The organism is Mycobacterium montefiorense, from assembly GCF_003112775.1.
Taxonomy (GTDB): Bacteria; Actinomycetota; Actinomycetes; order Mycobacteriales; family Mycobacteriaceae; genus Mycobacterium; species Mycobacterium montefiorense.
Map to the genome: position 1 here is coordinate 1 of NZ_BFCH01000011.1, position 57,671 is coordinate 57,671.

Annotated in this window: 52 protein-coding genes and 3 pseudogenes (1 of these 55 running past the window's edge); 19 read left to right on the plus strand and 36 right to left on the minus strand. The window is 65.9% G+C overall.

Annotated elements, in window-relative coordinates; translation table 11 throughout:
• A partial coding sequence (locus DB708_RS07590; RefSeq protein ID WP_133250988.1) for a PE family protein occupies nucleotides 1-571 on the minus strand: 571 nt, incomplete at its 3' end.
• Nucleotides 572-1,325: 754 nt separating this feature from the next.
• Between DB708_RS07590 and DB708_RS07595 the strand changes: the two are divergent.
• A pseudogene (locus tag DB708_RS07595) lies at nucleotides 1,326-2,006 on the plus strand (phosphoribosyltransferase); the annotation flags it as partial.
• 10 nt (nucleotides 2,007-2,016) lie between these two features.
• Here DB708_RS07595 and DB708_RS07600 read toward each other — a convergent pair.
• The 20 genes from DB708_RS07600 to DB708_RS07700 all read right to left on the minus strand — a co-directional run bounded on the left by DB708_RS07600 (nucleotide 2,017) and on the right by DB708_RS07700 (nucleotide 24,439).
• Nucleotides 2,017-2,328 carry a hypothetical protein gene (locus DB708_RS07600; protein WP_108921354.1) on the minus strand — a complete coding sequence of 104 codons (312 nt, stop codon included), beginning with the start codon at nucleotides 2,326-2,328 and terminating at the stop codon, nucleotides 2,017-2,019.
• An 83-nt stretch (nucleotides 2,329-2,411) separates the two neighbouring features.
• The gene (gene wag31, locus DB708_RS07605; RefSeq protein ID WP_108921355.1) at nucleotides 2,412-3,221 is read right to left on the minus strand and encodes a DivIVA-like cell division protein Wag31; all 810 of its coding nucleotides are present in this window, start codon (nucleotides 3,219-3,221) and stop codon (nucleotides 2,412-2,414) included.
• Nucleotides 3,222-3,469: 248 nt separating this feature from the next.
• A complete protein-coding gene (locus DB708_RS07610) occupies nucleotides 3,470-3,760 on the minus strand; it encodes a YggT family protein (protein WP_108921356.1) in 291 nt (96 codons plus the stop codon).
• A 155-nt stretch (nucleotides 3,761-3,915) separates the two neighbouring features.
• Nucleotides 3,916-4,557 (minus strand): cell division protein SepF, encoded by a 642-nt coding sequence (locus DB708_RS07615; protein ID WP_108921357.1) that lies wholly within the window; start codon nucleotides 4,555-4,557, stop codon nucleotides 3,916-3,918.
• Between the two features lie 68 nt (nucleotides 4,558-4,625).
• The gene (locus tag DB708_RS07620; protein WP_235616672.1) at nucleotides 4,626-5,414 is read right to left on the minus strand and encodes a YggS family pyridoxal phosphate-dependent enzyme; all 789 of its coding nucleotides are present in this window, start codon (nucleotides 5,412-5,414) and stop codon (nucleotides 4,626-4,628) included.
• Nucleotides 5,415-5,419: 5 nt separating this feature from the next.
• Nucleotides 5,420-6,127: a peptidoglycan editing factor PgeF gene (gene pgeF / locus DB708_RS07625; RefSeq protein WP_201263451.1), complete on the minus strand. Its 708-nt coding sequence runs from the start codon at nucleotides 6,125-6,127 to the stop codon at nucleotides 5,420-5,422.
• Between the two features lie 80 nt (nucleotides 6,128-6,207).
• The gene (ftsZ, locus tag DB708_RS07630) at nucleotides 6,208-7,362 is read right to left on the minus strand and encodes a cell division protein FtsZ (protein WP_108921360.1); all 1,155 of its coding nucleotides are present in this window, start codon (nucleotides 7,360-7,362) and stop codon (nucleotides 6,208-6,210) included.
• A gap of 220 nt (nucleotides 7,363-7,582) precedes the next feature.
• Nucleotides 7,583-8,566: a cell division protein FtsQ/DivIB gene (locus DB708_RS07640; RefSeq protein WP_108921361.1), complete on the minus strand. Its 984-nt coding sequence runs from the start codon at nucleotides 8,564-8,566 to the stop codon at nucleotides 7,583-7,585.
• Complete coding sequence (gene murC / locus DB708_RS07645; protein WP_409347576.1) at nucleotides 8,563-9,990, minus strand: UDP-N-acetylmuramate--L-alanine ligase; 1,428 nt, start codon at nucleotides 9,988-9,990, stop codon at nucleotides 8,563-8,565. Before murC ends, DB708_RS07640 begins: the two co-directional genes overlap by 4 nt.
• A gap of 38 nt (nucleotides 9,991-10,028) precedes the next feature.
• On the minus strand, nucleotides 10,029-11,246 hold the full coding sequence (gene murG / locus DB708_RS07650) for an undecaprenyldiphospho-muramoylpentapeptide beta-N-acetylglucosaminyltransferase (protein WP_108921363.1): 1,218 nt from the start codon (nucleotides 11,244-11,246) through the stop codon (nucleotides 10,029-10,031).
• The gene (gene ftsW, locus DB708_RS07655) at nucleotides 11,243-12,949 is read right to left on the minus strand and encodes a putative lipid II flippase FtsW (RefSeq protein WP_409347568.1); all 1,707 of its coding nucleotides are present in this window, start codon (nucleotides 12,947-12,949) and stop codon (nucleotides 11,243-11,245) included. The genes murG and ftsW overlap by 4 nt, the downstream gene beginning before the upstream one ends.
• A gap of 7 nt (nucleotides 12,950-12,956) precedes the next feature.
• On the minus strand, nucleotides 12,957-14,429 hold the full coding sequence (gene murD / locus DB708_RS07660; protein ID WP_108921364.1) for a UDP-N-acetylmuramoyl-L-alanine--D-glutamate ligase: 1,473 nt from the start codon (nucleotides 14,427-14,429) through the stop codon (nucleotides 12,957-12,959).
• 1 nt (nucleotide 14,430) lies between these two features.
• On the minus strand, nucleotides 14,431-15,510 hold the full coding sequence (mraY, locus tag DB708_RS07665; protein ID WP_108921365.1) for a phospho-N-acetylmuramoyl-pentapeptide-transferase: 1,080 nt from the start codon (nucleotides 15,508-15,510) through the stop codon (nucleotides 14,431-14,433).
• The gene (locus DB708_RS07670) at nucleotides 15,507-17,036 is read right to left on the minus strand and encodes a UDP-N-acetylmuramoyl-tripeptide--D-alanyl-D-alanine ligase (protein WP_108921366.1); all 1,530 of its coding nucleotides are present in this window, start codon (nucleotides 17,034-17,036) and stop codon (nucleotides 15,507-15,509) included. The genes mraY and DB708_RS07670 overlap by 4 nt, the downstream gene beginning before the upstream one ends.
• Nucleotides 17,033-18,577 carry a UDP-N-acetylmuramoyl-L-alanyl-D-glutamate--2,6-diaminopimelate ligase gene (locus DB708_RS07675; RefSeq protein WP_108921367.1) on the minus strand — a complete coding sequence of 515 codons (1,545 nt, stop codon included), beginning with the start codon at nucleotides 18,575-18,577 and terminating at the stop codon, nucleotides 17,033-17,035. Before DB708_RS07675 ends, DB708_RS07670 begins: the two co-directional genes overlap by 4 nt.
• Before the next feature lie 148 nt (nucleotides 18,578-18,725).
• Entirely contained in the window at nucleotides 18,726-20,780 is a 2,055-nt protein-coding gene (locus DB708_RS07680; protein ID WP_409347569.1) for a peptidoglycan D,D-transpeptidase FtsI family protein, read from the minus strand.
• Nucleotides 20,777-22,060, minus strand: coding sequence for a hypothetical protein (locus tag DB708_RS07685; protein WP_108921369.1), 1,284 nt, complete (start codon nucleotides 22,058-22,060; stop codon nucleotides 20,777-20,779). Before DB708_RS07685 ends, DB708_RS07680 begins: the two co-directional genes overlap by 4 nt.
• Complete coding sequence (gene rsmH / locus DB708_RS07690; protein WP_108921370.1) at nucleotides 22,057-23,283, minus strand: 16S rRNA (cytosine(1402)-N(4))-methyltransferase RsmH; 1,227 nt, start codon at nucleotides 23,281-23,283, stop codon at nucleotides 22,057-22,059. The genes DB708_RS07685 and rsmH overlap by 4 nt, the downstream gene beginning before the upstream one ends.
• Nucleotides 23,258-23,689, minus strand: coding sequence for a division/cell wall cluster transcriptional repressor MraZ (gene mraZ / locus DB708_RS07695; RefSeq protein WP_108921371.1), 432 nt, complete (start codon nucleotides 23,687-23,689; stop codon nucleotides 23,258-23,260). Before mraZ ends, rsmH begins: the two co-directional genes overlap by 26 nt.
• Nucleotides 23,690-24,040: 351 nt before the next feature.
• Nucleotides 24,041-24,439, minus strand: coding sequence for a DUF3040 domain-containing protein (locus tag DB708_RS07700; protein ID WP_108921372.1), 399 nt, complete (start codon nucleotides 24,437-24,439; stop codon nucleotides 24,041-24,043).
• Between the two features lie 339 nt (nucleotides 24,440-24,778).
• Here DB708_RS07700 and DB708_RS07705 point away from each other — a divergent pair, with 339 nt between their 5' ends.
• Nucleotides 24,779-25,381, plus strand: coding sequence for a GNAT family N-acetyltransferase (locus DB708_RS07705; RefSeq protein WP_108921603.1), 603 nt, complete (start codon nucleotides 24,779-24,781; stop codon nucleotides 25,379-25,381).
• A 166-nt stretch (nucleotides 25,382-25,547) separates the two neighbouring features.
• The gene (locus tag DB708_RS07710) at nucleotides 25,548-26,195 is read left to right on the plus strand and encodes an LppM family (lipo)protein (RefSeq protein ID WP_165839776.1); all 648 of its coding nucleotides are present in this window, start codon (nucleotides 25,548-25,550) and stop codon (nucleotides 26,193-26,195) included.
• Here DB708_RS07710 and DB708_RS07715 read toward each other — a convergent pair.
• Nucleotides 26,192-27,088 carry a mycobacterial-type methylenetetrahydrofolate reductase gene (locus DB708_RS07715; RefSeq protein WP_108921373.1) on the minus strand — a complete coding sequence of 299 codons (897 nt, stop codon included), beginning with the start codon at nucleotides 27,086-27,088 and terminating at the stop codon, nucleotides 26,192-26,194. The genes DB708_RS07710 and DB708_RS07715 overlap by 4 nt on opposite strands.
• A gap of 244 nt (nucleotides 27,089-27,332) precedes the next feature.
• Between DB708_RS07715 and idsA2 the strand changes: the two genes are divergently transcribed.
• Together idsA2 and DB708_RS07725 are read left to right on the plus strand one after the other, a co-directional pair.
• Nucleotides 27,333-28,382 carry a bifunctional (2E,6E)-farnesyl/geranyl diphosphate synthase gene (gene idsA2, locus DB708_RS07720; RefSeq protein WP_108921374.1) on the plus strand — a complete coding sequence of 350 codons (1,050 nt, stop codon included), beginning with the start codon at nucleotides 27,333-27,335 and terminating at the stop codon, nucleotides 28,380-28,382.
• Between the two features lie 3 nt (nucleotides 28,383-28,385).
• Nucleotides 28,386-29,924, plus strand: coding sequence for an alpha-(1->6)-mannopyranosyltransferase A (locus DB708_RS07725; RefSeq protein ID WP_108921375.1), 1,539 nt, complete (start codon nucleotides 28,386-28,388; stop codon nucleotides 29,922-29,924).
• Here the strand turns inward: DB708_RS07725 and DB708_RS07730 are convergent.
• Nucleotides 29,921-30,325 carry an Rv2175c family DNA-binding protein gene (locus DB708_RS07730; RefSeq protein WP_201263452.1) on the minus strand — a complete coding sequence of 135 codons (405 nt, stop codon included), beginning with the start codon at nucleotides 30,323-30,325 and terminating at the stop codon, nucleotides 29,921-29,923. The genes DB708_RS07725 and DB708_RS07730 overlap by 4 nt on opposite strands.
• Before the next feature lie 48 nt (nucleotides 30,326-30,373).
• Here DB708_RS07730 and DB708_RS07735 point away from each other — a divergent pair, with 48 nt between their 5' ends.
• From DB708_RS07735 to DB708_RS07750, 4 genes and pseudogenes are all read left to right on the plus strand, one after another.
• Nucleotides 30,374-31,651, plus strand: a complete 1,278-nt coding sequence (locus tag DB708_RS07735; protein WP_409347570.1) for a protein kinase domain-containing protein — start codon at nucleotides 30,374-30,376, stop codon at nucleotides 31,649-31,651.
• A 19-nt stretch (nucleotides 31,652-31,670) separates the two neighbouring features.
• Nucleotides 31,671-31,855 (plus strand): annotated as a pseudogene (locus DB708_RS07740) (helix-turn-helix domain-containing protein); the annotation flags it as partial.
• 82 nt (nucleotides 31,856-31,937) lie between these two features.
• Nucleotides 31,938-33,401 carry an FAD-dependent oxidoreductase gene (locus DB708_RS07745; RefSeq protein WP_235616673.1) on the plus strand — a complete coding sequence of 488 codons (1,464 nt, stop codon included), beginning with the start codon at nucleotides 31,938-31,940 and terminating at the stop codon, nucleotides 33,399-33,401.
• Nucleotides 33,398-33,751 carry an SgcJ/EcaC family oxidoreductase gene (locus DB708_RS07750; RefSeq protein WP_235616674.1) on the plus strand — a complete coding sequence of 118 codons (354 nt, stop codon included), beginning with the start codon at nucleotides 33,398-33,400 and terminating at the stop codon, nucleotides 33,749-33,751. The genes DB708_RS07745 and DB708_RS07750 overlap by 4 nt, the downstream gene beginning before the upstream one ends.
• 68 nt (nucleotides 33,752-33,819) lie before the next feature.
• Here DB708_RS07750 and DB708_RS07755 read toward each other — a convergent pair whose 3' ends face one another.
• The 3 genes from DB708_RS07755 to DB708_RS07765 all read right to left on the minus strand — a co-directional run bounded on the left by DB708_RS07755 (nucleotide 33,820) and on the right by DB708_RS07765 (nucleotide 36,686).
• Nucleotides 33,820-35,208, minus strand: a complete 1,389-nt coding sequence (locus DB708_RS07755) for a class II 3-deoxy-7-phosphoheptulonate synthase (RefSeq protein WP_108921377.1) — start codon at nucleotides 35,206-35,208, stop codon at nucleotides 33,820-33,822.
• Between the two features lie 83 nt (nucleotides 35,209-35,291).
• Nucleotides 35,292-35,798: a polyadenylate-specific 3'-exoribonuclease AS gene (locus tag DB708_RS07760; protein WP_108921378.1), complete on the minus strand. Its 507-nt coding sequence runs from the start codon at nucleotides 35,796-35,798 to the stop codon at nucleotides 35,292-35,294.
• A 9-nt stretch (nucleotides 35,799-35,807) separates the two neighbouring features.
• Entirely contained in the window at nucleotides 35,808-36,686 is an 879-nt protein-coding gene (locus DB708_RS07765) for a hypothetical protein (protein ID WP_235616697.1), read from the minus strand.
• Between the two features lie 115 nt (nucleotides 36,687-36,801).
• Here DB708_RS07765 and DB708_RS07770 point away from each other — a divergent pair.
• Nucleotides 36,802-38,095, plus strand: a pseudogene (locus tag DB708_RS07770) (glycosyltransferase 87 family protein).
• Nucleotides 38,096-38,105: 10 nt separating this feature from the next.
• Here the strand turns inward: DB708_RS07770 and DB708_RS07775 are convergent.
• The 5 genes from DB708_RS07775 to DB708_RS07795 all read right to left on the minus strand — a co-directional run bounded on the left by DB708_RS07775 (nucleotide 38,106) and on the right by DB708_RS07795 (nucleotide 41,523).
• Entirely contained in the window at nucleotides 38,106-38,843 is a 738-nt protein-coding gene (locus DB708_RS07775; RefSeq protein ID WP_108921381.1) for a lysophospholipid acyltransferase family protein, read from the minus strand.
• Between the two features lie 87 nt (nucleotides 38,844-38,930).
• Nucleotides 38,931-39,329 (minus strand): hypothetical protein, encoded by a 399-nt coding sequence (locus DB708_RS07780; RefSeq protein ID WP_108921382.1) that lies wholly within the window; start codon nucleotides 39,327-39,329, stop codon nucleotides 38,931-38,933.
• Nucleotides 39,326-40,600, minus strand: a complete 1,275-nt coding sequence (locus DB708_RS07785) for an ArsA family ATPase (RefSeq protein ID WP_201263470.1) — start codon at nucleotides 40,598-40,600, stop codon at nucleotides 39,326-39,328. Before DB708_RS07785 ends, DB708_RS07780 begins: the two co-directional genes overlap by 4 nt.
• On the minus strand, nucleotides 40,593-41,030 hold the full coding sequence (locus tag DB708_RS07790) for an SRPBCC family protein (protein WP_108921384.1): 438 nt from the start codon (nucleotides 41,028-41,030) through the stop codon (nucleotides 40,593-40,595). The genes DB708_RS07785 and DB708_RS07790 overlap by 8 nt, the downstream gene beginning before the upstream one ends.
• 103 nt (nucleotides 41,031-41,133) lie before the next feature.
• Nucleotides 41,134-41,523: a polyketide cyclase / dehydrase and lipid transport gene (locus tag DB708_RS07795; RefSeq protein ID WP_108921385.1), complete on the minus strand. Its 390-nt coding sequence runs from the start codon at nucleotides 41,521-41,523 to the stop codon at nucleotides 41,134-41,136.
• A gap of 177 nt (nucleotides 41,524-41,700) precedes the next feature.
• On the opposite strand from DB708_RS07795, the gene DB708_RS07800 reads away from it, so the two are divergent.
• Entirely contained in the window at nucleotides 41,701-43,503 is a 1,803-nt protein-coding gene (locus tag DB708_RS07800; RefSeq protein WP_108921386.1) for an AMP-dependent synthetase/ligase, read from the plus strand.
• A gap of 9 nt (nucleotides 43,504-43,512) precedes the next feature.
• On the opposite strand, the gene pimB is transcribed toward DB708_RS07800, so the two are convergent.
• From pimB to DB708_RS07820, 4 genes are all read right to left on the minus strand, one after another.
• The gene (pimB, locus tag DB708_RS07805) at nucleotides 43,513-44,673 is read right to left on the minus strand and encodes a GDP-mannose-dependent alpha-(1-6)-phosphatidylinositol monomannoside mannosyltransferase (protein ID WP_108921387.1); all 1,161 of its coding nucleotides are present in this window, start codon (nucleotides 44,671-44,673) and stop codon (nucleotides 43,513-43,515) included.
• A gap of 10 nt (nucleotides 44,674-44,683) precedes the next feature.
• Nucleotides 44,684-45,523 (minus strand): hypothetical protein, encoded by an 840-nt coding sequence (locus DB708_RS07810; RefSeq protein ID WP_409347571.1) that lies wholly within the window; start codon nucleotides 45,521-45,523, stop codon nucleotides 44,684-44,686.
• 52 nt (nucleotides 45,524-45,575) lie between these two features.
• Complete coding sequence (ripC, locus tag DB708_RS07815; RefSeq protein ID WP_108921389.1) at nucleotides 45,576-46,736, minus strand: peptidoglycan hydrolase RipC; 1,161 nt, start codon at nucleotides 46,734-46,736, stop codon at nucleotides 45,576-45,578.
• 186 nt (nucleotides 46,737-46,922) lie between these two features.
• On the minus strand, nucleotides 46,923-47,177 hold the full coding sequence (locus DB708_RS07820) for a hypothetical protein (protein WP_108921390.1): 255 nt from the start codon (nucleotides 47,175-47,177) through the stop codon (nucleotides 46,923-46,925).
• Nucleotides 47,178-47,291: 114 nt separating this feature from the next.
• On the opposite strand from DB708_RS07820, the gene DB708_RS07825 reads away from it, so the two are divergent.
• The 5 genes from DB708_RS07825 (at nucleotide 47,292) to DB708_RS07845 (ending at nucleotide 54,700) form a co-directional block, all read left to right on the plus strand.
• Nucleotides 47,292-49,190 (plus strand): DEDD exonuclease domain-containing protein, encoded by a 1,899-nt coding sequence (locus DB708_RS07825; protein ID WP_108921606.1) that lies wholly within the window; start codon nucleotides 47,292-47,294, stop codon nucleotides 49,188-49,190.
• A 636-nt stretch (nucleotides 49,191-49,826) separates the two neighbouring features.
• Nucleotides 49,827-51,242, plus strand: coding sequence for a YcaO-like family protein (locus DB708_RS07830; RefSeq protein WP_108921391.1), 1,416 nt, complete (start codon nucleotides 49,827-49,829; stop codon nucleotides 51,240-51,242).
• 430 nt (nucleotides 51,243-51,672) lie between these two features.
• Nucleotides 51,673-52,500 (plus strand): alpha/beta fold hydrolase, encoded by an 828-nt coding sequence (locus DB708_RS07835; RefSeq protein ID WP_165839761.1) that lies wholly within the window; start codon nucleotides 51,673-51,675, stop codon nucleotides 52,498-52,500.
• A 221-nt stretch (nucleotides 52,501-52,721) separates the two neighbouring features.
• A complete protein-coding gene (locus DB708_RS07840) occupies nucleotides 52,722-53,438 on the plus strand; it encodes a class I SAM-dependent methyltransferase (RefSeq protein ID WP_165839762.1) in 717 nt (238 codons plus the stop codon).
• Nucleotides 53,439-53,485: 47 nt separating this feature from the next.
• Nucleotides 53,486-54,700 carry an MFS transporter gene (locus tag DB708_RS07845; protein WP_108921394.1) on the plus strand — a complete coding sequence of 405 codons (1,215 nt, stop codon included), beginning with the start codon at nucleotides 53,486-53,488 and terminating at the stop codon, nucleotides 54,698-54,700.
• A 177-nt stretch (nucleotides 54,701-54,877) separates the two neighbouring features.
• Here the strand turns inward: DB708_RS07845 and trpD are convergent, their stop codons facing one another.
• Nucleotides 54,878-55,996: an anthranilate phosphoribosyltransferase gene (trpD, locus tag DB708_RS07850; protein WP_108921395.1), complete on the minus strand. Its 1,119-nt coding sequence runs from the start codon at nucleotides 55,994-55,996 to the stop codon at nucleotides 54,878-54,880.
• 127 nt (nucleotides 55,997-56,123) lie between these two features.
• Between trpD and ctaE the strand changes: the two genes are divergently transcribed.
• The 3 genes in view from ctaE to qcrA are tightly spaced (at most 29 nt apart) and all read left to right on the plus strand, a layout consistent with a single transcriptional unit that may run on beyond the window.
• Complete coding sequence (ctaE, locus tag DB708_RS07855; RefSeq protein ID WP_108921396.1) at nucleotides 56,124-56,735, plus strand: aa3-type cytochrome oxidase subunit III; 612 nt, start codon at nucleotides 56,124-56,126, stop codon at nucleotides 56,733-56,735.
• Between the two features lie 29 nt (nucleotides 56,736-56,764).
• Nucleotides 56,765-57,628, plus strand: a complete 864-nt coding sequence (gene qcrC / locus DB708_RS07860) for a cytochrome bc1 complex diheme cytochrome c subunit (RefSeq protein ID WP_108921397.1) — start codon at nucleotides 56,765-56,767, stop codon at nucleotides 57,626-57,628.
• Nucleotides 57,625-57,671, plus strand: the 5' end (the start) of a protein-coding gene (qcrA, locus tag DB708_RS07865; protein ID WP_108921398.1) for a cytochrome bc1 complex Rieske iron-sulfur subunit. 1,138 nt of this gene lie beyond the right edge of the window; only the first 47 of its 1,185 coding nucleotides appear in the window; its start codon is at nucleotides 57,625-57,627; the stop codon falls past the right edge of the window. Before qcrC ends, qcrA begins: the two co-directional genes overlap by 4 nt.

Consider the following 57,671-nt stretch of genomic DNA (forward strand, 5'->3'; position numbering starts at 1 on the left):
CCCCACCGCCGCCGAGCAGCCCGGCCGCGCCGCCGGTACCCCCGGGCATGCCGATGGCGGTGCTGTTGCCGCCCCTACCGCCATTGCCCCACAAGATCCCGCCGGGTCCCCCGGCCGTGCCTATCCCTTGCGCGTTGGTGACACCGTCGGCGCCGTCGCCGATCAACGGACGCCCCAATAACAACTCGGTGGGCGCATTGATCACTTGCAGCACTTGCTGGTCGAGATTCCCCACCACGCTCGCATCGGCGGCATCGGCGGCATCGGCGGCATCGGCGGCATCGGCGGCATCGGCGGCATCGGCGACGGCATACCTGCTCGCGGCCCCGGTAAGACCCTGCCCCACTTGATCATGAAACTCCGTGGCCCGCGCGCCGACTGTCTGATACGTCGAACCGTGCTGGGAAAACAGCGTTGCAATGGCCGCCGAGACTCCATCTCCACCAGGGGGTAACAATCCCGTCGTGGGCGCTGCGGCCGCTGCGTTGGCCGCACGGACCACTGATCCCAGGCTCGCCAAAGATGTTGCCGCGTCCGTCATTATCTCCGGCGCCGCGACTACAAACGACATGAAGCCCAACCCTTCTCACCAAACACCCACCCCAACCACCGGACACAACCTCGACAGCAAACCGTCACCACCGCCAAGTAGCGACAAGCTAACAACCTCCAGCTAAATAATTCCTTAGAAACCTAGAAGAATTTTCAGCTTCTAAGAAACAGTAGCAACATATGCACCAATCGACATACATTGGCAGCAAGGACTGGAGAACCATCACGGGAACTCCCTCCGGGAGATTGCATCGGTCGAGATTGAGGTCCGACTCACGATCATCGAAAAACACCAGCGCCCGATACGGGTATCGACGAATCGTATTGTCTTCAATAACAAAGGGATTGACCACCGGGGAAGGCGCCATAGGCTTCGCCGATCGCCCAAATTGAGCGACTGGTGCAATCGCCCGAGAGGGTCGCTCGATCCGACACAGTTCATTATCCGCGTCGCCCGCGCCTGGCAACACGATATTCGGTGTGGGCAAACCCGATACCGCCACGCAGGCTGGATGCGGGTTTAGTTGCCGTGCAACATCTTTCGTAGCGACTCCGTAAAGAATTGAGGCCAGATATTCACCCGATCGACACCGCCGCGACCGTTCGCGTCGAGTTCATCCCCAATGGGACGTCCCTATCCACGATCAGTTTTGAGTGGAACAAGTCTCGCCAATTCGCAAGCTGTACAAGGTTATTGAATTTGCCGTGGGCAATTTGACTGGAGATCCTTGGTTGCGGCGTAGGGTGGTCGCAGGCACCTAGACTGGGGTGGACCCATGAACCCACGGAACGGCTTCCTGCGCCGAACGGTGACGCGAACCTTCCACGACCGCCGCGATGCCGGTCGTGCGCTGGCCGAGCAGCTAACGGCCTACCGCGGCAAGGACAACGTGCTTACGCTCGGGCTAGCGCGTGGCGGCCTTCCGGTCGCCTGGGAGATCGCCTCGGCGCTGCACGCGGCGCTGGATGTATTCCTGGTCCGCAAGCTCGGGGTGCCCCGCGCCTCGGAACTCGCGATGGGCGCACTGGCCAGCGGCGGCGGCGTGGTGATGAACGACAACGTGGTTTCCAGCCTGCACATCACCGACGAGCAGGTCCGCGAGGTGATCGACAGCGAGACGGCCGAGCTGGCGCGACGCGAGCACGCGTATCGGGGTGGGCGCCCGGTCATCGACCCACGGGGCAAGATTGTGATCCTGGTCGACGACGGCATAGCGACCGGTGCGAGCATGCTGGCTGCAGTTCGGGCGGTCCGGGCCGGTGGACCGGAATCGATCGTCGTCGCAGTCCCGGTGGGCCCGGAATCAGTCTGCCGCGAACTCGCCCAGGTGGCCAACGAGGTCGTGTGCACGACGATGCCGCCCGCGTTCGAGGCTGTGGGGCAGGTCTATGCCGACTTTCGCCAGGTCAGCGACGACGAGGTGCGCCAGCTGCTGAATACGCCGACGCGCTGAGCGAGATCGGTTACTTGGTCGAGTCGTCGCCGGCTTCGGCCGAAACCGTCGACTCCTCGGTCGCGCCGTCAGCAGCGGCGGTGTCCTGCGCGCTCTCATCCGCGACTTCTTCGGGGTAGTCGACCGCGTCGTCAGCAGCCGGCTGTTCGTCGTCGCCTTCGAAACGCTGCTGGCGTTCACGCAGCGCGTCGACGATCAGCAGCACCACACCCAGGACGCTCGCGCCGATACACACCCAGGCCACCAGCTCGTTGCTGGTCACGACGGCGAACACCAAGGCCACAAGCCCAATCAGGGCTAGTACCAGCGCAATGATCAGCATCGGTCATCCTCAAGCCGAAGGGCGGGACTGCCAGGTCCAGTGCACATAAGTGTGCCGAACGTGGCGTCCGGCACTGCTCCCGGCTAGTTGTTGCCCCGATTGAATTGGTCGAACCCACCGGTATCAGCGCTCGAATCGACGGGAGCCGCCGATCCGCGCTGACCGAGTTCCTCAAGCTGGGACTCGAGGTAGGTCTTGAGCCGGGTGCGGTATTCGCGTTCGAAGGTGCGGAGCTGCTCAAGACGGCCTTCCAGCACGGTGCGCTGCTGGTTGATGGTCCCCATGATCTCGGTGTGCTTGCGCTCGGCGTCGGCCTGCAGGGCGTCGGCCTTCTCCTGGGCTTGACGCAACTGCGTCTCGGAGCGGGTTTGGGCGTCGGCCAGCATCGAGTCGGCGCGCTGACGGGCCTCGGTGACCGTGGTCTCGGCGGTCTGACGGGCCTCGGTCATGATCTGGTCGGCGTTGTTGCGGGCGTCGGACAGCATCTTGTCCGATTCGGCCTTTGCGGTGCTGGTCAGCCGATCGGCGGTGTCCTGGGCCAGGCTCAAGACGCGGGCCGCCTTCAGGGCCTGCTCCTCGTTGGTCCCCGTCGCGGCCGGCGCCGGAGCCGCCCTGACGGGTTCGGGCTCGGGCTCGAAGACAGGGGCAGGCGGGGTGGGCGCGGGTGCGACGGCAGCAGCGGGGGCAGCGGCGGCGGCACCGCCACCGATGGCCAGTTCGCGGTCGAGTTCCTCGATCCGCTGGCGCAGATCGGAGTTCTCTTCAATGAGCCGCGTCAGCTCGTTTTCCACCAGGTCGAGGAATGCGTCAACCTCGTCCTCGTTGTAACCGCGCTTGCCGATAGGCGGCTTACTGAACGCCACATTGTGGACGTCGGCTGGTGTAAGCGGCATTGTTTCGTCCCCTCAAGTTCCTGTCAAACGTTCCCGAAAGTGTAGAACGGAGTGGCAGCGGTTGTGCAACTGCCGCCCATCCTGTCACACCAGACCCGGCGGTTGCCGATTGCCCAATAAATTAAGACCCAATTTCAAACACTAAGAGCCATAAAATCCCAATCCTTAGAATTTGCAAATCGCGCGCATCAAACCGAGGCCGAACCGTGGCCAAACCGTCGCTCAGAGCCGTCGGCATCCAATGCGGCTTACGCCGCGGCGCCGAAGGCGAGCTGCATGCCGATAAACGCGACCAGCAGTAGCACCATGATGGACAGATCGAAGCGGATCGCACCGATGGTGAGTTGAGGGATCAGCCGACGCAGCAGCTTCACCGGCGGATCAGTAATCGACATGATGATCTCGAGGACCACCACGGTGATGCCGGTGGGATGCCAGTCACGGCTGAACGAGCGAATGAACTCGACGACGACCCGAGCGATGAGCAGCAGCCAAAAGATGAACAGCGCAAACCCAAGGATCTGAAAGAACAGCACCAACGAGAGCCCGACCTTACCGATGAGATGTCAATCCCCGCGCGGTAGCGCGGCAATCGCAAGAGTACCGACTCACCTCTGGGCCGACATCTCATACACGCCGTATCGGCAGCTGGACCGCTGATGCCTAACGCCGCTGCCTAGCGGTGTAGATGTGGTTATTGGTAAGCGTAGAAGCCAGTTTCGGCGATCCGGCGGCGCTCCTCCGGCGAGACGTCGACGTCGGCGGGCGACAGCAGGAACACCTTGGTCGCGACCTTGTCGAACGAGCCCCGCAACGCAAAGGCCAGACCGGCCGCGAAGTCGACCAGCCGTTTCGCGTCGGCGTTGTCCATCGATACCAGGTCCATGATCACCGGGGTTCCGTCGCGGAATCGCTCGCCGATCGTGCGGGCCTCGCTGTAGTCCTTGGGCCGCAGTGTCGTGATCTTCGACAGCGGGTGGCCCTCTTCGAACATCATCGCCATCCGGCGCGGGTCCATGGCCAGCGCGCCGCGGGTGGACCCGTTGCGCAGCCACGACCCCAGGCGCGGGCGGCCCATGTCCGGGCGGTCGAAGTCGCGGCCGCGGAACGGCGGCGGCTCGTCCGCGTAACCGCCCCGGTAGCCGGCGGGCGCATAGTCGCCCGGCTCGCCACGTGGATCGTCGTAGTCGGGACCGTCATAGCCGCGGCCGTAACCCTCGTCGAAACGAGCACGCGGGAAACCGCGGGAAGGTGCGCGGTCGTCGTAATACTCGTCTTCGTAGTCGTCCATTGGGGCCATACCGAAATAGGCCTTGACCTTGTGCAGTGTGCTCATTGCGTACGACCCCTTCTAGCCCCTGGGATTTCTGTTGTCTGTGATGAAGGTGTGACTACAGTGACTATTCACGGTGACGGTAGCCGCCGTGGACCCATTAGCGCGGTACCGACACGCACACACGTCGAACCGTGTTTTACCGCGATTTCTAAATCGTTGGACATGCCGGCGGACAAACCGACCGCATTCGGGTGCACTTCGAGCACCCGGCGGTGTGCGGATTGCAACCGCTCAAAGGCCGCGGCGGCGTCGGCGTCCAGCGGCGGAAGGCCCATCAACCCGACGAGTTCCAGACCTTGCGATTCCTCGACCTGCGCGCACACCTCGTCGAGGGTTCCCGGCGTGGCGATGTCGATGCCGCCGCGCGAGACATCGCCATCCAGGCTCACCTGAACGTAGACGCGCAGCGGGTGCTCCCGTCCACCCTCGGCCAGCGTCGCCATCACCGCCCGGTCCAGCGCCGTCACCAGTTGGGTGCTGTCGACTGAATGCGCGGTGTGCGCCCAGCGGGCCAGCGACCGCGCCTTCTTACGCTGAATCTGTCCCACCATGTGCCAGTGCAGCTCGCGAGAATCCGGTCGCGCAGAAGCCGCCGCCAACCGAGTGAGTTCCGCCACTTTTGCCGTTGCTTCTTGTTCCCTCGATTCACCGACCGATCGACAACCCAATCGGGACAAAATCGCAACATCGGTTGCCGGAAAGAATTTGGTAATAGGGAGAAGTTCAATTTCGCCGACATTGCGACCCGCTGCTTCCGCGGCCATCGCTAGTCGCGAACGCACTGCCGCCAACGCATGAGTCAATTCAGTTTCGCGGTTGCCCTGACTCGATCCCGCGTCTGATATTCCAACCGCCATAGCGGTCACTCCATCCATATCAGCGACGCCAGTCGCCCAGTCGGCGCGTCCCGGCGATGGCTGAACAGAGCACGGTCGGCCACCGTGCAGCGCGGATCGATGTCGATCGAGTTGACGCCCAAACCCTTTAGCTGGCAAGCGATTCCGGCCCGAAGATCGAGACCCGGCGTTCCGTTCGCGGTGGTGGCGCGACTGCCCGGCAGTACCGCCTCGACCTCGTCGGCCATCGCCGCGGGCACTTCGTAGTTGCGTCCGCTGACCGCTGGGCCCAGCAGCACCGATATGTCGTCGGCTTGCGCGCCCAGCTTCAGCATCGCCTCCACCGTGCGAGTTACCACTCCCCGCTGCGCGCCGACGCGTCCGGCGTGCACCGCCGCGGCCACACCGGCCCGCGCATCGGCCAGCAATACCGGCACACAGTCGGCCGTCACCACGGCCAACGCCAGTCGGGGTGTACGTGTCACCAACGCGTCGGTGTCATCGAACGCGCCATCCCGCGGCTGGTCGACGACCTCGACCCGATCGCCGTGGACCTGGTTCATCCACACCACCCGGTCGGCACCCAGGCCGATGGCGCGGGCCAGCCGGGCACGGTTGGCGACCACCGCGGCGGGGTCGTCACCCACATGGTCGCCGAGGTTGAAGCTGTCGAACGGTGGCTTCGAGACGCCGCCCGCGCGGGTGGTCGTCACTCGCCGGATGCGAACGGTCACGTGACCAGTATCCGAGATTCCGCGCCGGCCAACCGTCCCCGACGTGTGGCCGGGGCCGGGGGTCGGGTGCATGTCCGTTCTCAGCGGCGCATGAAGGGCGGCACATCGACGTCGTCGTCATCGCCACCGATATTCAAGGTCGAGCCGTTGGTGTGCACCGGGACGCTGACGGCGTCGACCGGCTCGAATAGCGTCGAGGTGAGCTTGCCCGCCTTCGCCGACTCGATCCGGTGTGCACCGCCGGCCTTCTCTGCCTTGTCGGCACCGACCACGGGTTTACGCCCGGGCCCGGCCGCGTCGAAGCCGGCCGCGATGACGGTGACACGCACCTCGTCGCCCAGCGAGTCGTCGATGACGGTTCCGAAGATGATGTTGGCGTCTTGGTGCGCCGCGTCCTGGACCAACGAAGCTGCCTCGTTGATTTCGAACAGGCCCAGGTCGCTACCGCCGGCGATCGACATCAGCACGCCCTGGGCGCCCTCCATCGACGCCTCTAGCAGCGGCGAGTTGATGGCGATCTCGGCGGCCTTGAGCGAGCGGCCTTCACCGCGGGCCGAGCCGATGCCCATCAGCGCGGTGCCCGCGCCGGACATGATGCCCTTGACGTCGGCGAAGTCGACATTGATCAGGCCGGGCGTGGTGATCAGGTCGGTGATGCCCTGGACACCGTTGAGCAGCACCTCGTCGGCGCTGCGGAACGCATCCATCAGCGACACCGCGGCATCGCCCATCTGCAGCAGTCGGTCGTTCGGGATCACGATCAGGGTGTCGCAGCTCTCGCGCAGCGACCCGATGCCATTTTCGGCCTGGTTGCTGCGTCGTTTGCCTTCGAACGAGAACGGCCGGGTGACCACGCCGACGGTCAGCGCGCCCAACTTGCGGGCGATGCTAGCGACGACGGGTGCACCGCCGGTGCCGGTTCCGCCACCTTCGCCGGCGGTGACGAACACCATGTCCGCACCGCGCAGCAGCTCTTCAATCTCGTCCTTGGCGTCCTCGGCGGCCTTGCGCCCGACCTCGGGATCGGCGCCGGCGCCCAATCCACGGGTGGAGTCGCGGCCCACGTCGAGCTTGACGTCGGCATCGCTCATCAACAGTGCCTGCGCATCGGTGTTGATCGCGATGAACTCGACGCCCTTGAGGCCCTGTTCGATCATCCGGTTGACGGCGTTGACGCCGCCGCCACCGATACCCACAACCTTGATGACGGCCAGGTAGTTATGCGGGGGGGTCATCATCTCGTCTTCCTCCCTGGTGGGATTCGGTTCTACCGGAACGGTGGCGGTCCCCCTCGCAAACTCTCAACCTCAACCATAGAGTTAGAGTTATGTCAAGTAGTTCCGCGCAACCAGAACGGTATGGGCACGATGCGCGCTAACCCTGCAGGCGCGCCGAGGCGCCGCACGCAAATTTCGGTCAATTTTTTGGTGTTTGGCGTGCCCGGAGTGCGGGCCGCTACTTGACGGTTGGCAAATCAGGACTGGACACGTCGTAGGTCTTGCCCGGCTGCGTCAGCAGCGCGGCCAGCTTCTCGGCCTTTTCATCCGTCCGGTCCGTCGTACCCCAGATCACCACTCGCCCATCACCGAGCGTGAGGGTGATCGAGGCCAGCGACGGCGCCGCGATCCGGCCCACCTGATCCGCAACCTCCGGCCGCAGCGCCAGCAGCACCTGTAACGCGGCCATGGTCGTCGGGTCGGTCGGTCCGGGGTTGGTGACGTCGATATACGGCAGCGCCGGCGGTGGCGGGCCGGTCGCGAAGTCGACACCGTCGCGGTCGAATAAGTGCGGCCCGTCGGGAAAGTCCTTCACTACCACGGGAACTCGCTCGACGATCGTGATCCGCAGCGCCGAAGGGTATTGACGCTGCACCCGGGCGCTGGCCACCCGGCGAATCGCCGCCACCCGGTCGGCGACCTGATTGGTATTGACCTGCAGCAACGGCGTGCTGATCCGCACCCCGGCCGCGTCGAGGACCTCCTCGCGGCTCACCGCACCGTTGCCGGTGACGACGATGTTGCGCGCCGACATCACCGGCGTGAAGTAGAGGATCAGCGCCAGGCCGACTCCGACGATCACCACCAGCACCGTCGCGAGGAACAGCTTCAAGCCCCGGACGACGCCGCGCCCAACGGGTTTGGGTTGGTTGACGATGCGGCCGCTGGCCCGGCGCTTGGCTTCGCGGCGCGCTTCCTCGATCGCGGTGGCGCGGGCCTGCGCGGCGCGACGCTCGGCCCGTTCGCGCCGCTCCCGACGGCGTGGTCCCTCGAATTCGGCTTGCTCGGGCTCGGTGTGATCGTTTTCCGGTTGAACCTCTTCGACGGGGATCGGTTCGGTGACCGCGTTGTCCACCGAATCGTCGGCGGCGTCGGGCGGCTCGGTGGCCTCGCCGGAGTCGGCGACCAGGTCGGTGGGTGTGGGCTCGTTGGGCTCGGTCATCGCAACACCCCGGGCGCACCGGGCGCGCCGCGGCTAGCCCGCACCCGCAGCGCCGTCACGATCTCGGGCCCCAGCAGCGTCACGTCGCCGGCCCCCATCGTCACGATGACATCACCGGGACCGGCGGCGGCGGCCACCTGCTCGGCGACCGCGGAGAAATCCGGCAGGTAGCGCGCCGGCACGCTGATGTGCTCGGCGACGCTGGCCCCGCTGACACCGGCCAGCGGCTGTTCTCGGGCGCCGTAGACGTCGAGGACGAACACCTCGTCGGCGGCGTTGAGTGCGTGACCGAAGTCAGCAGCGAAAGCCTTTGTCCGCGAATATAAGTGGGGTTGGAAGACTACCAGCGCGCGACCCTCGCCGCCCTGCTCGACGACCGTGCGGACGGCCGCCAGCGTCGCGGCGATCTCGGTCGGGTGGTGGGCGTAATCGTCGAATACCCGCACCGATCCCACCGCTGCGACCAATTCGAAACGGCGTCGCACGCCCTCGAAACCGCCGAGTCCGTCGAGCACCTGATCGGCCGGGGCGCCTACCTCGATCGCGGCCAGCAACGCGCCGAGTGCGTTGAGCGCCATATGCCGACCCGGCACCGACAGCCGCATGGTGCGCACGGCTTGGTCGCCCAATTGGATGTGTGCGACAGCTCCGGTGCCCTGCTGCTCCCACGACAGCAGGGTGCCGGCTAACTTCTGGTCCGGCTCCCCTGGCGACCCGGACCCGTAGCGCAGCACCCGGACTCCCAGTTCGCTGCTGCGCTGGGCCAGCGCCGCGGCCCCGGGGTCGTCGGTGCACACCACCAGCGCGCCGCCCGGGGCCAGCCGCTCGACAAAAGCGTCGAAGACGGCGACGTAGGCGTCTGGGCTGCCGTAGAAATCCAGGTGATCGATCTCGATGTTGGTGACCACCGCGACGTTGGGCGTGTATTCCAGCAGCGAGCCGTCGCTTTCGTCGGCCTCGGCGACGAAGCAGTCGCCGCTGCCGTGGTGCGCGTTGGTGCCGGCCTCACCGAGATCCCCTCCCACCGCGAACGACGGGTCGCGCCCGCACTGCTGCAGGGCCACGATCAGCATCGACGTCGTCGTGGTCTTGCCGTGGGTGCCGGTGACCATCAGCGTGGTCAGCCCATCCATCAGCTTGGCCAGCACCGCCGGCCGCAACACCACCGGAATGCCGCGGCGCCGGGCCTCGACCAGCTCGGGGTTGGTCTTCGGGATGGCAGCGTGAGTGGTGATGACCGCGGTCGCACCGCCGGGCAGCAGGTCCAGCGACGACGGGTCGTGCCCGATGCGGATCAGCGCGCCACGGGCTCGCAGCGCGTGCACACCGCGGGACTCCTTTGCGTCCGACCCCGACACCAGCCCGCCCCGGTCCAGCAGGATGCGGGCGATGCCCGACATTCCGGCTCCCCCGATGCCCACCATGTGCACCCGCTGCAGCTCGGGCGGCAACGGATTGGCGGTCACCGTCTCCCCCTGGCTGCAGGCCCCCCATCACGTGCTTGCCGCGCGATGTCCAGCGCCGCCTCGGCGACCTGGCGCGCAGCATCCCGATGCCCCACCCGCGCGGCGGCCGCGGTCATCGCCGCCAGCCGCGGCGGGTCGGTGAGCAGCCCGGTCACCTCGCGGGCCACCAGCTCCGGCGTCAGGACAGCGTCGGGGATCACCATGCCGCCGCCGGCGTTGACCACCGGCAGCGCGTTGAGGCGCTGCTCGCCGTTGCCGATCGGCAGCGGGACGTAGATCGCCGGCAGGCCGACGGCGGACACCTCCGCGACCGTCATGGCGCCGGAGCGGCAGATGGCCAGGTCGGCAGCTGCATAGGCCAGATCCATCCGGTCCAGATAGGGCACCGGCCGGTAAGGCGGATCGCCGTCTTGGGGTTCGCACAGCTCGAGGGTGTTCTTCGGGCCGTGCGCATGCAGCACGGACACGCACGCGGCGGCCAGGTCAGCGGCGGCCGCCGAGACCGCGCGGTTGAGTGAGACCGCGCCCTGCGAACCGCCGAACACCAGCAACACTCTCGCGTCAGCGGCAAAGCCGAAGTGCCGGCGCGCTTCGGCCCGCAGCGCCGTGCGGTCCAGCGTGGTGATGGTGGACCGGACCGGGACCCCGACCACCTCGGCGTGTCGTAGCCCGGAATCCGGCACCGCGGACAGCACCCGCTGCGCGGTCCGGGCGCCCACCCGGTTCGCCAGCCCGGCGCGGGCGTTGGCCTCGTGGATCACCACCGGGATACGACGGCGGAACCTGGGAAAACCGCGGGCGGCCAGGTAGGCCGGCAGGGCCACGTAGCCGCCGAAACCCACCACCACGTCGGCGTCGACCACGTCGAGCACCGAACGGGTCTCCCGGACGGCACGCCATACCCGCGGTGGCAGCCGGGCCAGGTCACCACTGGGCTTACGTGGCAGCGGCACCGGAGTGATCAGTTCGAGGTGGTAGCCGCGTTCGGGGACCAGCCTGGTCTCGAGGCCACGCGCGGTGCCCAACGCGGTGATCCGGACGTGCGGATCCAGTGCGCTCAGAGCATCGGCGACGGCCATCGCGGGCTCCACATGACCGGCGGTGCCGCCGCCGGCCAGCACGACCGACAGGGAATTAAGTGACGACGAAGCGGCACCGGCGGGCGAGGGACTTACCCCCTGCCCGCCGGCCGGCTCCTTGACCGTGTGGTTCACCCGTAACGCTGACCTTCCAATGCGCGTGCGCGCCGTGCTTGACGCTGGCCGGCTCCCTGCCTCGGGTTGCGCTGGCCAGATCCATGATGCCCTGAACGGTCCGTCCGGGCAGCCGTCCGACCGAAAACCGGCCGCAATGGCGGCTCGGGCTTGCGGGCACTCTTGCGGGCGGGCGGCTCTGCTTTCCGGGCAGGGGCCTTGCGGGCCCGCCCCGGGGCGGGCGGTCGCGGCTTTTGCGGCTGCGCTCGCTTGCGATCGCGAAACGACTCGATACGGCTGGGCACATACGGCTCCGGCGGCGGCAGCCGCAGCAACCGGTTCATCTTGTCGTCCCGCCCGGCACGCAGCGCGGCCACCGCCTCGGGCTCATGCCGTGCCGCGTTACACATGATTCCAATCATGAAAAGCGTTGCAGCCGTGGATGTTCCACCAGCAGATATCAATGGGAGCTGCAGGCCGGTCACCGGCAGCACGCCGATCACGTAGCCGATGTTGATGAAGGCCTGCCCGAGGATCCACATCGTCGTGGTGGCGCTCAGCAGCCGCAGAAACGGGTCGGCCGACCGCCGCGCGATCCGCATCCCGGTGTAGGCGAACAACCCGAACAGCGCCAGCAGCCCGAACGCGCCGATGAAGCCGAGCTCCTCGCCGATGATCGCGAAGATGAAGTCGTTGTGCGCGTTGGGCAGGTAGTTCCATTTGGCGGTGCCCTGGCCGAGACCGTCGCCGAAGATGCCGCCGTGGGCCAGCGCGAACTTCGCCTGTCGTGCCTGGTAGCCGGTGTCCTGCGGGTCGTTCTCGGGGTTGATCCACGAGCGCACCCGGTCCGACCGGTATCCGGCCGACATTGCCAGAACCGCGCCGGCCATGATCACCGCCAGCAGCGACGTGCCGAAGACTCGCAGCGGCAACCCCGCGTACCACAGCAGGGCCAGCAGGATGATGCCCAGCGACACCGTCTGCCCGAGGTCGGGCTGGGCCACGATCAGCCCCAGCGCGATGACCGCGGCCGGTACCAGCGGGATCAGCATCTCGCGCAGCGAGGCTCGCTCCAGGCGGCGCGCGGCCAGCAGGTGGGCACCCCAGATCGCGAAGGCGATTTTGGCCAGCTCGGAGGGCTGCATCGACAAGCCGGCGACGACGAACCACTTCCGCGAACCGTTGGCGAGGTTCCCGATTCCGGGAACGAGCACCAGCACCAGCAAAATGATGGTGACCAGGTATCCCGGGAAGGCCACCCGCCGCAGAAACCGCACCGGCATCCGCATCGCGACGTAGGCCCCGATGACCCCGATGACCGTCCACAACACCTGTTTGCCGAAGATCACCCACGCCGACCCGTCGTCGCCGTAGGACCGCACACCCGACGCCGACAGCACCATGGTCAGGCCCAGTGTGGTCAGCAATGCGGTGATGGCGACGATCAGGTGAAACGAGGTCATGGGACGGCCCAGCCAGGCGCCGAACCGGGCGCGTGGACTGTGCTCCGGGTCTTTGACCTTAGTTTTCGCGGCCGCCGGGGTCCGTTCGTCGGGTGCCTCGTCCGACCCGGCAGCATCTGTTACGTCGGCGGTTTCCAGCGCGTCGGTTACGGCTTCGGCGTCCTCGGTCGTGTCGTCGGCGACGGCCTCCGCCGCCTCGGCCGGCGCGGTCTCGTTCTTCTTGTTGCCCCGACGTAAGCGCCGGGTCAGCGCGTTACCCACAACCCGCCTACCGCAGCGCCGCACGTACCGCGGCCGCGAATGCGTCACCACGGTCTGCGTAGCCGCTGAACTGGTCAAACGATGCCCCCGCCGGCGCCAGCAGCACCGTGTCTCCCGACTGTGCCAAATCACGAGCCGCGGCCACCGCCGCCGTCATCACGCGAACGCCGAGACCATCCCCCACACTGTCAACTTTTGTCACATCAGTATCAGCAGTCGCATGCATACCAGCATCCTCGCCTGTCACAACCTGGACGACCGGGACATCGGGCGCGTGTCGCGATAACGCATCGGCAACCTCTTGGCGATCGCGGCCGATGAGCACCGCACCGACCAGCCGGGATGCGATTCTGGCGACCTCTGCGTCCAGCGATGCGCCCTTGAGCAAACCGCCGGCCACCCACACCACCCGCGGGTAAGCCATGATCGACGCCTCGGCGGCGTGCGGGTTGGTGGCCTTCGAGTCGTCGACGTAGCGGATCCCGTCGGCCACAGCAACGACTTCGCAACGATGCCGGCCCAACTGAAACGTCGACACGGCTTCGGCGATCGCGGCGGCAGGCACGTCGACGCTGCGGGCCAGCGCCGCCGCGGCCAGGGTGTCGAGCACGCCGACGGGGCCCGGCACCGGGATGGACGCGGCCGGCAGCAGGGCCAGGTCGTCGGCAAAGGCGCGATCGATCAGCTGTCCGTCCCGTACGCCGAGCTCGCCGGGGGCCGGCTCGCCAAGCCGGAACCCGGCTCGCACCGGGGCCGCCGCGGTGCTCAGTAATGCGGCGGCCCGGCTGTCGTCCAGCCCGACGACCGCGACCCGGCCGCCCAGAACGCGGGCCTTCGCCGCGGTGTACTCGCCCATCGACGCATGCCAATCCAGATGGTCTTCGGCGATGTTGAGCACCACGCCCGCCTCCGGCTGCAGCGAGGGGGCCCAGAACAGCTGAAAGCTCGACAACTCGACGGCCAGCAGGTCGGCCGGCTGGTCCAGCACGTCGAGGACGGGGTCGCCGATGTTGCCACAGAGCAGGCTGCGCCGTCCCCCGGCGATCAACATGGCATGCAGCATCGACGTCGTCGTGGTCTTGCCGTTGGTGCCGGTCACGACCAGCCAGCGGCGTGGTGTGCCGTAACAGCCCGCTGCGTCCAGCCGCCAGGCCAGCTCCACGTCACCCCAGATCGGCACGCCCGCGGCCGCCGCGGCGGCCAGCACCGGCGCCGTCGGCTGGAAGCCGGGACTGGTGACCACCAGCGCATAGTCGGCGATGTGCGCAACCGCCGTCGCCGGATCGACTGTCGCAACACCGCTTTCGGTGTAAGGACGCAGCATCACCGGATCGTCGTCGCACAGCGTCGCCGCGGCGCCGAATCGGGTCAGCGCACCCAGAATTGCCCGGCCGGTCACCCGGGCACCGGCGATCAGGACGGGCGCACCCGCCAGCTGGGGGTACCGCCCGCTTGCGGGGGAGGGTTCGAGCCCAGGCATGTCATGCGCCGATCGTGGCGAGCCACTCACCGTAGAACAGCGCGACGCCCAGGCCGCAGGCGATCGCGGTGAGCAGCCAGAAGCGGATGATCACCGTCGTTTCGGCCCACCCGCTCAACTCGAAATGGTGGTGGAAGGGCGCCATCCGGAACACCCGGCGCCCGGTGGTCCGGAAGGTCAGGATCTGCAGCACCACCGAGATGACCTCAGCGACGAACAGCGAACCCAGCACCACCGCAAGGATCTCGGTGCGGCTGGTGACGGACAAACCCGCGATGATGCCGCCCAGCGCCAGCGAACCGGTGTCGCCCATGAAGATCTTGGCGGGCGCGGCATTCCACCACAGGAACCCGATGCACGCGCCGGCGGTCGCGGCCGCGACGATCGCCAGATCCAGCGGGTCGCGCACGTTGTAGCAGGCCAGCCCGGGCGCGGTGGCACAGGCGTTGCGGTACTGCCAGAAGGTGATCAACACGTAGGCACCGGTGACCATCGCCATGCAGCCGGCAGCCAGCCCGTCCAGGCCGTCGGTGAAGTTGACCGCGTTGGACCAGGCGCTGACAACGACCACGCAGAACAGCACGAAAAGTCCGGGAGTCAGTGCGACGGTGGCAATCTCGCGCACATAGGACAGATCCGAGCTGGCCGGCGTCAGGCCGTTGGCGTTGTGGAATCCCAGCACCAGCACACCGAACAGCACCGCCGCCAGAATCTGCCCGACCGTCTTGGCGGTCTTGTTCAGCCCCAGGTTGCGTGACCTGCGGATTTTGATCAAGTCGTCGAGGAAGCCGACCCCGCCCAGCATCGTGGCCAGGCCCAACACCAACAGTCCCGACGCGGAGACCCCCTCGCCGTCGAACGCCAGCCCGACGAGGTGGGTGCCCAGGTAGCCGGCCCAGATGCCCGCCAAGATCGCCACGCCGCCCATCGACGGCGTGCCGCGCTTGGTGTGATGGCTCGGCGGGCCGTCCTCACGAATCTGGTGACCGAAACCCTGCTTGCTGAACAGCCGGATTAGCGCCGGGGTCAACAGAATTGACACGGTCAAGGCGATCGCGAGGGCGACGAGAATCTGTCTCACGGGCGAGCCTCGCCGTCTGCGGCCAGCGCCTCTGCCAGCGCACGCAGGCCAGCGGCCTTCGACGCCTTCACCAGGACGACGTCACCGGATTGCAGTTCGGCCCGCAACAACGCCAGGGCGGCGTCGCCGTCGGCCACGTTCACCGCCTCGGCGCCCCACGAGCCCTCCATGACCGCAGCGTGATGCATCGCGGTGACCGACCTCCCCGTTCCCACGACAACAAGTCGAGACACATCTAAGCGCACCGCCAGCCGTCCGATGGCATCGTGCTCGGTTATCGCGTCCTCGCCGAGCTCGGCCATCTCGCCCAACACCGCCCAGCTGCGCCTCTTTTTCCCCGCCGGAACTTCCCCGCCGGCGGCGATCCAGGCCAGTGCCTGCATTCCGGCCCGCATCGAGTCGGGGTTGGCGTTGTAGGCGTCGTCGATGACGGTCACCCCGTCGGAACGGTTCGTCACGTGCATGCGGTGCCGCGACACCGGGCCGGCCGCGGCCAGCGACGCCGCGATCTGCTCGACGCTGGCGCCACACTGCAGCGCGACCGCAGCGGCGCATAACGCATTGGTGACCTGGTGTTCGCCGTAGACACCGAGCGCAACCTCGGCTTCCACGGCGCCTCGCGCGTCCATCGCGTGCAGGGTAAATCGCGGCCTGGCCAATTCGTCCAGCGACACGCCTTCGGCCCAGACGTCGCTGGGTCCCGAATCGGTGTGGCTGGCTCCGCTGACCCGCACCACCCAGCCAGAGCTGACGTGCGCCATGGCCGCCACCGACGGGTCGTCGACATTGAGAACGACCACTCCGGAAGCTGGAACAGATTGTGGCAGTTCAGATTTCGTTCGAGCGATGGCCTCGCGCGAACCAAACTCGCCTAGGTGCGCGGTGCCGACGTTGAGCACGACGCCGATCGCGGGCGGGGCGATCTGCGCCAGGGCGGCGATATTGCCGGGATGACGCGCTGACATCTCCAAAACCAGGTAGTCGGTGCTGCGCGTCGCGCGCAGCACCGTCCAGGGATGCCCCAGCTCGTTGTTGAACGATCCCGGCGGCGCCACCACCTCACCCAGCGGTTCGAGCACCGCGGCCACCAGGTCTTTGGTCGACGTCTTTCCCGACGAGCCGGTGATCCCGATGATCGTCAGGCCACCGGCCACCAGCTCCTCGGCCACCACTTTCGCCAGCTTGGCCAGCGCGCCCAGCACCGCGGCACCCGAACCGTCGGGATCGTGCTCGAGCACCCCGGCCCGCGACCCGGAAGCCCCCTGGGGGGCAACCACGATGGCGGGAACCCCGACCGGCCGCGCGGCCAGCACCGCCACCGCGCCGGCGGCTACCGCCGAGGCCGCGTAGTCATGGCCGTCCGAGCGCGCGCCCGGCAGCGCCAGAAATAGCCCGCCCGGACCGGCGGCGCGCGAGTCGAACTCAACGGTCCCGGTGACGTGGAGTTCCGCGGCGTCGCGCGGCGAGATGTCGGCCAGGGTGCCGCCGACGATATCGGCGATCTGCGCGACGGTCAGGTCGATCATCGGCGTGCCTTGCGGAGGTCTTCCAGCGCTGCCGCCAGCTCCACCCGGTCGTCGAACGGGCGGACCACGTCGCCGGTGCGCTGCCCGGTTTCGTGGCCTTTCCCGGCGATCAGCACCACGTCGCCGGGGCCGGCCCAGCCGACCGCGTACCGGATCGCGTCACACCGGTCGGCGATCTCGACCACCTGCGCTAGTGAGCCGACTTCCGTTGCGCCGGTGACGATCTCGCGCCGAATCGCCGCGGGGTCCTCACTGCGCGGGTTGTCGTCGGTGACGACAACGAGGTCGGCCAGCTCGGCGGCGACGCCGCCCATCGGCCCGCGCTTGCCCGGGTCGCGATCGCCGCCGGCGCCGAACACCACCGCGAGCCGCCGACCCGGCTGCAGCAGGGTGGTCAATACCGCCCGTAGCGCGCCGGGCTTGTGGGCGTAATCGACGAGGGCCAGGAAATCCTGGTCGCGATCGATGTCTTCCAATCGTCCCGGAACACGGGTGTCCAGCAGCCCCGCCGCCGCCTGCTCCGGCGAGACCCCGACCGCGTCCAGAATTGCCAGTGCTACAAGACAATTGGCGATGTTGTAGCCGCCCGTGAGCCGAATACCAATACGGTGTTTACCACCGGCGGGGTCGACGACGGTGAACTCTTGTCCCCCGGCGCTCGTCGACGCCAGGTCCGTTGCGCGCCAATGCGCCGGTTGGCCGGTGACACTGACCGTGATCGCGTCGGTGGCACGCGCGGCCATCGCCCGACCGGCATCGTCGTCGACGCAGACCACGGCCCGGCGAGCGTGCAGCGGCGAGTTCGGATCGAACAGCATCGCCTTGGCTTCGAAGTAGTCGGCCATGGTGGGATGAAAGTCGAGGTGGTCGCGGGATAGGTTGGTGAATCCGCCTACCGCGAAACGGGTTCCGTCGACCCGGCCCAACGTCAACGCGTGGCTGGAGACCTCCATGACGACGGTGTCCACCCCGCGCTCGGCCATCGCCGCCAGCATCGCCTGCAGCGCGGGCGCCTCCGGAGTGGTCAGCGCGCTGGGGATGTCGGCGCCGTCGATGCGGATGCCGATGGTGCCGATCAACCCCGCGGTATGGCCGCCGGCGCGCAGACCAGACTCGACCAGATAGGTCGTGGTGGTTTTACCGGAGGTGCCGGTGATCCCGACCACCGTCACCCGGTCCGACGGATTGTCGTACACGGTGGCGGCCAGCGCGCCGAGGATGCTGCGGGGCGCCGGCTGCACCAAGGTAGGCACGGCGCCGGCCAGCGTGCCCATCTCGGCGGCCCCGGCCGCGTCGGTGAGCACCGCGACGGCACCGCGTTCGATCGCGTCGCCGGCGTAGCGGGCACCGTGGGTGGCCGAGCCGGCCAGTGCGGCGAACAGGTCGCCGGGCAACACGTCCTGGGCACGCAGTGTCACCCCGGTGATCGACACGTCCGGGACGGCGCCCCCGCCGGCCAGCACCGCGCCCACTTGCTCCGCCAGCGCAGGCAGCCGCACGCCCGCGCCCTTGCTGGGGCGCAGCTCATCCGATACCTGCACTTCCGGTCACACCTCCCGCCGACGCCGCGTGATCGCCATGACCAGCCATGACACCCTACCTAGGCGCGGCCCAGCCGGAGGCACGTCCGCGCTCCCGTCCAGTGTGCGTTCAGGGCAATGCCGGGGACCCGGCACCCGCGTGGGGCTCCTAGGTGGCCTGCAGGGTCAGCGGCGGCCCCGGGTCGGGTGAGAGCGGGACGTTCTCCCGCTGCATCAGCCAGCCGGCGATGTTGTGGAACAGCGGGGCTGCCGAGTGGCCGGGCGTACCGTCCGCGTTGCGCTCGGGGTTGTCCATCATGATGCCGATCACGTAGCGGGGATTGTCGACGGTGGCCATCCCGGCGAAGGTGATCCAGTAGACGTTGTCGAAGTAGCAGCCGCAGCCCGGGTTGATCTGCTGGGCGGTGCCCGTCTTGCCGGCCATCTGGTAACCGGGCACCGCCGCCGCGGTACCGGTGCCCTGTTGGTAGCCCATCGGGTCGCGTTGCACGACGGCTCGCAGCATTTGGCGCACCGTCTGCGCGGTCTGTGACGACACCACCCGAACGCCCTCGGGGCGCGCTTCTTCGGTCCGGCTGCCGTCGGGGGCGACGGTGGCTTTGATGATTCGCGGCGGCATCCGCACCCCGTCGTTGGCGATCGTCTGGTACATGTCCGTCATCTGCAGCAGAGTCATCGAAAGACCTTGGCCGATAGGCAGGTTGGAGAAGGTGCTGCCCGACCACTGGTCGATGGGCGGCACCAGCCCGGCGCTCTCACCGGGCAGCCCCACGTTGGTGCGCTGCCCGAGCCCGAACTTGCGGACCATATCGTAAAAGCGTTCCGGGCCAACGCGTTGGGCCAGCATCAGCGTTCCGACGTTGGACGACTTCCCGAACACACCGGTGGTGGTGTAGGGCATCACGCCGTGGTCCCACGCGTCATGGATGGTGACACCACCCATGTTGATGGAGCCCGGGACCTGGAGCACCTCGTCGGGGTTGGTCAGGCCGTACTCGATGACCGAGGAGGCGGTGATGATCTTGTTCACCGAGCCCGGCTCGAACGGCGAGGACACCGACAGGTTGCCCAGTTGCCGGTCGGCCTGCCGGCCGATGTCCTGGGACGGGTCAAAGGTGTTGTCGTTGGCCATGGCCAACACTTCACCGGTCTTGGAATCCAGGACGACAGCCGAAACATTGTGCGCCCCAGATAGGTTCCTGGCTTGCTGAACCTGCTGCTGCACGTAGAACTGGATGTCGTCGTCGATGGTGAGCTGGACGGTCGAACCGTTGACCGCCTTGTGCCGGTTGCGGTAACTGCCGGGGATGACCACGCCGTCGGACCCGCGGTCGTAGGTGAGCGAACCGTCGGTTCCCGACAGCACCGAGTCCATACTGTCCTCGAGTCCGAGCAAGCCGTGACCGTCCCAGTCGATGCCGCCGACGATGTTGGCCGCCAGCGATCCGCCCGGATACTGACGCAGATCCTGTCGCTCGGAACCGACCTCGGGATACTTGTCCGAGATCGCGCTGGCGACGGCCGGGTCGACGGCACGCGCCAAATAGGCGAAGTTGTCCTCTGTTTGCAGCTTCTTCAGCACGGTCGCATAGTCCGGCCTGTTGTTCAGCCGACTGGAAACCTCTTTGGCGATGTCACGCAGCCGCTGCTGCGGATCGGGCGCCGCCGGGTTCTTCTTTTTGGCATCCTCCAATTGCTGGCGGATCTTCTTCGGCTGGAACGTCAACGCACGCGACTCGATGGTGAAGGCCAGCTGTTGGTTGTTGCGGTCAACGATGCTGCCGCGGATGGCTTTTGAGACGTCGGTGACCTTGAGCTGGCTGGCGGCCTGGGCTCGCAGTTTCGGCGCGCTGGTTACCTGTAGGACGAACAACTGCGCCCCGGCCACCAGCATCAGCACCAGGATGACTGCGTAGCCGGCTCGATGCCGAAAGACGAAAGATGCGCCGCGCGTTCCGGCCTCGACGGCTGGCCGGGTGCGTCGCTCACGTGCCGAGTGGCCCAGCGCCGCCTCCGCCCGGCCCGGGGCGGCGGATTTCTTGGCCTTACCAAATCCCTTGGACTCCTGCGCATCCCGGCCTCTTTGCGCCTTTTCCGGTTTGCGACTGCGGTTCGGCTGCCGCATCTCCCTGGCTTCTCGCGGTTTACCCGGACCGCGCGACGACCGCGACCGTCGGGTCCGGCCGTCCTCGCCGCGGCTCACCGGGCCGCGCCTGGCATGGCGGCCGCCGGTGGCGCGAACTGTAGGCCGTTATTCGGCGCGAGCACCGGTGCGGCCTGCGGCCCGGTGAGACTGGGCAGGACCGGGACACCGGCCTGGGAGCTCTGCGGCGCCATACCCGGTTGCACGGGAACTGGTATTTCCGCGGGTACGGGTGCCGCCGGTACCGCCAGCGGCAGCCCCCCGACCGGGATCGGCACTTCGGCGGGCACCGGAGCGATCGCCTGGCCTGCCTGTGCCGGCATCGGCAGGCCAGGAGTCGGCAACCCCTGCGCCGGCAACCCCTGCGCCGGCAGCCCTTGAGTGGGCAGCCCTTGAGTGGGCAGCCCTGGCGCGGGCACCCCCGGGAATTGCCCGGCGAACGGCCCACCGGGTGCACCGGGCACCGGGGGCGCGGCCGGCGGCAGGTGCTGGCCTCCTACCGTCGTCGAGCCATCCGGAGCGCGTAGTAGCGCCTCGGGCCCACCGGGCCGGCCCGGCACCAGAACAGCACCCAGATCCGGTTGCACTCGAACCGGGACTTCCGGCGGCAACGCCGCCGGCTTCGGGGGCGCCGCAGGGCCTTCATCGGGCAGCTTGGTGTTCAGCGGCGGCGGCGGAACGCCATCGGCCGGCTTGGGCGTACCGACGACCACCCAGTTACCGGACGGATCCTGGATCAGGTGCGCGGTGTCCCGCGTCGGGATCATGCCCTGCTTGCGGGCCGCCTCGGCCAGCGCCGGCGCGGCCTCCGCCTCGCGCACATCGCGTTCCAGCGCCTCCTTCTGCTGCTGCAGCATTCGGGTCTTCTCGCGAGCGTGGCTCAACTGGTAGGAGCGCTCGGCGGAGTCGGTGGACAACCACAGCGTCAGTGCCAGCCCAAGTCCGAGCGCACCGATGATCAGCACGACGAACGGAACCTTGGCCAGCAGTGTCTGCGGGCGCAGGTCGATCGAGGACAACCGGATGGCTATCCGCTCAGTCAGCCGAGGCCGAATAACTTTGGGCGCCTTGGCCTTCCGCGCTTTGGCACGCGCCTTGGCCTGGCCGCTGTTCTTGGGGCGTGCCGATCGCTCGACCGGGCGCGCATTAGGACTGGTCTGCGGTCCCGATTTCGCTGCCCGCGCCTCGCGGCCGGTCGTCGAGCCCTTCGTCGGCCGGGTGCGACGCGCCGTCGAGTCCGCCGCGCTGCGCCTGGCCTTACGGGCAGCAACGTCACGCCCGCCGCGACGGTCACTGCCGCCCCGGCGCTTTGGCGTCTCGCGCTTGGCTTTCGCTCTCATGAGTCGCCCCTCTTGGTCACGCGCCGCTGTGCTTGTCCCTCGTGTTCCAGCCGTTGCAAGGCCCGTAGTCGCACGGCGGCACTGCGAGGGTTACGTTCGATTTCGTCTTCATCGGCACGCTCGGCACCGCGGGTCAGCGACCGGAATCGGGGGCCGCGGCCGGGCAGCTCGAAAGGGAGATCCACCGGCGTGCCGGAGGCGACCGCGTCGGCGAACACACGTTTGACGATCCGGTCTTCCAGCGATTGGTAGGCCATCACCGCGATGCGCCCGGCGACGGTCAGGGCGTCCATCGCGGCCGGAATGGCGCTGCGCAGCGAGCCCAGCTCGTCGTTGACCGCGATCCGCAGCGCCTGGAAGGTGCGCTTGGCCGGATGCCCGCCGGTACGCCGGGCCGGAGCCGGAATCGCCTGGTAGAGCAGAGCCACCAACTCGGCCGTCGAACGCAGCGGCGTGCGGGCTCGCTGGCGGACGATGTGAGTGGCGATGCGGCGGGCGAACCGCTCCTCGCCGTAACGGTGCAGGATGTTCGCCAGCTCGGCCTCGTCGTAGGTGTTGACGATGTCGGCCGCGGTGAGCGGCGACGACGGATCCATCCGCATGTCCAGCGGCGCGTCCTGGGCATAGGCGAAGCCCCGCTCGGCGCGGTCTAGTTGCATCGAAGAAACACCCAGATCGAACAGCGCCCCATCGATTGATTCGTTTGCGGCATAACCGGACTCAGCTAGGGCATCCTGGATGCCGTCATACCGTGTATGCACCAGCGTGATTCGGTCGGCGAATGGCGCCAGCCGGGCGCCGGCGATGTCCAGGGCGCTGGGATCGCGGTCGAGCCCGATCAGCCGCAGGCCCGGCAATTCGGTCAAGAAGCGTTCCGCGTGCCCGCCCGCGCCGAGGGTGGCATCGACGAGTACGGCGCCGGATCCGTCGGCGTACTGGCGGGTCAGTGCCGGGGTGAGCAGTTCGACGCAGCGCTCCAGCAGCACAGGCACATGCCCGAAGCCATTCGGCCCGAGATCATTTGGCTTGTCAGCCACCGCAACACCTCCCCGGGTCTCGAGGGACACGTCGGAACGAGGGACGGCCCTGAGGAAGGCCGCCCCTGCACCGAGGTCCCTGTCCGAAGCTACGAACCTGGCGTTGGGGAAGTACGCCAGGGTCGGTTCGGGCAGAGGCCACGATGCACGGGCATGCGCCTCAGATGATGTCGCCGAGTGCTTCATCGCTGGCCGCGGAGAAGTTCTCTTCGTGCGTCTGCTGGTAGTCCTGCCAGGCTTGGGCATCCCAAATTTCGAGGTAGTCGACCGCTCCGATCACCACGCAGTCCTTGGATAGGTCCGCGTAGCGACGGTGATCGGCCGACAAGGTGATGCGGCCCTGGGCATCGGGATGCTGCTCATCGGTTCCGGCGGCCAGATTACGCAGGAACGCCCTGGCTTCCGGGTTGCTTCGAGACGTCTTGCTGGCCCGGCGGGCCAGCTGCTCGAATTCCGCCCGCGGGTAGACGGCGAGGCTGTGATCTTGGCTCTTGGTGACCATCAACCCCCCTGCCAGCGCGTCGCGGAACTTGGCGGGCAACGTCAGTCGCCCTTTGTCATCGAGTTTGGGCGTGTAGGTGCCGAGAAACACCTGCTCACCTCCTGCGGAGACCGGCTCGCGCCTCGCCCAAACACTTCAGCCACCATACCCCACAGTCCCCCACTTTGCCCCATAAAAGAGGTGTCGTCGGGGTGTTTCGCAGATCGTTTGCCACCCGACGTCGCCCAGCGCCCGCACACCGCCATCTCGGGACCCGCACCTAGCACTAAGAAACCGCATTTCAGGACCCTAAAGTCGGTACGTGGGGGGAAGTGGGGCATCCCGGTGGGGCGCAGTGGGGCTCAGATTGGCCACGATCGGGCCTCGAATCGGGCTCCAGCACAAAAATAAGGGGCAGCCGTTCCGGCTACCCCTTATGGTCTGTGTCTTTAGTAGTTCTGACTATTCGTCGAAGCGGCGGCGGAAGCGGTCTTCCATGCGGCTGGTGAACGAGCCGCCACCCTTGTTGCGACGTTGGCGCGTTCCCGGCGCCGGGCCGGAATGGTCTGTCCTGCCGGCCATTCGGGGACCAGTGATGGCGAACACCACTCCACCGAACATCGCGATGAACCCAACGACGCTGAGAACCGGGAAGCTGCCGATCATCGTGGCCTTGAACGCCACACCGGAAACCAGCATCGCCAGTCCGATGACAAACAGCGCTGCACCCTGCAGACGACGACGAGCGGTCGGCGCGCGGAACCCCCCACCACGGACACTCGACGCGAACTTCGGGTCCTCGGCGTAGAGGGCGCTCTCAATCTGGTCGAGCATCCGCTGCTCATGGTCGGAGAGTGGCATACGTCCCTCCTTGCCGACAGTCTGACACGTAACTATCGATAGCACGCGGATGCCCATTGTATGGGCAACTAAGTCAAATGATACGAGGTCAATCTGACCCGTACCACTGGTTCGACCGCGATTCTATCTCCGTTGCTTCCCGACGATCATCGGGCCGTAACGACGATGCGTTACAACACCCTTGCCGAAACGTGCGCGGTCGCCGGCCGGTTGCCGCCACCGCCCGTCACCCGATCCGCCTCGGACCCGATAATGGCGATACGGGCGCCGCGCCGGCGCACCGCTGAAGCCGATAGGCGCACGAGGCCCGGATCACTGGGACGAGGAGGACACCGCGAGTTGGCGATATTCCTCATCGATATGCCTCCGAAAGATATGGAGCGCCGCCTCTCCGACGCCCTGGGCGTGTACGTCGACGCGATGCGGTACCCACGAGGCACCGAGCACCAGCGCGCCGCCATGTGGCTCGAGCACATCCGCCGACGTGGCTGGCAGGCGGCTGCCGCGGTAGAGGCGGACGCGCTCGAAGGCGACGGCGTGCCGTCGGCTTCGGAGCTGAGCGATGCACCGCTGCTCGGCGTGGCCTACGGCTACCCCGGCGCGCCCGGCCAGTGGTGGCAGCAACAGGTTGTCTTGGGTTTGCAACGCGGCGGCCTGCCACCGACGGAGATCGCGCAGCTGATGAAGAGCTATTTCGAGCTGACCGAACTGCACATTCATCCGCGCGCCCAAGGCCGCGGCGTCGGCGAGGCGCTGGCCCGCCGGCTGCTCGCCGGTCGTTGCGAGAGCAACGTCCTGCTGTCCACGCCCGAAACCACGGGCGAGGCCAATCGCGCGTGGCGGTTGTACCGGCGACTGGGCTTCACCGACGTCATCCGCCGTTACCACTTCGCCGGTGACCCACGGGCATTCGCGATCCTGGGCCGCCCCCTGCCGCTCTAGCCGACTGACGACACCGGTGGTCGCCGACGTACCCGCCGGACTCGCGAGCGGACGACGTGCCGTGGCGACACCCCGGATCTGGCACGATTACCTGGTGCGCGCCAGCTCTCCCCCACGCCGAGCCCGAGGGTTCACCGCCCGCAGGAGCCGCGTGCTAGCGATCGTCATGCTGCTCCTGCTGGTTCCCCTGGCGACCGGGTGCCTGCGGGCCAGAGCCTCGCTCACCGTTTCGCCCGACGACCTGGTATCCGGGGAGATTATCGCGGCGGCCAAGCCGAAGACGTCTAAGGACACCGGCCCGCAGCTCGAGACCAACAACCTGGCGTTCAACCAGAAAGTCGCGGTGTCCAATTACGACAGCGACGGCTACGTCGGATCGCAGGCGGTGTTCTCCGATCTGACGTTCGCCGAGTTGCCGCAGCTGGCCAACATGAACCCCGACGCGACCGGCGTAAATCTGTCGCTGCGCCGCAACGGCAACGTGGTGATCCTGGAAGGGCGGGCGGATCTGACGTCGCTGACCGACCCGGATGCCGACGTCGAGCTGACCGTCGCCTTCCCCGGCGTCGTGACCTCGACCAACGGTGACCGCGTCGACCCCGACGCGGTGTCGTGGAAGCTCAAGCCAGGCGTGGTGAGCACGATGACCGCCCAGGCCCGCTACACAGATCCCAACACCCGTTCCTTCACCGGCGCGGGCGTCTGGCTCGGCATCGCGTCGTTTGCGGCGGCCGGCGTGGTCGCGCTGCTGGCGTGGATGAGCCGGGACCGCTCCGAGCGATTCACCACACCCCGCAATCAGCCGCCCAGCTAGACGCGCTGGGCCGGCGACCAGTAGTCGATCATCTCGGCGAAGGTGGCAAAGGCCGGTCCGGAAAGACCGTAAGTCGCCTCCAGGTGGATGCTCAGCGGAAAGCCGAGCTCGGCGACGCCGTCCACCACCCGCTTGTACAGGTCGAGCATCAACTGCCGCTTCTCGGGCGGTTCGCTGCCGGCCAGCTTTTTGACGAACTCCTGCTCGGCGGCCACCGCGGCGTTGCCCGGATCCTGGATGAGCCAGTTGATCAGGCCGGTGTTGGTTTCCATCTTCGGTACGAACCCGAACGACAACAGGATCTCGGGACGATGATCGGTGGTCTTGGCGAAGTCGGTCAAAAAGCCGACGATCGCGTCGGAGTACAGCAACTGGGTCATGCCGTAGGTGGCGCCCTGGTCGCATTTGAAGTTGAAGCGGTCGTGTTCGCCCTCGCGGGTGGGGATCAGGATCACGCCGCGGTTGGGTACCAGGTCGCGATAGATCGACAGGGCGTCGGTCGGTGCAACGCCGGAGCCCTCGCCGTCGCTCATCGTGCGCGGAACGCCGACGAACACCACACCTTCCATGCCGTCGTCGATCAGGCGAGTGAGCCGCTGGCGCAGCGACGGCTCATCCATGAAGGCGGTCACCTGCGTGCACAGGCCGCTGATGCCCGGCAATTCAGGCTTGATGACGGACCAGAAGTCCAGCACGTCGAACTTGGGCTTCATCGGCACCGGACGGTCGTCGTCCTCGGCGATGATGCCCGGAATCATCACGTGACGGATGCGGCCACCCAGACCGGATTCCGCCGAGAACCGCACTACCTTGTGCGCCTCGTCAAGTGCCCGCTCCCGACCCTCGTCCACATTCGGTGGCACTAGCTCCAGCGCCACGGTGTTGAGAGTCACGCGGCTCCTCTCCCTCGGACGATTTGCACCTCGCCAGCATAGGGGCGCGGGGTTACCGCCCGCCCTGGCGGGCTGCCGAGCAAATCGAGGAACCCGAGTCACGCCGGCACCCGGGTCATGTGCAAACAGCCACCGCCGTAGCAGCGAATACACTGTTCGGGCCTAGAGAACACCAGGGCATGCCGAGGAAGAAAGGGGCGCCGCGCTGAGCCTAGAAACCCCAGCGGCCGCAGCAACCGTCGAGTTGACCGGCGCGGTTGCCGAGCAACTTCGCCGGTACTTGCATCAGCGGCGGGGCGAGACCGCTTACATCGGCGGCGACTACGCCGCATTGATCTCCGCACTCGAAGACTTTGTGCTGGGTGGGGGTAAACGGCTGCGGCCCGCCTTCGCGTATTGGGGATGGCGTGCGGTGGCCGACGCGGAGCCCGACGCGCAAGTGCTGCTGCTGTTTTCCGCGCTGGAGCTGCTGCAGGCCTGCGCGCTGGTGCATGACGACGTCATCGACGACTCCTCCACCCGCCGCGGCAAACCGACGGTTCACGTCCGCTTCGCCGCGCTGCACCGCGACCGGGATTGGCAGGGCTGTCCGGACCGGTTCGGGGTTTCGGCGGCCATCCTGCTCGGTGACCTGGCCCTGGCCTGGGCCGACGACATCGTATTCGGGGCGGACCTGGCACCCGAGGCGCAGCGACGGGTCCAGCGCGTCTGGGCCGATATCCGCACCGAGGTGCTCGGTGGGCAGTACCTCGACATCGTCGCTGAGGCCAGCGCCGCCGAGTCGATCGCGTCGGCGATGACCGTCGACACCTACAAGACCGCCTGCTACACCGTGACCCGACCGCTGCAGCTCGGGGCGGCCGCCGCCGCCGACCGCCCGGATGTGCAAGACGTGTTCGGTCAGCTCGGCACCGACCTCGGGGTGGTGTTCCAGTTGCGTGACGACGTGCTGGGCGTGTTCGGGGATCCTGCGGTGACGGGCAAGCCATCCGGTGATGATTTGCGCTCCGGCAAGCGCACCGTGCTGCTGGCCGAGGCCATAGAGTTGGCGGATAGGTCAGATCCGTTGGCGGCCAACCTGTTACGCAGCTCGATCGGCGCGCCGTTGACCGACGCGCAAGTGGACGAACTGCGCGACGTCATCGAGTCGGTGGGCGCGCTGGCCGCCGTCGAGCGGCGCATCGCCACGCTGAACGAGCGGGCGCTGGCCGCGCTGGCGGCCGCAAACATCAGCACGCCGGCCAAGGCGGGGATCTCCGAACTGGCCAGGATGGCCACCAACCGGTCCGCCTGAGCCATGGCCATACCGATATCCGCGGACAGCTCGTCGACAGCGAGACGGTCTGTTGCCCAACGTCTTTCGGAGGTGAAGGCGTTCGCCTCCACGCCGGACGCTCGCCCGGCCAAGCTGGGCTTCCTGGGTTCGGTGCTGATCACCGTCGGCGGTCTCGGTGCCGGAAGCACCAAGCCGCACGACCCCGTGCTGGAGTCAATCCACATGTCCTGGCTGCGTTTTGGCCACGGGCTGGTGCTGTCGTCGATTCTGTTGTGGGCGGGTGTGGCGCTAATGCTCGTCGCATGGCTGGCGCTGGGTCGCCGCGTCGTCACCGGCGAAACCACCGAATTCATGATGCGAGCCACCACCGGCTTCTGGTTGGCGCCGTTGCTGCTGTCCGTGCCGGTGTTCAGCCGCGACACCTATTCCTACCTGGCCCAGGGCGCGCTGCTGCGCGACGGCTTCGACCCCTATGCCGTGGGCCCGGTGGCTAACCCGAATGTGTTGCTGGACAACGTAAGCCCCATTTGGACGATCACCACCGCGCCGTATGGCCCGGTATTCATTCTGATTGCGAAGCTCGTCACGATGGTGGTCGGCAACCATGTGATCGCCGGGACCATGCTGCTGCGGTTGTGCATGCTGCCCGGATTGGCGCTGTTGATCTGGGCCGCTCCCCGACTGGCTCATCACATCGGCACCAGTGGCGCCACGGCATTGTGGATCTGCGTGCTGAACCCGCTGGTGCTGATCCATCTGATGGGTGGAGTGCACAACGAGATGCTGATGGTGGGTCTGATGACCGCCGGCATCGCGTTGACCTTCGCACGCCGCCACGCCCTGGGCGTCACCCTGGTCACGGTCGCGGTCGCGGTCAAGGCGACCGCCGGGTTGTCGTTGCCGTTTCTGGTCTGGGTGTGGATGCGACATCTGCGTGACCAACGCGGATACCGCCCGGCCCGCGCGTTCGCGACGGCCACTGTGATGGGCCTGCTGATCTTCGTCGTGGTGTTTGCCATCTTGTCCGTGGCCGCCGGCGTCGGCCTGGGCTGGCTGACCGCGCTGGCGGGATCGGTCAAGATCATCAACTGGCTGACCGTGCCGACCGCGGCGGCGAACGTGATTCACTTCCTGTTCAACGGCCTTGTCCCGGTCGACTTCTACGCCACGCTGCGGATCACCCGCTACATCGGAATCGCGGTCATCGCGGTGTCACTGCCGCTGTTGTGGTGGCGATTCCGGCGCGACGATCGGGGCGCGCTGACCGGGATGGCGTGGTCGATGCTGATCGTGGTGCTGTTCGTGCCGGCCGCCCTGCCGTGGTACTACTCCTGGCCACTGGCGGTGGCTTCTCCGCTAGCCCAGTCACGACGGGCGATCGCCGTCATCGGCGCGCTATCGACCTGGGCCATGGTGATTTTCAAGCCAGACGGATCGCACGGCATGTATTCGTGGCTGCACTTTTCGATGGCCACGACGGCCGCGCTGGTCGCCTGGTACTCGCTGTACCGGGCCCCGGAACCGGAGGTTCGGCGGGCCGAAGAGCCGCTGGCGGCCTAGTACGCCATGGCCTGAGCCCGGCGTACCACCTCACGCGCCTGGTGGGCATGCAACGCGTCGACCGGACGGGCGTTATTGAGCGCATCCCTGCTGCCGTCGCGGGTCACCGTCAGCGACGCGTCCGGGGTGAACAGCCAGCGCACGATCTCGGTTTCGTGGTAGCCGCCGTCGTGCAGGATGGTCAACAAACCCGGCAGGCTTTTGACGATCTCACCGGAATTGGTGAAAAACACCTGCGGTATCACCACACCCCCGGCTCGGCGCACCGCAAGCAGATGACCTTCTCGCAACTGCTGCTGCACCTTGCTCACCGGCACGCCGAGCAATTCGGCGACCCGGGCCAGGTCATAGATTGGCTCGTCGGGATCCAACAGATCATCGCCGGCCGGAATACTGCCCACCGCGCAAGTGTAGGCCGTGGCGCCCGGGTGCGTAGGCACGTTGAGCTTATGTTGCATCGCCAATCGCAAGCCCGCACCTACGATGGCCCGGTGACCAGACCCGGGACGACAGACCCGTTGGACGGCACGTTGCTGGACGGCCGCTATCTGGTCCAGGGCAAGATCGCCAGCGGCGGCACCTCGACGGTGTACCGCGGCCTCGACGTCCGGCTTGACCGGCCGGTGGCGCTGAAGGTGATGGACTCCCGTTATGCCGGCGACAGTCAGTTCCTGACCCGCTTCCAGCTCGAGGCCCGTACGGTCGCCCGACTGAAGAACCCGGGGCTGGTCGCGGTCTACGACCAGGGCCGGGACGGTCGCCATCCGTTTTTGGTGATGGAGCTCATCGAGGGCGGCACCCTGCGCGAGCTGCTGGCAGAACGTGGCCCGATGCCCCCGCATGCCGTGGTGGCTGTGCTGCGCCCGGTGCTGGGCGGGCTGTCCGCCGCGCATCGCGCCGGGCTGGTGCATCGCGACGTCAAACCGGAAAACGTGCTGATTTCCGACGACGGCGAGGTCAAAATCGCCGATTTCGGGTTGGTGCGTGCGGTCGCGGCGGCCGGAATCACGTCAACCAGTGTCATTTTGGGCACCGTGGCCTATCTGTCACCCGAGCAGGTGCGGGACGGAAACGCCGGTCCGCGCAGCGATGTCTACTCCGCGGGGATCCTCACCTACGAACTGCTGACCGGCGGTACACCGTTCAGCGGCGACTCCCCGCTATCGATCGCCTACCAGCGATTGGATCACGACGTGCCGTGTCCAAGCAGCCTAATCGAAGGTGTGCCAACGCAATTCGACGATTTCGTGTCGTGCGCAACTGGCCGTGACCCCGCGCAGCGGTACGCCGACGCGATCGAGATGCTCGCCGACGTCGACGCGATCGCCGAGGAACTGGGACTGCCCGACTTCCGGGTCCCGGCGCCGCGCAACTCCGCCCAGCATCGCTCGGCGGCACTGCAGCGCAGCCGGATGACTGAGCAGCGGTCCGCCGCGCCGCCCCCACCGGCCCCGGTCCATCAGCCCACCCGCCAGCTGGCGCGCGGCCCCGAGGACTGGGCTCAGGCGGCTCCCGACACCGAGACCGACGAACCCGACGAACCCGACGACTACGAATACGGTCCGGCCTCAGGCGAATTCGCCGGCATCGCGATCACTGAATTCGCCCTCGCGCGTCAGCAAAACCGCCGCATGGTGCTGATCTGGGTGGCACTCATACTGGCACTCACCGGTCTGGTCGCGACGGCAGCGTGGACAGTCGGCAGCAATCTGACCGGCCTGCTGTGAAGTAGGCCTTACTATGCGCGGCTATGACAAGACGACACTGCAGGCGATCGCGGATGATGCGCGAGTGGATCCGGCGATGCTCCTGTATCTCTTCGGCTCGAAGGCTGCTTGTTTCGCGAGTCGATGAAATTGGTGCTGCCGTCTGACCTGCTGACGACTGAGCTCGCCGAGAAAGACGACGACTTGGGCTGCCGCGTGGTGCGGGAACGTCACGTTCGCGACACGAATCTTAATAAATTCTCACAGTTCTCTTATTTTTCTTAATTTTGGGGTAGCGTGCTGATGCATGGGTTCGACAACGCATCGCGCCGACTCGCCGAGCCGGCTCGGCGAGCACGCAGTAGTCCTGGGTGCCGGAATCGCGGGTTTGCTTGCCGCCCGCGTGCTTTCGGAGTTCTACGATTCGGTCAGCGTGGTCGAACGCGACAGGTTGCCTGACTATCCGTGTCATCGGCGGGGCCTCCCCCAAGGGCGCCATGCGCACAACTTCTACAGCCGCGGCCTGCAGGTACTGGGTGAATTGTTTCCCGGACTGCTGGACGACCTGGCCAGAGCCGGGGCGGTCGTTGTCGACGACGGTGACCTGTCGCACTTCTACGTACGCCTCGGGCGTTACGAGCTGAAAAGTGCGGGCACATTCGCCGATCCGGCCGCGCTGACGCTGCACATGGCGAGCAGGCCGTTCATGGAGTATCAGCTACGCCGCCGCGTCAAGGCTCTACCCAACGTGAACATCCTCGACGGGCATGACGTCTCCGAACTCCTCACCACCGGCGATATCGTCAACGGCGTTCGAATCATTCGGCGCTACAACGGTTTTCTGACGACAATAGACGCCGACCTGGTGGTCGATGCGATGGGCCGGGCCGCACGCACCCCGGCGCTGTTGTCGAGGCTGGGCTTCCAACGGCCCACCGAGAACCGCATGACCGCGAGGTATAGCTACGCGAGCCAACAGCTGAGCATGCCCATGGGATCGATCTCCCAGCGGCTCGTGATGTTCAACCCAGGCGACGGCAGGCCGGGAGGCCTGCTACTGGCCAACGAACACGACACCTGGATGCTGGCGATCGGACAGCTGACCGAAACCGGCGAACCGCCAACCGATTACGACGCGATGCTCGCGCTGGCCGCGCCCTTCCTGCCCGCAGACTTGATGGACGGACTACGCCAGGCACACCCCATCGGGGAAGCCGTGACATATCAGCACACCGCCGCCGTGTGGCGCCGCTACGACCAGTTGTCTCGATTCCCATCGGGTTTGGTGGTTCTCGGTGACGCATTGTGCGCCCCCGACCCGACCTACGGCCAGGGCATGACAATCGCCGCGCTGGAAGCGCTGACTCTGCGCGATTGTCTGCTGTCTGGCGATGCCGCACTGGCACAACGCTATTTCGGTGCAACGGCGCGCTACATCGGCGCGATGTGGGCGGCAAATAGAGCCAGGTCGCGGGCCACTTCCCCGGTTCGCGACCGGAGTTCGGGGCGGGCGCGGCTGCAAGGCTGGGTGACTAGAGCGGCACTGAACGCCGCCGCGCACGACGCTGTGTTGACCGAACGCTTCTTTCGGGTCTCAAACTTCATCGACCCGCCGTCGCGGCTCCAGGATCCCGCCCTACTACCACGCATCGTCTGGGGAAACCTGCGGGCCCGATTTTCGCGGGCACGGCCGCTGGCTCAGCCAGACCCTTCGTCGCCGACAGACACCACCATCGACCCTCGGCGGATAAAAATGGCGGCGCCGCGATGAACAGTGACCGCAGTACGGACGAGGATGCGATCCGCAATCTGGTTGACCGTCAGGCAAGTGCCTGGGCCGCAGCAGATCCGGAGGCGTATTCCGGCGTATTCAGTTCCGATGCCGACTACGTGACCTTTTTGGGCAGCTACTACAAAGGGCGCAAAACGATCGCCGCGTCCTACGTTCCTCTGTTCAAGAAGCTTCTCCGGGGATCCAAACTTGAGATCGAGATCCTTCAGATGCGGTTTCTGACCCCCGACGTCGCGCTGGTCATGTCGAACGCCGCCGTCAAACGAAGACGGGCTCGTCGCAACACGCGGGTGAACACCAGCGTCGCCGTGCGAGTCGAGGGCCAGTGACTGTTCGCCGCATCTCAAAACACCACGCATCGGCGATTCGCCGAAACCGTGATGCGCCGGTGGGCGAGCTAGTCGCGCAGCATCTCGGCGACCAGGAACGCCAGCTCCAGCGACTGCTGGGTGTTCAGCCGCGGGTCGCACGCGGTCTCGTAGCGGCCGGCCAGGTCGTGGTCCGAAATGTCTTGCGCGCCACCCAAACACTCCGTCACATTCTCGCCCGTGATCTCGACGTGGATGCCACCCGGATGGGTGCCCAGCGCGCGATGCACCTCGAAGAAGCCCTGCACCTCGTCGACGATGCGGTCGAAGTGGCGGGTCTTGTACCCGGTGGACGACTCGTGGGTGTTGCCGTGCATCGGGTCGCACTGCCAGATCACCGGGTGACCGGTGGCCTGCACCTTCTCGATGATCGGCGGCAGCAGGTCGCGAACCTTGTTGTTGCCCATCCGGCTGACCAGCGTGAGCCGGCCCGGCTTGTTGTGCGGGTCGAGGCGCTCGACGTACTCCATCGCCAGCTCGGGCGTCATCGTCGGGCCGAGTTTGACGCCGATCGGATTCGCGATCACCTCAGCGAACGCGATGTGCGCGCCGTCGAGTTGCCTGGTCCGCTCGCCGATCCACACGGTGTGCGCCGACAGGTCGTACAGCTGCGGCTCGCCGCCTTCACTTTCCGACAGCCGCAGCATCGCGCGCTCGTAGTCGAGCACCAGAGCCTCGTGGCTGGCGTAGATCTCGGCGGTTTGCAGATTGGGGTCGACCACGCCGCAGGCGTTCATGAACCGCAACCCGCGGTCGATCTCGGTGGCCAGCGCCTCGTAACGGGCACCGGCGGGCGAGGTCCGGACGAATTCCCGGTTCCAGTCGTGGACCAGGTGCAGCGAAGCCAGCCCCGACGAGGTCAGCGCGCGCATCAGGTTCATCGCCGCGCTGGCGTTGGCGTAGGCGCGCACCAACCGCGACGGGTCGTGCTCACGCGCGGCCCCATCCGGGGCGAAGCCGTTGATCATGTCGCCGCGGTAGGACTTCAGGCCAAGCGCGTCGATATCAGCCGATCGGGGCTTGGCGTACTGACCGGCAATGCGGGCAACCTTGACCACCGGCAGGCTGGCGCCGTAGGTCAGCACTACCGCCATCTGCAGCAGGGTGCGCACGTTGCCGCGGATGTGGGGTTCGGTGTTGTCGACGAACGTCTCGGCGCAGTCGCCGCCCTGCAGCAGAAAGGCCTCGCCCTTGGCGACCTGGGCGAGTTGCTCCTGCAGCCGGACGATTTCGGACGGTACCGTCACCGGCGGGACGCTTTCCAGGACCGTGCGCATCGCCGCGGCCTGGTCGTCGGGCCACGCCGGTTGCTGGGCGGCGGGCTTAGTCAGGGCAGCGTCCAGCCGGGTCCGCAGATCGGCGGGCAGCGGCGGCAGCGAGGGCAGCTGGTCGATCGGTATGTCGACGGTCCAGTTCATCGGTCCATGATATCTGTGGCCAGCCAGGGCTAATGCCATTGCGCACGCGCTCTAACCGGGGCCCCGGCTCGGCCGGGGGCTGCTTAACGGGTCGCTCGCGCGCCCGCATCGTCGCCGGACACTATCAGCCGGTACCGGCGCAACTGATCGCGGGCATCGACCAGTGCATCGTGCACGTCGCGGTGCCGCGGCGGCAACCGGGGCGACCCCCGGTCCTCCCACAGCTGGCGCAGCTCCCGGGTGTAGCGGGGTATCGCTTTCGGCAGGCCCGGCATCGGACCCCACAGCTGGCACAACGCCACGTGATCGTAGGCCCCCACCCAGGCCCACAGCTCGATCGGCTCGGCGCCCGACACACCGAAAAACTCTTCCAGGTCGTGACGAATCTGCTTGCGTGAGCGCCACAACTGCGAGGCCGGTGGCGGCAGCTTGGGCAGCACGTTGGCGCGCACCCAGGCGCCGGCGCGCCCGGGATCGAATTCCGTGGACACGGCGTAATACTCGCGGCCGTCTTCGGCGGCCACCCCGATCGAGATCAGCTCGATGGTGCGGCCGTCCTCGATGAATTCGGTGTCGTAGAAATACCGCACGCAGAAAGCCTAGGGGGCGAGGTATCTGCCGACCAGGATGGGCTCGGTTCCCTCCGGTGGCGGCGCGGGATGTACGTCCTGGTCAAGCTGAGCATCGACCATCCGATCGTCGGGCAGGCGCGGCGTGCCGGCGATCGCGCACTGCAACCACAGCTTGGCCCGCACGACGGGCCGGCGCCATTTGCGTTCCCGCTGTAACGCGCGCCGCATCTTGTCCGGCTGGGCGGTGTATCGCCAGCGCGCCCACGGGGCGTGCGGGCGCGACAGCCGAATCGCGCCGATAACCAGCAACACGACGAGGAACATCCCGAGCAGACCGGTCCACACCTTGCCCTTGAGCAGCACCACCACCGCTAGCGGCAGCGTCATCACCATCGCGCCGATCACCGCGACGCGCCATGCGAACGTATCCGTGCCATGGGTGAACGGGAAGAAAAACATCAACGGGTGCAGCCCCATGATCAGCAATCCGGCCACCGCCACAGCGGCGAACACCGCGTCCACCGAACTGCGACCGTCCTCTTCCCAGTAGACGTCGGACAGGTGCAGGATCAACGCGTATTCGTCGAGCACCAACGCCGCACCGATGCCGAAAAATATTGCGGATACTGTGTTTTCGGGTTCTTGCCCGTTGTCCGACAGCGTCACCAACGTCAGCCCGGAGATCATCACCAGAACCACCCCAAACGTCACGTGGTGGATGTGCAGTCCGCCGATGTGGACATTGCGCGGTTGCCACCATCGGGCGGGAAGGCCGGAGTCGACACGGTGGCGGATGAAGCGGACGAAAGTTCGTGTGACGAAAAAGGTCAGGATGAAGGCGACCAGGCAGCACAGCAGGGGAAGCCGGCCCCCGTGAACGATGTCATGCGAGAACCAGTGGGCCACTCTGTGCACGAACCACTGGAACACGTTTTGCAACCTACGCCCGCGCATCCCCACGGCGCGGGAGCCGCGCTGCGGAACATGACAGCCATGGACACCGATTACGCTGTTCTGCGAGATGAGTAATTCGCAGGCGCCCGGTATGGGCAGCCGTCGGGGGCGGGCTTTGTTGTGGTGTCTGTTGTGGCTGTTGGCCGCGGCAGCGCTGGGCTACACGGCCTGGGGCCTGTTCGCGCACACGCCATACCGCATCGACATCGATATCTATCAAATGGGCGGCCAGACCTGGCTGGACGGACGTCCGCTGTACCGAGGTGATGTGCTGTTCCACACACCGATCGGGCTGAATCTTCCGTTCACCTATCCCCCGCTGGCAGCGATCGTGTTCTGCCCGTTCGCCTGGCTGCACATGCCGGCGGCCAGCGTCGCGATCACGGTGTTGACGCTGGTGCTACTGATCGTCTCGACAGTGATCGTGCTGACCCGCCTCGACGTCTGGAACACCTCAGCGGTGCTGGGCGGGCCGGCCTGGCTGCGCCAGTGGTGGTTGGCCGTGATCGTGGTGGCGCCGGCCTCGATCTGGCTGGAGCCCATCGCCTCGAACTTCGCCTTCGGTCAGATCAACGTCGTGCTGATGACGCTGGTGATCGCCGATTGTGTGCCACGCCGCACGCCCTGGCCCCGTGGGCTGCTGCTCGGGTTGGGCATCGCGCTCAAGCTCACCCCGGCGGTGTTTTTGCTGTATTTCCTGGTGCGTCGCGACTTCCGGACGGCATTGACGGCGCTGACGTCTTTTGCGGTTGCGACTCTGGTCGGGTTCATGCTGGCCTGGAGCGACTCGTGGGAGTACTGGACCCATACCGTGCACCACACCGACCGGATCGGCTCGGCGGCGCTGAACACCGACCAGAACATCGCCGGCGCGCTGGCGCGGATCGGGCTTTCCGAGCAGCTGAGCTTCGTGCTCTGGGCGAGCCTGTGCCTGGCCGTACTGGCGTTGACCGTGTGGGCGATGCGACGGGTGCTACGCGCCGGCGAGACGACGCTGGCGATCATCTGCGTCGCCCTGTTCGGATTGATGGTTTCGCCGGTGTCATGGTCACACCATTGGGTGTGGGTGCTGCCGGCGCTGCTGGTGACGGCGGTCTTGGGCTGGCGGCGCCGCAACGTCGCGCTGGGCGTGCTGACGGTCGTCGGAGTGGCGCTGATGGACTGGACCCCGCTGGAGCTGATGCCCAAGCACCATGAGGAGACGGCCAACTGGTGGCGTCAACTTCTCGGCATGTCCTACGTGTGGTGGGCCCTGGCGGTGATCGTCGCGGCCGGACTCACCGTCACCACCCGGGTGGCAAGTCGGTATTCGCCGGGACGCGCCGACCCCGATGCCGGCCGTCAACTCATCCGCGACGTGAACGTCGTCGGCTAGCCGACAGCTGTTTCGGGGATCCGCGCGGGATCGTCCGTCGGCCCCTGGTCGGTCGAGTCGTTATCGCGGTTCTTCACGGTCGCGGCGTAGACGTCGACGTACTCCTGACCGGAGAGCCCCATCAGCTCGTAGATGACTTCGTCGGCGACGGCCCGCTCGATGAAGCGATTGCCGGCCAGGCCCTCGAATCGGGAGAAGTCCATCGGCTTGCCGAACCGGACCGTCACCTTGCCGAAGCGCAGCATCGAGGTGCCCGGCGGGTTGACGACGTTGGTGCCGATCATCGCGACCGGGATCACCGGCACGCCGGTCTCCAGCGCGAGGCGGGCCAGGCCGGTCTTGCCCTTGTACAGCCGCCCGTCGGGCGAGCGGGTGCCCTCGGGGTACATGCCGAGCAGCTTGCCTTGGCCCAGCACCCGCTGTGCGGTGTCCAGCGCGGCCTGGGCGGCGTCGGCACTGCTGCGGTCGATGGGAACCTGGCCAACGGCGGTGAAGAACCAGCGACTGAACCAGCCTTTGATTCCGGTACCGGTGAAATATTCGGACTTCGCCAGGAAGGTGATCCGGCGCCGCACCACCAGCGGCAAGAAGAAGCTGTCCATCACCGCCAGGTGATTACTGGCCAGGATCACCGGGCCTGAACTCGGAACGTGTTGCAGCCCTTCGACTTTCGGCCGTCCGAGCAATTGCAGTAACGGGCCCAGAAAGATGTACTTCAAAAGCCAGTACGCCATGGCCCTCCCCTCTCGCCCGAAACCGCCGGTGTTCTGCGCCAACTGTACCCACCCGCGACCCAAGGGACCACATTCAAACCCCGCGGATCACTCTTCGATAGTGACGGGGATGGGCTGGTAACGCGTCCGTCCGTTGGCATCGTCGGCGGGGGCGTCCTCGGCGTGCGCGCCGCCGCCGCCGGGACCGTCCGGAGGCGGTTGCGGTGCGGGTTTAGCAGACCTGTCGATGTCGTCGACGATCGCGCGGATCACCTCCAACAGGGCAATGCTGTGATCCGCGATCACCGTGAGCAGTGGGTGCTGGTCGCCGGTCGCCAATGCGGCCAGCGCGCACACCGGGCACCAGATCTGCTGGCACTTGCCGGTCCCGGGGCCGTTGCCCGCCGTCATTGCGGCGGCCATCCGCACGGCGGGGTCGATACCGTCCAGAATCGCCTCGGCGAGCCTGCGCAGTTCAGGACCGAGATCGGAGTGAGCCTTACTCACTTAGGCCACACCTCCGGATCTGGTCGAAAACGAACTGTCAGCTCACCGCCTCGTAGATGCGCGTCGAGCACCGTGCACCGCCGTAGTACGGACACCAACCGAACCCGGCGCCGCAACCCGCCGGCGCTGATGATCAGGTCGTCGTCCACCCGGCCCAGCGACAGCGATCCGGGGTCGAGCTGGGGCAACGTTAGCCGCATACGGTATATCGACCCAAGTCCCGACCCGGATTCGAGGTCCACAATAGGACGCAACGGTCCTGGTGGTGCCGTTCCACGCCGAAGGCGTGCACCGTCGAGCAATCCGCCCAGGGCCTTGGGGCCTATCGGCTCGCCCGCCAGGTGCGGGGTCATCACGAGCGCCACGTCACCGATGGTGGCATCGAGTTCCTCGAGCACCGCGCGCTGCTCCGAGATGCGCTCGCCGTACCAGTAGAACGCCGGATGCTCGGGCAGGTTGCGGTACTCGTAGGACTCGTCTTCCACCAGAACCTGATTGATGATCAGCTCCTCGACGCGCACACCCATCAGTGCCAGCGAACCCAGCGTTCGGGCCGCCTCGGCGGCCACCACCCGCTCAGGCGTCAGCACCAGGTGCGCACTGACCAGGTCGCCGTCGGTGAGCAGTTCGCTGAGCTGCTCGACGCTGGTACTGATGCGTTCGATCAGCTCCACCACCGCGGCCGAGCGAGCGTCGTCGGCGGTGATGGACAGCCGGCGATGACGCGGCCAGGCGCGCTCGACGTACAGCCCGAAGGTGGCGGGCAGGGTCAGCATGCGCAACGCGTCGGCGGTCGAGGCGCAGTCGACGACGACGCGATCCCATCGACCGGAAGCCGCGAGTTCGCCGACGGCGTGCAGCCCGAGCACTTCCTGAATGCCCGGCAAAGCCGAAAGTTCTTCGGGGGCAATGCTACTCAGCTCCGAGTCAGGAAACCGGCGATCCAATGTGGTGACCACCTCATGCCACCGGGCCTCGAGCAGGGCCAGGGTGTCCAACGCCATCGCGTCCAGCGAGCCGCTGCTCGTCTCGGCATCGTCGGCAAGCACCCGGACCGGTTCGCCGCTGCCGCTAGGCGGGACGGGGATGCCGAGCACGTCGCCCAGCGAGTGCGCCTGGTCGGTTGAGACCACCAGCACGCGCTGCCCCTCGATCGCGTCACAGACCGCGGTGGCAGCAGCGAGGGTGGATTTTCCTACCCCGCCCTTGCCAACGAAAAGACTGATCCGGGCCTTGGAAGAGGGAGGGGTGGGTGAACCGGACTCACTCAGCCTCGACTCGTTTCTTCAGATCCTTCAAAGCGGTGTCAGTCAGCCTGCGCTCGGCCTTGCGCTTGAGCAACCCGATCATCGGGATGGCCAGGTCGACCGAGAGTTCGTAGGTGACATCGGTTCCAGAATCCTTGGCCGCCAACCGATATGACCCTTCAAGGGAGCGCAGCAGCGAGCTGGACACCAGGGTCCAGCTCAGCGACTCGTGGTCGGCCGGCCAGGTGTAGGACATGACCATTGTGTCCTTGATGACGCCGGCGTCCATCACGAATCGCACGGTCTTCGGGTAGCCGTCGGCGCCACGCTCCTGCACCTCGGCTTCCTTGTACTCCGAGATCCAGTCCGGATACGAGTCGATGTCGGCGATCACCTGCAGCACCGTGCCCGGATCTGCCTCGATGTGAATGGTCTGGGTCGTCTTCTCCGCCACCTGGCCGCTACCCTCTCTCCCGCACGCGGGTCCACCCGATCATCTCCGGCAGTACCCCGCCTTCGGACCGGAACGGAACTCTCCGTGCGAACCTTGACCGGAGTTAAACTACCGGAGAAACACCGACAGGACGTGACTGCTCCAGAGTCGTCTTGACCTCAAAAGCCATTTTCTTGCCCGCCACCCGACGGCGGTGTGTCATTTTCGCGAGGTTCAGTTTCGCCAGCTGCCAGGCCGCCACGCCAGTGGGTTCGGCGTGTAAGAAATAGTGCAACACCACGCCGTCCAGCGATGGCTCCAGCCAGATCTCCATGGTGCCGGTCAGCGCCCCGGTCACGGCCCAGCGAATTCCTTTCTCCGCACGGGCCTCGACGACCTGCAGCCGCAGATCTGGCCACCAGCGTTGCCAGCTCGATTCGTCGGCGACCGCGACCCCGACCCGCGCGCCGTCGGCGGCGACGTACGTCTGGTCCGCGATCTGGATGCTGTGCATGGTGTCAGCTTCACATATCAATATCCGCCGCATGCCGCCGAGGGCACGCCCCGTCCGAACGCGGCTCGCGGCGATCGCGATGCTGCTCGACCGACAGCCTGCGGCCGCGTGAATCCCGCGATTAGTCTGGGCTACAGCAAGCCGGCCACCGGTCACTAGGTCAATCGAGGTCAAAGAGTGCGTGAATACAGTGTCCCTGCCCGCTTTTCCCTCGGCGAGCACGACAACATCGCAGCCATGGTCTTCGAGCACGAGCGCGACGACCCCAGCTTTGTCATCTATCAACGTCAGGTCGACGGGGTGTGGACCGACGTCACCTGCGCCGAGGCAGCCGGGCAGATTCGCGCCGCGGCATTGGGCCTGATCTCGCTGGGCGTGCAAGCCGGCGACCGGGTGGCCATTTTTTCGGCCACCCGCTACGAGTGGGCAATCTTCGACCTGGCCATCCTGTCGGTCGGCGCCGTCACCGTCCCGATCTACGAGACCTCGTCGGCCGAGCAGGTGCGCTGGGTGTTGCAGAACTCGGAAACCGTCGTGGCGTTCGCCGAGACCGATGCGCACGCCGCGATGGTCACCGAGCTCACCGGCGAACTTCCGGCCCTGCGCCGGGTGCTGCACATCGACGGTTCGGGCCCCAAGGCGCTCGATCAGCTCGTCGAGGCCGGCGCGTCGGTCGACGCGCAAGAGCTGACCGCCCGGCTGTCGGCGTTGCGCCCGGAAGACCCCGCGACGCTGATCTACACGTCGGGAACCACCGGACGTCCCAAAGGCTGCCAGCTCACTCATGCCAACCTGCTCTACGAGACGCGGGGAGCCAAGGAGTGCCTGCCGACGCTGCTGCACGAGGGCCAGCGGCTGCTGGTATTCCTGCCGCTGGCGCATGTGCTGGCCCGCTCGCTCACGCTGTCCGCGTTCGCCAACAAGGTGACCGTCGGCTTCACCAGCGACATCAAGAACCTGCTGCCCATGTTGGCGGTGTTCAAGCCGACGGTCGTGGTGTCGGTACCGCGGGTGTTCGAAAAGGTTTACAACACCGCCGAGCAGAACGCCGCCAACGACGGCAAGGGACCGATCTTCGCCAGGGCTGTGCAGACCGCGGTCGACTGGAGCGAAGCCCACGACAACGGCGGCCCCGGGCTGCTGCTGCGCGCCAAGCACGCGTTGTTCGACCGGCTGGTCTACCACAAGCTGCGCGCGGCGCTGGGCGGCGACTGCCACGCGTCGTTGTCCGGCGGCGCACCGCTGGGCGCCCGGCTGGGCCACTTCTACCGCGGCGTCGGCCTGACCATCCACGAGGGCTACGGCCTGACCGAGACCAGCTCGGCGATCACGGTCAACCAGGTCGGCAAGGTCAAGATCGGGACGGTCGGAACGTTGTTGCCGGGCAACAGCATGCGCATCGCCGACGACGGTGAGCTGTTGGTGCGCGGCGGCGTGGTGTTCAGCGGGTACTGGCGCAACGAACAGGCCACCGAGGAGGCGTTCGCCGACGGCTGGTTCAAGACCGGCGATCTCGGCGCGCTCGACGAGGACGGCTTCCTGAAGATCACCGGCCGCAAGAAGGAGATCATCGTGACCGCCGGCGGCAAGAACGTCGCCCCCGCCGTGCTGGAGGACCAACTGCGGGCACACCCGCTGATCAGCCAGGCGTTGGTGGTCGGGGACGCGAAGCCGTTTGTCGGCGCACTGATCACGATCGACCCGGAAGCCTTCGACGGCTGGAAGCAGCGCAACAGCAAGTCGTCCGGCTCGTCGGTGGGCGATCTGGCCACCGACCCGGATCTGGTCGCCGAGGTCGACGCCGCGGTCAAGCAGGCCAACTTGTCGGTTTCGCATGCCGAGTCGATCCGCAAGTTCCGCATTCTGCCGGTCGACTTCACCGAGGACACCGGCGAGCTGACCCCGACGATGAAGGTCAAGCGCAACGTGGTGGCCGAGAAGTTCGCCTCCGACATCGAGGCGCTCTACGACAGGGAGTAGCCGCCCGGGTCAGGCCAGCGTGGCCGACGAGGGCTTGCCCCGCAGCAGATTGGCCAGGCGGGCGGCCAGAATATCCCAGCGCCACTGCGACGTCACCCAGTCGCGTCCGGCCGCACCCATCGCGGTGGCCCGGTCACGATCGCCCAGCAATTCGGCGACGGCATCGCCCACTTCTTGTACCGAGTTTCCGTCGACGACGAGCCCAGTCTTGTTGTGCTGCACAGCTTCTGGCGCGCCACCCGAGTCGCCGGCGATCACCGGCACGCCGGCCGCCGAGGCTTCCAGGAACACGATCCCAAGGCCTTCGACGTCCATGCCCGCGCCGCGAGTGCGGCACGGCATCGCGAACACGTCGGCCAGCGCATAGTGGGCGGGCAACTCGTCGGATGGCACGCCGCCGGTGAATGTCACGTGGTCGGCCACGCCGCAGTCCTGCGCGAGCTTGCGCAGCGTGTCGAGGTAGGGGCCGCTGCCGACGATCACCAGGGCGGCGCCGTCGACGCGCTGCCGGATCGACGGCAACGCCTTGATCAGCATGTCCTGCCCCTTGCGGGGCACCAGCCGGGAAAGGCACACGGCGGTCGGCCGCTCCCCCAGCCCGTAGCGCTTGCGTAGCTCGTCGCGGCCGGCCGGGTCGGGCTGAAACCGATCGGTGTCGACGCCGGACGGCAGGTACTCCAACGACGCGGCCGGCCCGAACGCCGTCGCGAACCGGCCCCGTGTGTAGCGGCTGACGAAGGTGACGACGTCGGTGTCGTCACCGATGCGCCGCAGCACCGAACGCGCCACCGGAAGCATCGACCAGCCCACCTCGTGGCCGTGCGTGCTGGCCAGCACCCGACTCGCCCCGGCGCGCCTGGCACGCGCCGCCAGCAGCGCCAGCGGTGCGGCCGCGCCGAACCACACGGTGTCGATGCCGTGGTCGCCGATCAGCCGGCGCATCCGCGCGTCGACCGTCGGCACCGGCAACATCAGCGTGCCCGGATGGCGCACCACCCGATAGCCGGCCGCGTCGGCGTCAAAAGCGTCGGCGCCCTTCCATTGCGGCGCGTACACCAGCACCGAATGTGACCCGGCGTCCACCAGCCGCCCGACGAACTCGCCCAGGTAGGACTGGATACCGCCGCGTCGCGGCGGAAAGTCGTTGGTTACCAGCAGGACCCGGCTCACCTGCGTCAGGCTAGCCGACCATCCATTGCCGCCAGCGCGCGAGCAGGCCTGCCGAGTCGATGCCCAGCACGTCGCGGGCGGCGGTGAACGGGTCGACGTGCGCTACGCCGCAGACGGCCAGGTAGTAGTCGCGCAGCTTGGGCGTTCCGAACGTGTCGGCGACGAAGCGGGCGAACCACCAGGCGCGGTCGTAGGCTAGCGAACGCTGCGGCCCCGGGGTGTCCAGCTCGAGATCCGACGGCAACGACGGGTTCGGCGAGCGAGCCTGCGGCGGCACCGGGGTATTGGGCCGGGCCACGAAATCGGCGACGCCTTCGGCTAGCCATCGCGGCGCGTCGAGCGCGGTGTCGGCGCGCGATGCGTAATGAAAAAGTTCATGAGTCAACACAATTCGAAATGCCGACGCACTCATTCCTGCCGCGCCCGGGGCGAATACGATCCGCTGACCGACCACCACCCGATGGGCGGGATCAATCTGATCGGCGACGGTCACCGCGGCGATGTCCGCCCATTGCTCGGGTGCGCCGCCGCCGGCGGCGGCGCGAAACTGGTCGTCGGAGCCGGTGGCCACCACCGAGATATCCCGCGACCAGCCGACCCCCCAGAACGCCTCCACCTTGTCGACCGCGGTGCCCATGTCCGACCCGACCCGGGTCAGCAGCTGGTCGGCGGCCGGGCCGCCGAGGCTGAGCAATCGGATCTCGCGGTCGCCGACGATCAGGGGTGCTCGCGCGCCGATCGGGTGGCTATGGGCGGGCGCAACCAGCTGCGCGCCTCTTAGCCGGCCATTGCGTGCGTCCAACGGCACGGCCGCTGCCGCGACGAACTCGACAACAAAGACCCACGCCAAAAGAATCGGGAGCCACCGGCGATGCCGACGGAAATGGCCGGGCGCCGAACGATCAGTAACGGCGGGCGTCGTAAATCGGGCCGGAGGAGTTCATCGGCACCACCCGCACCGGCACGCCGTAGGTGGACGAGTGGATCATCATGCCGTCACCGACGTATATGCCGGCGTGCGACGCGTCCGAATAGAAGGTCAGCACGTCGCCGGGCTGCAGATCCGACAGGGAAATCGGCTGACCGCCATGAGCGAGCGCCTGGCTTGAGTGCGGCAACGAGATGCCGGCCTGCTGGAAGGCCCACATCACCAATCCGGAGCAGTCAAACCCGCCCGGTGCCGAGCCGCCCCACACGTAAGGCGATCCGACCTGGGTCAACGCCGCTTGCACGACGTTGGCACGGTCACCACCGGGACCGCCAGGAATCATCCCCGGCATACCGGGCATTCCACCCGGCGGCGGAGCCTCACCCGGCGGTGGCGCACCGGGCGCCGGCGGGGCGCCGGGCGGCAATGCGTCCGGCGCGGGTGCGCCTGGCGCCGGAGCCGCCGCGGGCAGCTGCCCGGGGTCGGCCAGCGCGGTGCGCTGCTGTGGCGACAGGGACACGTACTGCGACTTCACGACGGCAATCTGAACCTGCAGCTGGCTCTGCTTGGACTGCAGGCTGGCCCGCACCGCGGCGGCCTGCTCGGCCGCGGTCTTGGCATCAGCGGCGGAGCGGGCCGAAGCCTGTTCGGCCTTGGCGGCCTGCTCACCGGCAACCCGGAAACTTGCCATTTGCGTGGACATTTGGGCCGCCATCACGCGCTGGACGGCGATCTTGTCGATTAGCCCCTGCGGCGACTGCGCGGTCAGCATGGCTTCCATGCCGTCGATGCGTCCACCCATGTAGGTCGCGGCCGCGAGCTTGTTGACGGCGATCTGGAAGGTGGCCAGGCGAACCTTCGCCCCATCCACCGCGGCGTGGTCGTCGGTGTGCTTCTTGTCGGCGGCCCGCTGGGCGGCGAGTTTGTCGTTGAGGTCGAGCTGCGCGCTGTGCATGGCCTCGGTGGTCTGCTCGGCCTGCCGAGATAGCTCGGTGAGCTTTGCCAGTGCGTCGTCGGCGGGATCGGCCATCACGTTGGCCGCACAGACACCGGACAAAACGGTGAGGCATGCCAGCGTTCCGACGACTGACCGCGTGATGACACGCGAGATCGAATGCGCGGAGCCGGAACTCAAAGTATTGCTTCCTTAAACTGCCGTCGACGTTCGAGATCGATCTGGGTTTAGGTCTCAAATAGGTTACGAAACGATATCGGCGTTTGTCCAAACCAGATCGTTAAGAAAATAGATAGATTTCTGTCATAAGTATGTGAACGACACGGGGTAACTGAGGCGGTCCAGGGGTTTTGACACTCAACCCCTCTAGGCGACGCCGGACCCATGATTGCGATGAATGGGCACCAAACGCAAGCGCGGCGCCAATCCCACCTCCGCGAGCACTTCGAGTGCGGCACGTTCGTCGTGCAACAAGGTATCCGGTACCCCGAGTAGCACGCTGATCACGCAATCCCGGCACCCCGGGCCGCGAGCCGCACAATCGTCGCAGTCGATCACCACCGGGGCGCCCGGTACTGACGCCGCGACGCCTTTGCTGTCGGGTCCGCTGCTGTAGGCCATCGGAATCGGTCCTCTCATCCGCACTTGGTCGTGCTGACCCGAACGCTAACCGTGGGCACCGACAGTTTTTGGCGAGCGCGAACCGGCGTGGGAACGCCGCCGGTGTCGGTCGCGATGCTTAACGTCACGCCCATGGGTGTGACTGGTGGGACTCAACTGAATTTCGCCGACCTGGGATCCAGCGCGGAATCGAGCTGGACGCCACTCGAAGAAACCCCGCTGCGCGAGACCACCTTCGTCGTGGTGGACCTGGAGACGACCGGCGGGCGCGCCCGCGGCGGCGACGGGACACGTGCCGACGCGATCACCGAGATCGGCGCGGTCAAGGTTCGCGGCGGCGTCGTGCTCGGAGAATTCGGCACCCTGGTGGACCCGCAGCGCAGCATCCCGCCTCAGATCATCCAGCTCACCGGCATCACCACGGCCATGGTGTGTGACGCCCCGACGATCGACGCGGTGCTGCCGATGTTTCTGGAGTTCGCCGGCTTGGACTGCGGGGCGGTGCTCGTCGCCCACAACGCGGGGTTCGACGTCGGGTTTCTGCGGGCCGCCGCCGAGCACTGCGAAATTCGTTGGCCCCAGGCACGAGTGCTGTGCACCGTACGACTGGCGCGCCGCGTGCTGAGCCGTGAGGAATCCCCCAGTGTGCGGCTGGCGGCCCTGGCCCGGCTGTTCGCCGTCGCCACCCAGCCCACCCACCGGGCCCTCGACGACGCCCGCGCCACCGTCGAGGTGCTGCACACACTGGTCGAGCGCGTCGGCAATCAGGGCGTGCACACCTATGCCGACCTGCGCTCGTATCTGCCCAACGTGACGCCGACCCAGCGCCGCAAGCGTGTGCTCGCCGATCAGCTGCCGCACCGTCCCGGGGTCTACCTGTTTCGCGGCCCCTCGGGCGAGGTGCTCTACGTCGGCACCGCTGTTGACCTGCGCCGGAGGGTGAGCCAGTACTTCACCGGCGCCGACCCTCGCGGCCGGATGAAGGAGATGGTCACACTGGCCGGCGCGGTCGACCACGTCGAGTGCGCGCACGCGCTCGAGGCCGGGGTGCGCGAGCTGCGGATGCTGGCCGCGCACGCGCCGCCGTACAACCGCCGGTCGAGGTTCCCGCAGCGCTGGTGGTGGGTGGCGCTGAGCGACGAGGCCTTCCCCCGGCTGTCGGTGGTGCGCGCCCCGCGACACGACCGCGCCATCGGGCCGTTTCGGTCCAGCGCCGATGCGGCCGACACCGCGAGGCTGCTGGCACGTTTCACCGGAATCCGAACGTGCACAACACGACTCGGACGTTCGGCGCTGCACGGACCGGCCTGCCCGGAAGTCGAAGTGTCGCCCTGTCCCGCCGCCCGCGACGTGACCGCGGTGCAATACGCCGCGGCGACACAGCGGGCCGCGGCGCTGATCGACGGCGCGGACAACAGCGCGTTAATCGCGGCCGTCGATCAGATCACCGTGCTGGCCGAGCATCGGCACTACGAGAGCGCAGCACGGCTGCGCGACCGCACCGCCACCGCCGTCGAGATGCTGTGGCGGGGCCAGCGGCTGCGGGCGCTGGCCGCACTGCCCGAGCTGATCGCCGCGGCCCCCGACGGCAGTGGGGGCTACCACCTCGCCGTGATCCGCTACGGCCAGCTCGCCGCGGCCGGCAACGCCAGGCGCGGGGTGCCGCCGATGCCGGTGGTCGACGCCATCCATGCTGGCGCACAAACGATTTTGACGGCCAGTGCCCCGCTGGGCGGTGCGCTGGTCGAAGAGACCGCCCTGGTCGCGCGCTGGCTGCTGACCCCGGGAGTGCGCATCGTGCGGGTCGCCGACGGCGTCGGGTGGGCCTCACCGGTGCGATCCGCCGGCGCCTGGGCGGGGTGGGCGGCCGCGGCGCGCTCGGCGCGGCTGGCCCGCACACAGGATCCAGCGCCGGTCCCGGACTCGGACCTGCCGGCAGTGCACTACACGATTACGCAACGGAGCACCGGGCGCCCTAACGCTGAGATCCAATGCTCCCCGAAGGGAGCCTGACCGATACCCATCCGCTTCGGCCGCGTACTACCAGCCGAAGCCGAACAGATCGCGGATCAACCTATACCGCAACAACTTTCATTAATCGACGCACCCAGATCAGAGTTCGTCAATCGCCGGGCCGGGACAAACGAGATGTTTCCTCAATGGACACAGGTGTAAACGATATGTTTCCTCACTAGATAAATGAAACTCTAAATATAGACAAGTGAAACTCAAAAAATATAGACAAATGAGACTCAAAATTACGAGCGGTTGACGGCATACATGCCGCCTGACTACCCTACGTTAGGTATCCATTCACATGGTTACGTCAGAGCGAATTATGGTGCTCTTTGGAAATTTCCGATTCATCTCGCAAGATCAATCAGGAGGATTTACCCATGGGATATTTAGCTGTTTTCAACGCCGCGGATGTCGACGATTCGGCTATCTCTGCAGAGATAGCCGCTACAATCGACCGAATTGACACCGCCGCTGAGGATTCCGTCTAATCCTAAACTACTGGTCGCCGGGCCGTAATCAACCACAATTGTGGCCCGGCGACCGGGTCAATTCGCATCGGACCAACACTGCAGATTTGAATACCGGGGGCTGCGTTGATCCCTCACACCTCAAGAACGCTCCATTTAGTAGATGCCTGATAGCGTTCTACAGATACGATCGAGTTTGTCAGATTTCACATATTTTCAGCGCGATACTGGTCCTCGCGGAAATCCATCGAAGAAGGCACTGCAAAGAAAGAAGGCACCTCTGTTCGGACCTCTTTGCCAGCCATACGAGCGGGAATTATCCCTGTCCGAAGCGCAACATCGAATAGATTTGGAGCTTGCGGAGCTGGGATGGAGAGTTGAGGTAGGCGGTGCGCTAAACGATGCGCTTTCTGCTGCAACTGCAGTGCTCACCGATAGATCTGGCCGAAAGGTACAAGATGGGCGCGGCGCAGGTAAAGGAATGCCTTTGAATTCGAGAATCGGTGCGATATTCGAAGCGCTGGAACATGTATATTCTGGGCCGATTCTTACGGGACATCTAGACACTCATACCATTGACGTCTCCAAATTGGCTGCTGGGCCACTCGCTCATGACCCGGCTATCATTGAACTGGCAGCGGGGATCGCTGCCGATACTCCGATCGCGTGCTTGAAATACTGCTTCGCCCACATACACGGTGGCAGTGCGATCAGTGTTACAATATTTCTTTGGGCACCGTGGTTCACATCGGTAGCGGCCGATCTGTGGCGTCAAAGTATTGGAGACGGGGTCGATTACTCGCGAATCAAATCATATTCAGTGAATACTGGTTGCGCGATCGGCGCCAGCGAAGATGAGGCAGTACTGCATGCACTAAACGAGTGGGTCGAGCGGGACGCACTTTCGGTGTTTCTACTTACCAGTATTTACGATTCCACTACCCCGCCACGGCGCATTAGCCGTCAGATTCTGAGCCCGTCAAGTGTCAAGTTGTTGACTCGTGCCGAGAAAACGATCGGAAAGGCTATCGATTTATTTGATATCACAACAGATATAGAGGTACCTGCAGTTCTTGCGACGGTATCTGGAGAATCTGATCTCAACAGTCCTCACTACGGACTTGGGGTGTCGATTTCAGCCGATCATGCATTGGAACGTGCGGTCACCGAGGTCGTACAGGCGGTTCTTCTAGCGCCTTTAGCAGCTCAAGAAACACCACCGATTGATCTTAGCCAAATCTTTCGTGGTCACCCCCAGTTACTGGCGTGCGCACGTATGCAAATCCCTGAGAGTGTCGTCGACCTGCCGAGCACTGCGCGCCGATTCTCGGCGCGAGAAGATCCCCGAGCCATAAAAGCACAGCGTCATCAAGTAACCAAGCGCATCGCCGCCGCCGGTCACGACATCCTTATTCGGCGACTGGCAACACTGCATCATGGCACCACCATTGTCCAAGTGCAGTGCCCAGGCTTGGAAAGGTTCCACCTGGTAACCAACGGTCACGTCACAATTCCTGGTCAACGAGCCAATCGGTTAAGAAAGTCCTTTAATTGTCCAGGGCGTCGGTTACGTTCGTGATTTTCGGCTTTAGCCTGGAGTCGGTTTGGTGGACCGCCAGCACCCGGCGAGAATATTCGGATTCAAGCGAAATTACAGATGTGGAGTGCCCAAGGGGCGCGGAAGCCCCTCACACCTCAAGAACGCTCCATTTAGCAGATACTGACAGCGTTCTACACATGACGATCAAATTTGTCAGACCGTACTACCGCTATGAACATCCCTGCGATATTGGTAAATGTGTATCCGTAGCTAATGGTAATGTTTAGGTGTGGCGTGAACGCCGTCGTAACAGCACCAAGATCGAAGGGTTCGTACCCGCGATTTGATGGGCTAAAAAATGAGTAATCTAGATGTGTTGTGCGCCGTCAGTCGTAGTTCCGGTTGGCTAGATGTCGGTAATCAGCATAGGATTAGATGGTGGGATAGCGGAATCGGCGACGGACCAACTATGGTAATCGTGCATGGAGGTCCGGGAGGGCGTAGTGGGCCTCGACATCGCAATCTGGTCGACTTAACGCGATGGCGTGTAATTCAATACGACCAGCGTGGATGTGGCAACTCGACTCCTCGCGGTCAGTACAGCCACAATACTTTCGACGATCTGGTTGATGACCTTGAACGGCTTCGCCTACATCTGCGGGTACGAAGTTGGGTTGTCTTAGGCTTTTCGTGGGGGACAACGATTGCCTTGGCATGGGCATCTCGATACGGTAGTTCTGGTCACGCGCTAATACTGAGTGGAGTCTATCTCGGTCGTAGATGCGACCTAGCAATAGGGCGTCCGCATCCCCAGGTGCCCTTCGCCGCATGGAAAGATGTAGTGGCCAACATCGCCGAGAATGAGCGGAATCGGGTGGCAGCTGCTTATTTATCCAGATTCCGGGACCGTACTCACCCAGACCACCGTGGTGCCATCCGACGCTGGATCGCACTTGATGGCGCGGTCAGCGGATTGCCCTACGCACCCGATACCATCGTTGTAGAACCAGGAATGGGCGAATCGCTGTCGATCGAAGCACATTACGTGGCCCACGACTTTTTTTTACCAGTTGACGGAGTTATTCCGCTCATTAAATCGATACCTACTGCTATGCAGATCCATGTAGCACAGGGGTTGAATGATAGCGCGTGCCGCGAGAGTGCTATCGCACTGAACATGGCGCGGACCATCAAATTGACCTGGGTTTTGGCGGGACATTCGGTCTTAAACCCGAAACTGACTTCCGCTGTATTTGACAGCACTGAATATGTCCGTTTAACAATGGACTGTTTATGATCGCTCATTCGAATTCGCGTCAAATCGAGGTCGACACGTATAACCAAGTGCATACTACCGGGTTCGGTGCGGCCGGTAAGGTATGTTCGTGGCTTGAGTCCACCCCTGCGTGTCTAAATCAATATTTCCTGCTTCGTCATCGAGATGAAACGTGGTTGGGAAGGAAGATACTCACTCACGATTCGAGAGGCTATAGGATTTCTAGCATTCTAGCTCCCCATATGATCGCTGGAATATACCTTGGAAGTCAGGTTGACAACTGTGGTGTCACTTTCCACTATCGCGCAGCCCATAAAGCGGAACGCTTGAATATATTTAGGGGCGCAGATCCTCTCGCGACCGAGATTATTTTTCCTTATCCGCTCCTCGACAATGCCGGAAACGAATACGTTAGCCCTTCGGGCGAATGGGACGAAAATCTTACTCTTATAAACGGTTTAGACGCCGATGAACTGCATTTGCGCGAGCATGGTTTTAATCTAGCCGAGAAGTTCCTCGTTCCGGGTTCGGTTATTTATGATCCGGCCTGCTCGACAGGTACCTACCTGGGCTCGCTTAGTCGATACTTCCCTAACTGTAATTTCATTGGGTCAGATCGATCGTTTGCGATGACGCAGCGTGCTGCGGAGAAAATTCCACGTGTATTCGTTGCCGATGCTGGCAATGCCCCTATCGCGAACGGTAGTATCGATTTGCTTATTCTGAGATTTCTTAACGCGGAAGTAATGCCTAGGACGATTGCCGGTGACCTATTTATCCAGCTATCGAACCTCGTGTCTCCGAGGGGCCGTATATTTATGTTCGGCCACACTCCGCTGCTGCTGGACGTTTCCTCGGCGGCTCACGCAGCTAATTTGCAGATTGAAAGCCAAATTGGTGTAGAACCCCGCTCAGCAGGAATTTTTCAATTTTACCAACTGGGTCGCGGTGCTACGTGACAACCGTCGACAATCAAGGGATACGTCTGCCTAGGGTACTGCGCCCATTGCGGCACCGTGACTATCTGCTGCTGACTGTGGGGCTCGCGGTTACACTGCTGGGCGCCGGGATGTCGACGGTGGCGCTGTTCTGGCAGATCATCGCCATGGGAGGTGGGCCGGCGCAGGTCTCCCTCGTGATGACCGTGTGCGGTCTTGGGCTTTTGGCCACACTGCTGCCGGCCGGTGTCGCTGCCGATCGGCTGCCCCGGCTGTGGGTGATGCGGGTTTCGCTTGTGGCGCAAGCGATTCTACTACTGGTGCTCGGCTGGCTAACGGTGACCGATCGGGTCCAGATCTGGCACTTTGGGTTGGCCGGTCTGATCCTTGGGATCGCCGAAGGCATGTACTTCCCTTCGTACACAGCCCTGCTGCCATCGCTGCTCCCAGCCGAGGACCTGTTATCGGCCAATGGGACTGGGGGCGTATTACGACCGGGGCTACAGCTCGCCGCCGGGCCAGCGCTTGGTGCTTTCGTAGTGAAGCTCTGGTCGACCGGCAGCGCCTTCCTGACACAAGGCGTGTTGATGGTCGTCGCGGTGCTGATGCTGTCGTTGATGCGCACCGGTTCCTCGAAGCCGATTCTCGATGGTGAAAATCGCGGAACGGCGGTGGCGGACCTGCTGGAAGGCGCGCGCTACATGGTGCGCACCAGCTGGTTCTTCGCCACCCTGCTTTTCGCCAATGGTTACGTGTTGGTCGTGATCGGACCCATTGAGGTGCTGGTGCCCTTCATACTTCGCGACCTGGGCGGTGGTCCTGGCACCCAGGCTATGGTGCTGGCGATCTTCGGCATCGCCGGGGCGGTCGGGGCGATCACGGTGTCCTCGCTGTTTCTCGCGCGGCGCTACCTGACGGTGATGCTGGCCATGTGGGGGTTGGGTTCGTTACCGCTCATCGTGGTGGGGCAGACCCACTCGATCTGGATCATTGTGGCGTCCAGTGTGGTGGTCGGCGCTACCGGTCAGGCCGCTCAGGTGATCTGGGGCACGCTGTTGCAGCGGCGAATGCCGCCGGAAATGCTGGGTCGGGCATCCAGTCTCAACTTCTTCGTCGGACTGGTGATGATGCCGGCCTCATACGCGTTAGCCGTTCCGGCGGCGCAGCTGATGGGTGTTGCCGGGGTGTTCGTCATCGCGGCGGTGACACCCGCCGTCCTTTCGGTCATCGTGCATGTTGCGGCTCGGTTGGGCCGAGACGAAATTGCGCACTCTCTGCAGTAAGCAGTGCGTTCGCGGCCAGCGCAAGCGCCCATCGAGTTCGAGGTAGAGCCGCAGCACACCTCGGACGATCAGACGCTCAGCGACCGCCTGATTAGGTTCATTCTGCTGGTGATCCCCGATGGACGCTCTCGCCGAGACGGCTTCCGAAACACCAAGTTGCGCTTGACTCCCAGATGCCTAGGCGACCTGCTGGCCGAATCGCACCCAACGCGCGAGCAGCTGCTCGGCCGCCCCGGAGTCGATGGCGGCACCGGCGCGCTCCAGCCCGTCCTCCCACGCCGGCAGCCATTCGGCGCGACTGGATAGGCCCGCATGCGCGACGATCGCACCGGCGGCGTTGAGCACGACGGCATCGCGGACCGCGCCCTTGGCACCGCCCAGCACGGCCCGCACCTCCTCAGCGTTAGCCGCAGCGTCACCGCCCACCAGTTCGTCGAGATCGGCGCGGGCGAACCCGAATCCCGCAGGATCAAGGGTCAGCTTGTCGACCGTGCCCGCTTGCACCCGCCAGATCGTGCTCGTGGTGGTCGTGGTCAATTCGTCCAGGCCGTCGTCGCCGTGCACGACCAGCACGCTGGCGCGCCGCGCCGCGAACACCCCGGCCATCACCTCGGCGAGGTTCGCGAACGCGCAGCCGATCAACCCGGCTCGCGGCCGAGCCGGGTTCGTAAGTGGCCCAAGCAGATTGAAGACCGTCGGTATCCCGATCTCGCGGCGCACCGCTGACGCGTGCCGGTAGGACGGATGGAACACCGGCGCGAAGCAGAACCCGATCCCGACTTCGGCGAGACTGCGCGCGACCTGGTCGGGTCCCAGATCGATGCGCACACCGAGGGCCTCGAGCGTGTCGGCGCCACCGGACAGCGAGGACGCGGCCCGGTTGCCGTGCTTGACGACCGGCACCCCCGCGGCGGCCACCACGATCGCGGCCATCGTGGACAGGTTGACGGTGTTGACGCCGTCGCCGCCGGTACCGACGACATCGACGGCGTCGTCGCCGATCGCGTCACCAGGGATCTGGCGCGCATGGCTCAGCATCACGTCGGCGAGCTCACTGACCTCGGCCGCGGTGGGCACCTTCATCTTCATCGCGACGGCGAACGCGGCGATCTGGGCCGGGCGCGCGTTACCGGTCATGATCTGGTCCATCGCCCACGCGGCCTGCCCCCGCGCCAGGTTCTCCCCGTCGGTCAAACGGCCCAAAAGCCGCGGCCACGTCGGCGCGATCCCGGCTTTTGCGCCCGGGGACGTCGCGGAAAACGCCCGGGGCGAAGGAACCTCAGATGACAGAGCCACGCGCCGATGGTCCCACGAGGACCAACCGCTGCCCAACCGTCGTTTCCGGTCGGTGGAATGCGACGCGCGGAGGCGAATTTCCGCCCCGGGTAGTGTTCAACAACTACAAAGCGTCATACTTGCGGATGTGACGAGTGCTGTAGGGACCTCGGGGACCGCGATCACGTCGCGAGTTCATTCGTTGAATCGGCCCAACATGGTCAGTGTTGGCACCATAGTGTGGCTGTCGAGCGAGCTCATGTTCTTTGCTGGCCTGTTTGCGTTCTATTTCACAGCGCGGGCGCAGGCCGGCGGAAACTGGCCGCCGCCGCCGACCGAGCTGAATCTGTACCAAGCCGTGCCGGTGACATTGGTGTTGATCGCGTCGTCGTTCACCTGCCAGATGGGCGTGTTCGCCGCCGAGCGCGGCGACGTCTTCGGCCTGCGCCGCTGGTATGTGATCACCTTCCTGATGGGACTGTTCTTCGTCCTCGGGCAGGCCTACGAGTACTTCCACCTCGCCACCCACGGGACGACCATTCACGGCAGCGCCTACGGCAGCGTGTTCTATCTGGCCACTGGGTTCCACGGCCTGCACGTCACCGGTGGACTGATCGCCTTCATATTCCTGCTGGCGCGCACCGGGATGAGTAAGTTCACGCCGGCCCAGGCGACGGCCAGCATCGTCGTTTCCTACTACTGGCATTTCGTCGACATCGTGTGGATCGCGCTGTTCACCGTGATCTATTTCATCCGTTGAGCCGGCGCTAGACGAACAGGAGTGCTCGGTTGAAGAAGTTGGGATTCACCCGATCCCGCGGCCGCAAGCCGCAGAGTCAGCCCCGCAAGCAAGAGCAGTCGCGGCGGCGTCTTCGCCGCCGGCTGTCCGGTGGCCTGCTGTTGATGATCGCGCTGACCATCTCCGGCGGACTGGCCGCTGTGCTGACCCCCACCCCCCAGGTGGCCGTCGCCGACGAGTCGTCGTCGGCGCTGCTGCGCACCGGCAAGCAGCTGTTCGACACCTCATGCGTGTCCTGCCACGGCGCCAACCTGCAGGGTGTGCCCGACCACGGGCCCAGCCTGGTCGGCGTCGGCGAGGCGGCCGTCTACTTCCAGGTGTCCAGCGGCCGGATGCCGGCCATGCGCGGCGAGGCGCAAGCACCGCGTAAGGAACCGATCTTCGACGAGGGTCAGATCGATGCGCTGGGCGCATTCGTCCAGGCCAACGGTGGTGGCCCCACTGTGGTGCGCAACCCGGATGGCAGTCTCGCGATGCACTCGCTGCGCGGCACCGACCTGGGCCGCGGCGGCGACCTGTTCCGGCTGAACTGCGCCTCGTGCCACAACTTCACCGGTAAGGGCGGTGCCCTGTCGTCAGGCAAGTTCGCGCCCGATCTGGGCGAGGCCAATGAGCAGCAGATCCTCACCGCGATGATGACCGGCCCGCAGAACATGCCGAAGTTCTCCGACCGGCAGCTGTCCTTCGAGGCCAAGAAGGACATCATCGGCTACGTCAAGGGCGTCTCCGAGGAGCGTTCGCAAGGCGGCTATGGCCTCGGCGGCTTCGGACCCGCGCCCGAGGGCATGGCGATGTGGATCATCGGGATGGTCGCCGCCATCGGGCTGGCACTGTGGATTGGGGCGCGAGCATGAGCTCGGAAAGCACCGGGGTCGGTAAAGGCCCAGAGCCGGACCA

Bases quoted from the DNA above. Each gene is read 5' to 3' on its own strand.
- DB708_RS07600 (WP_108921354.1), bottom strand. From the start codon at position 2,328: ATGCTGATCATTGCGCTGGTACTAGCCCTGATTGGGCTTGTGGCCTTG.
- wag31 (WP_108921355.1), bottom strand. From the start codon at position 3,221: ATGCCGCTTACACCAGCCGACGTCCACAATGTGGCGTTCAGTAAGCCG.
- DB708_RS07615 (WP_108921357.1), bottom strand. From the start codon at position 4,557: ATGAGCACACTGCACAAGGTCAAGGCCTATTTCGGTATGGCCCCAATG.
- DB708_RS07620 (WP_235616672.1), bottom strand. From the start codon at position 5,414: ATGGCGGTTGGAATATCAGACGCGGGATCGAGTCAGGGCAACCGCGAA.
- ftsZ (WP_108921360.1), bottom strand. From the start codon at position 7,362: ATGACCCCCCCGCATAACTACCTGGCCGTCATCAAGGTTGTGGGTATC.
- DB708_RS07640 (WP_108921361.1), bottom strand. From the start codon at position 8,566: ATGACCGAGCCCAACGAGCCCACACCCACCGACCTGGTCGCCGACTCC.
- murC (WP_409347576.1), bottom strand. From the start codon at position 9,990: ATGGTGGGCATCGGGGGAGCCGGAATGTCGGGCATCGCCCGCATCCTG.
- murD (WP_108921364.1), bottom strand. From the start codon at position 14,429: ATGCCTGGGCTCGAACCCTCCCCCGCAAGCGGGCGGTACCCCCAGCTG.
- DB708_RS07670 (WP_108921366.1), bottom strand. From the start codon at position 17,036: ATGATCGACCTGACCGTCGCGCAGATCGCCGATATCGTCGGCGGCACC.
- DB708_RS07685 (WP_108921369.1), bottom strand. From the start codon at position 22,060: ATGAGAGCGAAAGCCAAGCGCGAGACGCCAAAGCGCCGGGGCGGCAGT.
- rsmH (WP_108921370.1), bottom strand. From the start codon at position 23,283: ATGAAGCACTCGGCGACATCATCTGAGGCGCATGCCCGTGCATCGTGG.
- DB708_RS07700 (WP_108921372.1), bottom strand. From the start codon at position 24,439: ATGCCACTCTCCGACCATGAGCAGCGGATGCTCGACCAGATTGAGAGC.
- DB708_RS07710 (WP_165839776.1), top strand. From the start codon at position 25,548: ATGCTGCTCCTGCTGGTTCCCCTGGCGACCGGGTGCCTGCGGGCCAGA.
- DB708_RS07725 (WP_108921375.1), top strand. From the start codon at position 28,386: ATGGCCATACCGATATCCGCGGACAGCTCGTCGACAGCGAGACGGTCT.
- DB708_RS07735 (WP_409347570.1), top strand. From the start codon at position 30,374: ATGTTGCATCGCCAATCGCAAGCCCGCACCTACGATGGCCCGGTGACC.
- DB708_RS07745 (WP_235616673.1), top strand. From the start codon at position 31,938: ATGGGTTCGACAACGCATCGCGCCGACTCGCCGAGCCGGCTCGGCGAG.
- DB708_RS07750 (WP_235616674.1), top strand. From the start codon at position 33,398: ATGAACAGTGACCGCAGTACGGACGAGGATGCGATCCGCAATCTGGTT.
- DB708_RS07755 (WP_108921377.1), bottom strand. From the start codon at position 35,208: ATGAACTGGACCGTCGACATACCGATCGACCAGCTGCCCTCGCTGCCG.
- DB708_RS07775 (WP_108921381.1), bottom strand. From the start codon at position 38,843: ATGGCGTACTGGCTTTTGAAGTACATCTTTCTGGGCCCGTTACTGCAA.
- DB708_RS07795 (WP_108921385.1), bottom strand. From the start codon at position 41,523: ATGCACAGCATCCAGATCGCGGACCAGACGTACGTCGCCGCCGACGGC.
- DB708_RS07820 (WP_108921390.1), bottom strand. From the start codon at position 47,177: ATGGCCTACAGCAGCGGACCCGACAGCAAAGGCGTCGCGGCGTCAGTA.
- DB708_RS07825 (WP_108921606.1), top strand. From the start codon at position 47,292: ATGCTTAACGTCACGCCCATGGGTGTGACTGGTGGGACTCAACTGAAT.
- DB708_RS07830 (WP_108921391.1), top strand. From the start codon at position 49,827: ATGCCTGATAGCGTTCTACAGATACGATCGAGTTTGTCAGATTTCACA.
- DB708_RS07835 (WP_165839761.1), top strand. From the start codon at position 51,673: ATGGTAATCGTGCATGGAGGTCCGGGAGGGCGTAGTGGGCCTCGACAT.
- DB708_RS07840 (WP_165839762.1), top strand. From the start codon at position 52,722: ATGATCGCTGGAATATACCTTGGAAGTCAGGTTGACAACTGTGGTGTC.